We start from the raw sequence: 56592 nt of genomic DNA, 5'->3' as shown, positions 1-56592 counted from the left end.
TCCCGACCACGGCGAGGACGACGAGGACGACGCCGCCCGCCACGACTGCGCGAGTACGCACCCACACCCCCTGATCGACAGTCCGACAAGCGTACGTCCCCCGTGGCGCCTTGCGGGTCGTCCGACCGGTTCCGCCCGACCGGCCGGCCTGGCACCGGCCACCGGGCGGCCCGGGAGTCCGGACGTTCCCGTTTCCCGCGCGGCCTCACCCCGCGCGTCGCCGGCCCCGCCAGCGCGGGCCGCGCCCTACCGCCCCTCACCCGGCGTGGTGTCGCCGTCGGTCGGCACCCAGCGCGCCGGCCGCTTCTCCCGGAACGCCAGGACGCCCTCGCGTCCCTCCTCCGACAGGAAGTAGCCGGTCGACAGGGTGGACAGCCCGGCGATCTCCGCCCGCAGGTCCGTGGCGGGCGGGCGGCGCAGCAACTGCTTCGCCCCGGCCAGCGCGCCCGGTGCCCCCCGCACCAGAGAGTCGCAGTACCCCGCAACCGCCGCGTCCAGCCCGTCCGCCGGCACGGCGGCGGTGACCAGGCCGATCTCGGCGGCCCGCCGGCCGTCGAAGGTGTCGCCGGTCAGGTAGAGCTCGGCCGCCGCGCGGGGGTGCAGCCGGGGCAGCACGGTCGCGGAGATGACCGCCGGCACCACGCCGATCCGCACCTCGGTGAAGGCGAACGTCGCCTCCCGCGCGCAGACCGCCAGGTCGGCCGCCGCGATCAGCCCCAGGCCGCCGGCCCGGGCCGGGCCGGCCACCTTCGCCACCACCGGTTTCGGGCACTCCCAGACCGCCGCGAGCACGTCGCCGAGCATCCCGGCCGGCACGGTCCCGCTGGCGTACGCGGCGGCGGTCTCCTTCAGGTCGGCGCCGGAGCAGAAGACCGGGCCCGTGTGGTCCAGCACGACCACGCGTACGGCGTCGTCGGCGACCGCCTCGGCGAGCCCGGCCAGCAGCTGGGTCATCAGCGGTGTGGAGAGCGCGTTGCGGTTGTGCGGGCTGTCCAGGGTGAGCGTGGTCACCCCACGGGCCGTGGCGGCCCGTACGAACACGTCGGGAGAGGTCATGGAAGGGCACACTAGTGGCCATGCCCGGCGTCCTTCCAGAAGGCGAAACCGTCCCCGTCGACGGGTCGCTGCCCGCCACCGCCACCCGTGCCGTCGGCGCGCGCGGCTTCGGCGTGTACGTGCACGTGCCGTTCTGCGCCAGCCGCTGCGGCTACTGCGACTTCAACACGTACACCGCCGCCGAACTGGGCGGCGGGGCCAGCCGGGAGGAGTACGCCGACACCGTGCTGGCCGAGCTGGCGCTGGCCCGCCGGGTGCTGGGCGACGCCCCGCCGCCCCGGGTCGACACCGTGTTCGTCGGCGGTGGCACCCCGACCCTGCTCCCCGCCGACGACCTGGCCCGGATCCTCGACGGCATCGACCGCACCTGGGGGCTCGCGCCCGGCGCCGAGGTGACCACCGAGGCCAACCCGGAGTCGGTCACGCCCGAGTCGCTGAAGGCGCTGCGGGCCGCCGGCTACACCCGGATCTCGCTGGGCATGCAGTCCGCCGCGCCGGGGGTGCTGGCGATCCTGGACCGCACGCACAGCGCCGGCCGGGCCGTCGCCGCCGCCCGCGAGGCCCGCGACGCCGGGTTCGACCACGTCAACCTGGACCTGATCTACGGCACGCCGGGGGAGAGCGAGGCCGACTTCGCCGCCTCCCTCGACCAGGTCGTCGCCGCCGGGGTGGACCACGTCAGCGCGTACGCCCTGATCGTGGAGGACGGCACCCGGCTGGCCACGCGGATGCGGCGCGGCGAGCTGCCGTACCCCTCCGACGACGTCGCCGCGGACCGCTACCTCGCCGCGGAGGCCGCCCTCGGCGCGGCCGGTCTCTCCTGGTACGAGGTGTCGAACTGGGCCCGCGACGAGGCGGCCCGGTGCCGGCACAACCTGCTCTACTGGACCGGCGCCGACTGGTGGGGTCTCGGCCCGGGCGCGCACAGCCACGTCGGCGGCGTGCGCTGGTGGAACGTCAAGCACCCCACGACGTACGCGAAGCGGCTGGCGGCGGGCGGCTCGCCCGGCCTGGCCCGCGAGGTGCTCACCGCCGACGAGGCGCACATGGAGGACGTCATGCTCCGGCTGCGCCTCGCTTCCGGGCTGCCGCTGGACGCCCTGGACGAGGCCGGCCGGGCCGGTGCCGCGCGGGCCCTCGGCGCCGGGCTGCTGGCCGCCGACGAGCACGCGGCCGGTCGGGCCGTGCTGACCCTGCGCGGCCGGCTGCTCGCCGACGCGGTCGTGCGTGACCTGCTGCCCTGAACCGCGTGCCGGGGCCGGCCGGGGGAGCGGCCGACCCGGGTCACCTGGTGAAGGCGTAGGTCATCGGGTAGCGGTAGAGCACGCCCTCGTTGGCCTTGAGCCCGCCGACGATGCCGAAGATCAGCGGCACCAGCCAGACGAGCATCGGAACGAAGAACAGCACCCCGCAGGTGATCAGCGTGACCACCCAGCTCAGCACCCCGACGATCGTCCAGGTGAGCTGGAAGTTCAGCGCCGCGACGGCGTGCGCCCGGGCGGTCGGGGACTGCTGCCCCCGGACCATCAGCGCGATCAGCGGCGCCAACCAGCCGAGCAGGCCGCCGCCGACGATCACGCCGGCCGCGCCGCCGAAGTGGGCGATGAGGGCCCAGTTCTTGTCGTCGTTGCTGGCGTAGCCGCCCGTCGGCGCACCGTAGCCACCCCCACCGGGATACCCGGCCCCGGGCGGCGGGAAGCCACCGGGCGGCGGATAGCCGGCCCCGGGCGGCGGCTGACCACCGGGCGGGGGAAGGTCGCCGGGCAGCGGATGGTCGCCGGGCAGCGGATGGTCGCCGGGCGGGGGGTAGCCGCCCGACGGCGGCTGGTCACCGGTGGGCGGCGGATAGCCACCGGGCGGGGGATAGCTGCCCGGGCCCGGTGCCCCGGACAGTGGAGCGGTGGATTCGTCGGAGCCGGCGGGGCCGGGGACCCCGGACGGAGCGGTCGGGTCCGGCGGGAAGCCGGGGTCCCCCGCTCCGGGAGGGCGAGGCGGTTCGGTCATGGAGGTCACGGTAGGTGCAGCCGGCAAGGCGGCACCAGCGTGACACCGGTCGGGATGTCCGAATGGCCGGTCCCGGGCACCCGCGGGCGGGCCGGCACGGTCGGCGATCGGACCGATCGCCCCAGGTCGATCATCGCGTCGGGGGGCCCACCGACGTAGACTGGCACTCGCTACAGTCGAGTGCCAGCAACCAGCCCGCCCGGCCCCGCGTGTGCCGGTGCCGACGTGCGACAGGAGGTGGGGAGGATGGGTCTCGACGACCGCAAGCTCGCCGTGCTGCGCGCGATCGTCGAGGACTACGTCGCCACGCAGGAGCCCGTGGGCAGCAAGGCGCTGGTCGAACGACACCAGCTGGGGGTCTCGCCGGCGACCGTCCGCAACGACATGGCCGTGCTGGAGGAGGAGGGCTACATCCGCCAGCCGCACACCAGCGCCGGCCGGGTGCCCACCGACCGGGGCTACCGGCTCTTCGTGGACCGGCTGTCCCGGGTCAAGCCACTCAGCCCGGCCGAGCGCCGGGCCATCGAGCGCTTCCTGGTCGGCGCCGTCGACCTCGACGACGTGGTGCACCGCACCGTCCGGCTGCTGGCGCAACTGACCCGGCAGGTCGCCGTCGTGCAGTACCCGAGCCTGGCCCGTTCCTCGGTGCGCCACCTGGAGCTGGTGCCGATCTCCACCACCCGGCTGATGCTCGTCATGATCGCCGACACCGGCCGGGTCGAGCAGCGGCTGGTCGAGCTGCCCGCCCCGATCCCCGCCGACGACGTCACCGACCTGCGCCGGCTGGTCAACGAGAAGCTGGTCGGCACCCGGCTGTCGGAGACCCCGCCGCTGGTGCAGGCCCTGGTCGAGGAGTCGGTGCCGCACCTGCGCCCGGCCATGACCACCCTCTCCACCGTGCTGCTGGAGACGCTGATCGAGCGGCACGAGGAGCGGATCGCGCTGGCCGGCACGGCCAACCTCACCCGGGGTGGCCTGCTCGACTTCCAGGGCTCCCTGCGCCCCATCCTGGAGGCGCTGGAGGAGGAGGTCGTCATGCTCAAGCTCATCGGCGAGGCCGAGCCGAGCACGACGCGGGTGCTGATCGGCGACGAGAACGAGATCGACAACCTGCGCGCCGCCTCGGTGGTCAGCACCGGCTACGGGCCGGGCACGACCAGCGTCGGCGGCCTCGGTGTGCTCGGGCCGACGCGGATGGACTACCCCGGCACCATCGCCACGGTGCGGGCCGTGGCACGCTACGTGGGCGAGCTGCTGGCCCAGAACTGACCAGTCAGGGCCGACGGCCGGCTCCCGCCGCCGACCGGCGCAACGCGAGACGAACATGAGGACACGGAACGCAGTGGCCAGGGACTACTACGGCATTCTCGGGGTGAGCCGGGAAGCCTCCGACGACGAGATCAAGCGCGCCTACCGCAAGCTGGCGCGGCAGTTCCACCCGGACGTGAATCCGGATCCGGAGGCCCAGGAGAAGTTCAAGGACATCAACGCCGCGTACGAGGTCCTCTCGGACGACCGGAAACGGCAGATCGTCGACCTGGGCGGCGACCCGCTCGCCCCCGGGGGCGGGGGTGCGGGGGGCCCGGGTGGCCCCGGCGGCGCCGGGCCGTTCGTCGGCTTCCAGGACATCATGGACGCGTTCTTCGGCGGCGCGGCCGGCGGCTCGCGGGGTCCCCGACCCCGGACCCGGCCCGGCGCCGACGCGATCCTGCGCCTGGAGCTGGATCTGCACGAGACCGCGTTCGGCGTCGAGGCGCCGATCACCGTCGACACCGCCGTGCTCTGCACCACGTGCTCCGGCGCCGGCACGGCGGCCGGCACCCACCTGGCCACCTGCGAGGCGTGCGCCGGGCGGGGCGAGGTGCAGTCCGTGCAGCGCACCTTCCTCGGTCAGGTGGTCTCCGCCCGGCCGTGCACGGTCTGCCAGGGCTACGGCACCACCATTCCGCACCCGTGCCCGACCTGCGCCGGCGACGGCCGGGTCCGCACCCGGCGTTCGCTGACCGTCAAGATCCCGGCGGGTGTCGAGGACGGCATGCGCATCCGGCTCGCCCAGCAGGGCGAGGTCGGTCCCGGCGGCGGCACGGCCGGCGACCTCTACGTGGAGATCCACGAGCGGCCGCACGACGTCTACTCCCGCAAGGGTGACGACCTGCACTGCCGGGTCACGGTGCCGATGACGGCGGCGGCGCTCGGCACGCGGCTGACCATCAAGACGCTGGACAGCGAGGAGACGGTCGACGTCAAGGCCGGCACCCAGCCGGGCAGCACCATGCGGCTGCGCGCGCGGGGCGTGCCGCACCTGCGCGGCACCGGCCGGGGCGACCTCTACGTGCACCTCGACGTGCGTACCCCCACCAAGCTCGACGCCGACCAGGAGAAGATGCTGCGCGACTTCGCCAAGACCCGGGGCGAGGAGGTCGCCGAGCTCACCAAGCAGGGCGGCTTCTTCTCCCGGATGCGCGACGCCTTCAACGGCCACGCCTGACGCGGGACCGGGTCGCCGCCCACCGCGGCGACCCGCCCCGGTGGCGTCGGCTCCTGCGGGCTCGTGGCCCCGGTGCCTGCCGGGGCGGCTAGCCTGATCGTCGTGTCCGCGCCGCTGTTCCTGGTCGAGTCGCTGCCCACCGCCGACCAGCTCACCCTGGGCGGCCCCGAGGGCCACCACGCCGCCACCGTGCAACGGCTGCGCGTCGGCGAGGAACTGCTGCTCGCCGACGGCCGGGGCGGCACCGCGTCCGCGGTGGTCACGGCCGTCGGCCGGGGCACCCTCGAACTCGACGTCGTCTCCCGGGGGTACGTCGACGCGTCCGTCCCCCGGCTCGTGGTGGTGCAGGGCATCGCCAAGGGCGACCGGGGCGAACTGGCCGTGCAGGCGATGACCGAGGTCGGGGTGGACGAGATCGTGCCCTGGGCGGCGTCCCGCTCGGTGGCGCAGTGGCGCGGCGACCGGGGCGCCCGGGCCCGGGAGAAGTGGGTGGCGACGGCCCGGGAGGCGGCGAAGCAGGCCCGCCGGTCGTGGCTGCCGGTGGTGGCCGGCGCCCCCGACGAGTCCACCCCGACGGTGGCCCGCCGGATCGCCGGCGCCGCCGCGGCGTTCGTCCTGCACGAGGAGGCGAGTGAGCGGCTGACCACCGTCGAGCTGCCCGCCGCCGGTGAGGTCGTGCTGGTCGTCGGCCCGGAGGGCGGCATCGCCCCGGCCGAGCTGACCGCCTTCACCGGGGCCGGCGCCCGGCCGGTGCGGCTGGGGCCCTCGGTGCTGCGTACGTCGACCGCCGGGGTGGCCGCCCTCAGCGTCCTGGCCACCCGCCTCGGCCACTGGTGACCCACGGCGGCACCCGACCCGACGGGGTCGGTCACCAGCGGTGCGGGCCCCGTCGGTGACCGTCGCCGGCGCATCGCGTCCCGCATGGTCGGGGCGAGCGCCCGGCGGGGGTCAGAGCCTGGGAAAGACGTGCACCGGCTGTTCCTCCGGGTCCAGGTCCAGCCCGGCCGGGCCGATGATCCGCGGGTCCGGGACGCCGACCACCTCGTGGTCCTTGTCGGTGTAGTCGAAGCGGCTCAGCACGTGGCGCATCGCCTCGATCCGGGCCCGCTTCTTGTCGTTGCTCTTCACCACCGTCCACGGGGCGTCGGCGGTGTCGGTGTAGAAGAACATCGCCTCCTTGGCCTCGGTGTACTCGTCCCACTTGTCGAGCGAGGCGATGTCCATGTCGGAGAGCTTCCACTGCCGCACCGGGTCGACCTGGCGGACGGCGAACCGGGTGCGCTGTTCGTTCTGGGACACCGAGAACCAGAACTTGACCAGGCGGATGCCGGAACGCACCAGCATCCTCTCCAGTTCGGGGGCCTGGCGTAGGAACTCGAGGTACTCCTTGCGGGTGCAGAAGCCCATCACCCGCTCCACCCCGGCGCGGTTGTACCAGGACCGGTCGAACAGCACGATCTCGCCGGCCGCCGGCAGGTGCCCGAGCCACCGCTGGAAGTACCACTGGGTGGACTCCCGTTCGTTCGGCTTGGCCAGGGCCACCACCGACGCGCCGCGCGGATTGAGGTGCTCCATGAAGCGCTTGATCGTTCCGCCCTTGCCGGCCGCGTCGCGCCCCTCGAAGAGGATCACGAGACGCTCGCCGGACTCCCGGATCCAGTCCTGGAGCTTCAGCAGCTCGATCTGGAGCAGCCGCTTGTGGTGGTCGTACTCCGTGCGCGCCATCCGCTCGTCGTACGGGTAGTCCTCCCGCCAGGTGTCCACCGGGCTGCCGTCCGGGCGCAGCAGTACGGGATCGTCGTCGTGACCGTCGACCACCTGGTAGTCGTCGGTGAGGTCCAGCACGCTGTCCGTCATGCCGGCAACCCTTACCCCGGCAGTGCCCACCGTCACCCCCGCCACGCTGGGAGTTCGTTGAGGGACGGAGCGGGTCAGCTACGCAGGTAGGACGCGCCGTTGAGGTCGACGATGGTGCCGGAGGCCCACTCCGCCTGCGGGGACGCGAGCCAGTGCACGGCGGCGGCGATCTCCTCGGGGCGGGCCACCCGGTTGAACGGGCTCTGCGCCCGGATCGCGGCGCCCCGCTCCCCGCTCAGGTGTCCGGTGGTCATGTCGGTCTCCACGAAGCCGGGGGCGACCGTGGCGACCGTGATGCCGTACGGGGCGAGGGCCACCGCCAGCGACTGGCCCAGCGCGTTCAGCCCCGCCTTGCTCGCCCCGTACGCGGGCTGCTCCGGCTCGCCCCGGAAGGCTCCCCGGGAGGAGACGTTGACGATCCGGCCGCCCCGGTCGCGCATGTGCTGAGCGGCGCACCAGATGACGTTGCCGGCGCCGGTGAGGTTGGTCTCCAGCACCTGCCGCCACTGCGCGCGCCACTGCTCGTAGGAGGCGCCGAAGACCGGGTGCGGGGCGTCCCGCTCGCCGTACACGCCGGCGTTGTTGACCAGCACGTCCAGCCCGCCCAGGAGGCCGGCCGCCTCGTCGACCATGGCCCGTACGGCGTCCGGGTCGGTCAGGTCGGCGCGGACGACGACGTGCCCCTCGCCGGGCAGTTCGGCGCGCAGCCCCTCGGCCAGCTCCGCGGAGTCCCGGTGGTGGATCGCCACCCGGTCGCCGCCCGCCGCGAACGCGGTCGCCACCGCCCGCCCGATGCCGCGCGAGGCCCCCGTCACCAGTACCGCCCGTGAAGTCACGCCGGCCATCATGCCCGACCGCCACGCCCCGCCCGCGCCGAGGGAACCCGCCCCGCGAGCCGTGAGGTGTCCCGCCGCCGGAGGGCGGCGGGGAACCCGCCACCGGGGCGTCGGCGGCGTGTCCTTCCTTACACTGCCCCGATGGGAACCGACTGCCTGTTCTGCCGCATCGTCGCCGGGGAGATCCCGGCCACGATCGTCCGGGAAACCGCCACCACGCTCGCCTTCCGCGACATCGACCCGAAGGCGCCGGTGCACGTGCTGGTCATCCCGAAGGAGCACTACGCCGACGTGGCGACGCTCGCCCAGGGCGCCCCGGCGCTCGCCGGGGAGGTGCTCGCCACGGCCGCCGCGGTGGCCGAGGACGAGGGGCTGCTCGGCGACGGCTTCCGGCTGATGTTCAACACCGGCGCGTACGGCGGCCAGGAGGTGTTCCACGTGCACGCGCACGTGCTCGGCGGGGCGCCGCTGGGCCCCATGCTGGCCCGGAACCTCGCGTGACGGGGGTCGACGACCGCCTGTCGCGGATGGTGCGGACGGTCCAGGCGCAGGCCCGGGTGCCGGCGGTGTCGGCGGCCCTGCACCGGGCGGACCGCCCGCTCTGGACGTGCGCCGTCGGCGGGACCGGCAACGACACCGAGCTGGGGCCGGGCACCCGGTTCCGGATCGGGTCGGTCACGAAGACGTTCACCGCCGTGCTGACCCTCCAGTGCCGCGACGACGGCCTGCTCGACCTCGACGACCCGCTGGACCGGCACCTGGACCTGCCGGCCCACGGCGGGCTGACCGTACGCCGGCTGCTGTCGCACACCGCCGGCCTGCAACGGGAGCCGTACGGCGACGTCTGGGACACCCTGCGCGCGCCCGACGTCGACGGGCTGGTCGCCGACCTGGCCCGGGCCGAGCGGGTGCTGCCCCCGGGGCGCCGCTACCACTACTCGAACCTCGGCATGGCGCTGCTCGGCCGGCTCGTCGGCCACCTGCGGGGCGGCACCTGGGCGGAGGTGCTCGCCGAGCGGGTGCTGACGCCGCTGGGGCTGGCCGGGACCTCGGTGACGCCCGGGCCGGACGCCGCGACGGGGTTCCTGGTCGACGCCTACTCCGACGAGGCGCACCCCGAGCCGCCGACCGACTTCGGGGCGGTCGGCCCGGCGGCGCAGCTCTGGAGCACCGCCTCGGACATGGCCCGTTGGGCGGCCTTCCTCGCCGATCCGGCGGCGCTGGACCCGGCGGGCGCCGTGCTCGCCCCGGCGACGCTCGACGAGATGCGCTGGCCGGCGACGGTCACCGACGAGACGCTCTGGGCCGGCGGGTTCGGGCTGGGGCTGATCCTGGTGCCGCAGGGCAAGCGGATCATGCATGTCGGCCACGACGGCGCGATGCCCGGATTCCTGGCCGGCGTCTACGGCCGGCGGGGCGGGGACGGCACCCCCGGCGCGATGGGGGTCGCCGTGCTGGGCTCCTCCGGCACCGCCGGCGAGGTCCTCGACCTGCCGCACCGGCTGCTGGCCGCCGCGGTCGAGCACGATCCCGCCGACATCACGCCGTGGCAGCCGGGCCCGCCCGCCCCCGAAGGCGTACGCGGGCTGCTCGGCCGCTGGTGGGGGGAGGGTTTCGAGTACGTCTTCTCCTGGCACGGCGGCGAACTGCGGGCCCGGGGCGCCGACGATCCGGCGGGCAAGCCCCCCTCGGTCTTCGTCCCGCTGCCGGACCGGCCGGACGTGTTCCGTACGCTCTCGGGCCGGGAGGCGGGCGAACTGCTCCGGCTGACCCGCGACGAGCACGGCACGGTGGTCCGGATGCACTGGGCGACCTACCGGTTCACCCGCCACCAGGAGACGTTCGAGCGGTACGACTTCCGGGCCGGCTCCTGACGCACGCGCGAGCGGACGGGCCGGGGCCGGGCGGCCACCCCGTCCGGTCGCCCCTGGGCGCTGCCGGCGTACCCGGGGAAATGGGCGGGGTGTCAGCGCCGTTGGAAAGATAAGATGGCAGGAACGTCAGCGCGCCGCGCCAGGCAGGCCCGGTGCCGAGATCGAGAGCAGGTGGCGCAGGGCCCCTCGGCCCGACCTATGACCGGCACCCCACCTCCCGGCCCGCCCCGGGTGCAGACCAGGATCACCGTCCCGGATTCCAAGATCATGGTCAACCTGCTCGGCGCGGGTGACGAGATCCTGCGACTGGTCGAGCGCTCCGTCACCAGCGACGTGCACGTACGGGGCAACGAGATCACCATCACCGGCGCCCCCGCCGACAACGCCCTCGCCGAGCGGATCTTCAGCGAACTGCTCGAACTCATCGAGAAAGGCGAGACCCTGACCACTGACGCCGTCCGGCGTACCGTCGGCATGCTCGAGCAGGGCGGCGCCGAGCGGCCCGCCGAGGTCCTGACGCTCAACATCCTCTCCCGGCGCGGCCGCACCATCCGTCCCAAGACGCTGGGGCAGAAGCGCTACGTCGACGCGATCGACGCGCACACGATCGTCTTCGGCATCGGCCCGGCCGGCACCGGCAAGACCTACCTGGCGATGGCGAAGGCCGTCCAGGCGTTGCAGGCCAAGCAGGTCAACCGGATCATCCTGACCCGGCCGGCGGTGGAGGCGGGGGAGCGGCTCGGCTTCCTGCCCGGCACGCTCAACGAGAAGATCGACCCCTACCTGCGCCCGCTCTACGACGCGCTGCACGACATGCTCGACCCGGATTCCATCCCCAAGCTGATGGCGGCGGGCACGATCGAGGTCGCGCCGTTGGCGTACATGCGGGGGCGGGCGCAGCCGTATGACGCCCGGGTCCTGACTCCGGAAGGCTTCAAACCGTTCGGGTCGCTCCGGGTCGGTGATCTGGTGATCGGCTCGAACGGGACGCCCACGCCGGTGATCGGCATCTTCCCGCAGGGACGCAAACAGGTCTTTCGGGTCACCACCCAGGACGGCGCGTCCACCCTCTGCTGCGGCGAGCACCTCTGGACCGTCGCGACGCCGGAGGACAAGCGGCGCGGCCGCCGGCGCACCCTCGAGACGCGCCAGATGGTCGGCAAGGAGCGGCGGGGGCACGCCCACCGGTACGAGCTCCCGGTCGTGGCGCCCGTGCACCTGGAGCCGCAGGACGTCCCGCTCGACCCGTACGCGCTTGGGCTGCTGCTCGGGGACGGCTCGATCTCGTCACGAGCGACGCCCACCTTCTGCACAGCGGATCCGGAACTCGTCGTCGCGCTCGAGGAAGCGCTGCCCGACGTCGAACTCGTCCGCAAGGGCGACTACGACTACGTCCTCCGGCACGTCAACGGGCACCGGGGCGGGGTGATCGTCGCCAACCCGGTCACGCTCGCAGTCCGCGAGCTGGGTCTGGCCGGGACCACGTCGGGCAGGAAGTTCGTACCCGACGTCTACCGGAACAACAGCCTCGACGTCCGTCTGGCCGTGCTTCAAGGCTTGCTGGACAGCGACGGTGGGCCGGTCGTCCAGGCCGGGCGCACCTGCCGGGTGCAGTATTCGACGACCTCCCCGCGGCTGCGGGACGACGTGGTGCACCTGGTCCAGTCGCTCGGCGGCGTGGCCACGTGGCGGGTGCGGGAGGCCGAGGGCCGCAAGCCAGGGCTGGCCAAGGGACGTCTCGTTCCCTACCGCGCAGACGCGTACGTCGTGGAGATCCGACTTCCCGCCGGTGTGCCGCCGTTCCGCCTGTCGCGCAAGCGTCGGCTGTACGACGAGCACGGGGGCGGCCGGCCGATGCGCTTCATCGACTCGATCCTCCCGGCGGGGTTCCAGGAGACGATGTGCATCCAGGTCGCGGCGGAGGACTCGCTGTACGTGACCGATGACTTCCTGGTCACGCACAACACGCTGAACGACGCCTTCATCATCCTCGACGAGGCGCAGAACACGACGCCCGAGCAGATGAAGATGTTCCTCACCCGGCTCGGCTTCAATTCGAAGATCGTCGTCACCGGTGACGTCACCCAGGTGGACCTTCCCGGCGGCACGACCAGCGGCCTGCGGGTGGTCCGCGAGATCCTGGAGAACGTCGAGGACGTGCACTTCGCCGAGCTCTCCAGCTCCGACGTGGTCCGCCACCGGCTGGTGGGGGAGATCGTCGACGCGTACGCCCGCTGGGACGAGCGGGAGAACCAGCAGGCGCAGAGCGTGCACGCCGTGCCGGGGCGGTCCGCCCAGGGCGGTCGGGCCGGCCGGCGCCGCTAGACCGAGGGAAGACTGTTGTCCATCGAGATCGCCAACGAGTCGGGTGTCGACGTCGACACCGACGCCGTGCTCGCCGTGGCCCGGCACGCCCTCGACGAGATGGGGGTCAACCCCCTCGCCGAGCTCTCCGTGCTGCTGGTCGACATCGACTACATGACCGAGCTCAACCACCGGTGGATGGGCGGCGACGGCCCGACCGACGTGCTCGCCTTCCCCATGGACGAGGGCAGCGTCGACCACGGGCCGGGTGAGACGTCCGCCGCCGGTGGCGAGCCCGCGTTGCTCGGCGACATCGTGCTGTGTCCGGAGGTGGCGGCGAAGCAGGCGGCCGCCGCCGGCCACACCGCCGCCGACGAGCTGCACCTGCTCACCGTGCACGGGGTGCTGCACCTGCTCGGCTACGACCACGCCGAGCCGGAGGAGGAGCGGGAGATGTTCGCTCTCCAGGCCCGACTGCTGGCGAGCTGGCGGTCGACCCGGTCCCGGTGATGACCTCCCCGACACTGGCGGCCGGCGCCACCGGCCTGCCCGATCTGCAACTGTTGGTCTTCGCGGCCGGCCTGGTGGTGCTGGCCGGCCTGATCGCCATGACCGAGGCGGCGCTGGCCGCGGTCTCGCCTGCCCGCGCCGCCGAGCTGGCCCGCGACGGCGCGCGGGGCGCGCGGACGCTCCAGGCCGTCGCCGGGGACGTGGTCCGCCACCTCAACCTGCTCCTGCTGCTGCGGCTGCTCGCCGAGCTGACCGCCACCACCCTGGTGGCGCTGGTCGCGGTGGACACCTTCGGCGCGGGCTGGCGTGCGGCGCTGATCACGGCCGGGGCGATGACCGTGATCAGCTTCGTGGTGGTCGGCGTCGGCCCCCGGACCATCGGCCGGCAGCACGCGTACGTGGTCGGGCGCTCCGTCGCCCCGCTGGTGCGCTGGCTGGGCCGGGCGCTGAACCCGCTCGCCTCGCTGCTGATCCTCATCGGCAACGCGGTCACCCCGGGCCGGGGCTTCCGGGAGGGGCCGTTCGCCACCCAGGTGGAGCTGCGCGAGCTGGTCGACCTGGCCGAACAGCGCGGTGTCGTGGAGCACGGCGAGCGGCAGATGATCCACTCGGTCTTCGCGCTCGGCGACACCATCGCCCGCGAGGTGATGGTGCCGCGTACGGAGATGGTGTGGATCGAGGAGCGCAAGACGCTCTCCCAGGCGCTGGCGCTCTTCCTGCGCTCCGGCTTCTCCCGGATCCCGGTCATCGGCGAGAGCGTCGACGACGTGCTCGGCGTGCTCTACCTCAAGGACCTGATCCGGCGTACCCAGGGCGGCGCCGCCGAGGACCGGCAGCTCCCCGTGGCCGAGCTGATGCGCCCCGCTACCTTCGTGCCCGAGTCCAAGCCGGTCGACGACCTGCTCTCGGAGATGCAGGCCGCCCGCAACCACCTGGTCATCGTCGTCGACGAGTACGGCGGCACCGGCGGGCTGGTCACCATCGAGGACATCCTGGAGGAGATCGTCGGAGAGATCACCGACGAGTACGATGTCGAGCGCCCGCCGGTCGAGCACCTCGACGACGGGGCGGTGCGGGTCACCGCACGGCTCCCGGTGGAGGACCTGGGCGAGCTGTTCGACACCGACCTCCCCACCGACGAGGTGGAGACCGTCGGCGGCCTGCTCGCCCAGTCCCTGGGCCGGGTCCCGATCCCCGGGGCGCAGGCCGAGGTGGCCGGGCTCCGGCTGATCGCCGAGGGCACCACCGGCCGACGCAACCGGATCGACACCGTGCTGGTCAGCCGGGCGGAGTCGACCGACACCCAGAACGGCCCGGGCCGCGAGCACGCGGAGCACCGGGACGACCCGAACCGATCCGAGGAGAGGCAACCCGCCGATGCCTGAGTCACCCGCCGTACCGGCCGCCCGGCCCACCCCGTCCGACCCGGTCGAGCTGAGCGCGGAGGACGGCAAGCTGGTCGTCCTGGCGCGGGGCGCGCGTGGCCGGGTGGGCGCCGTGGAGGGCGCGGCGGTCCGCGACCAGGACGGCCGGACGTACGCCGCGGCCAGCGTCTCGCTGCCCTCGCTGACGATCACCGCGCTCCAGCTCGCGGTGGCCTCGGCGGTGGCGGCCGGCGCGACGCGGCTGGAGGCCGCGGTGGTGGTCACCGAGGCGTCGACGCTGGACGGGGCCGGGCACGCGGCGGTACGCGACCTTGCCGCGGACGCGCCGATCCACGTGGCCGCCCCGGACGGGTCCGTCCTCGGCACGGTGGTCGAGTGAGCGGGCACGGCGTGGCGCCTCGGAGCATCCGGAGCGGGGCGGCGGCGTGAGCGACCTCCAGCCGCGCCCCTACCGGGCCGGATTCGCCTGTTTCGTCGGCCGGCCGAACGCCGGCAAGTCGACGCTCACCAACGCGATCGTCGGGCAGAAGATCGCCATCACCTCGAACAAGCCGCAGACGACCCGGCACATCATCCGGGCCGTCCTGCACCGCCCGGAGTCCCAGCTCGTGCTGGTCGACACCCCGGGCCTGCACCGGCCCCGCACGCTGCTGGGCGAGCGCCTCAACGACCTGGTCCGGCAGACCTGGAGCGAGGTCGACGTGATCGGCCTCTGCATCCCGGCGGACGAGCCGATCGGACGGGGCGACCGGTTCATCACCGGCGAGCTGGCCGAGCTGAAGGCCACGGTGCTCGCGGTGGTCACGAAGACCGACCTGGTGGACCGCAAGCGGCTGGCCGAGCAACTGCTGGCGGTCAGCGAGCTGGGCGAGTTCGCCGAGGTGGTGCCGGTCAGCGCGGTCTCCGGGCACCAGGTCGACACCCTGGTCGACGTGATGACCGGCTACCTGCCCGAGTCGCCGCAGCTCTACCCGGACGACATGCTGACCGACGACCCGGAGCAGGTGCTGGTCGCCGAGCTGATCCGGGAGGCCGCCCTGGAGGGCGTCCGCGACGAGTTGCCGCACTCCATCGCGGTGGTCGTGGAGGAGATGATCCCCGAGGGCCAGCTCATGAAGATCTATGCGGACGTCTACGTCGAGCGGCCCAGCCAGAAGGCGATCGTGATCGGCCACCGGGCGAGCCGGCTCAAGCACGTCGGCACCACGGCCCGCCGGCAGATCGAGGAGCTGCTCGGCACCCGGGTCTATCTGGACCTGCACGTCCGGGTGGCGAAGGACTGGCAGCGGGATCCGAAGCAGCTGCGCAAGCTGGGCTTCTGACGCCGGGGGCCGGGGCGCGACGCGTCCCGGCCCCGAGCCCGTCCGGCGCATGATCGGTATCGGTCAGACGTATGGAAGATGTCACCTTCTGGTGGGTTCCCTTCTGTTTGCCGCGCTCGGCCCGGAGGGTAGGGGATAGGACAGCCCCCGTACCCCCGGACATAGATGCAGGCTGATGCGAAACCGATACCTGGACCTGCTCCGCTTCCTGGCCATCGTTCGAGTCGTCGTCTACCACGTCACCGGTTGGGCCACGCTGACCCTCGTCTTCCCGGCGATGTCGGTGATGTTCGCCCTCGCCGGCTCGCTGATGGCGGCCTCGCTGCACCGGTGGGGACCGGGGGCGGTCGTCCGCCGGTTGCGGCGACTGTTGCCGTCGCTCTGGGTGCTCGCCGCCGTCTTCGTACCGGCCATGCTGCTCACCGGGCTGCCCCTGAGCCCGAAGGTGCTGCTCTGGATCTTCCCCATCGCCGATCCCCCGGCCAACGGCTGGGGTGCGATCGCGCTCAGCGTGATCTGGTACCTGCGCGACTACCTCTGGTTCGTGCTCGCCTCGCCGTTGGCGCTGTGGCTGTTCCGGCGCGCACCGGTGCCCACCCTCGTCGCCCCGTACGCCCTGCTCGCGGCGGCCGAACTGGGCCTGCTCCCGGCGCTGCCGGTGGCGCTGCGGCACTTCGGGCTCTACTTCGGGGCGTGGCTGCTCGGCTTCGCCCACCAGGCCGGCATGCTGCGCCGCCTCGCCAACCGGGTGCTGGTGCCGGTCGCGCTGGCCCTCGCCGCCGCCGGTGCCGCCTGGATCGTCACCCACCCCGGTCCCCGCGGGTACGACCTGAACGACAACCCGCTGGGCAACGCGCTCTGGTCGGCGGCGTTCGTCCTGGTGCTGCTCGGCCGGGGGCCCGCGAGCGCGCCGTGGGTGGACCGCAGCGCCGCGTTCGGCCGGGTGGTGACCGTGTTCAACCGGCGGGCGCTGACCGTCTACCTGTGGCACATGCCGTTCGTGGTGGCGCTCACCCCGCTGGTCGACGTGGTGGGCTGGTCGCACCAGGACCCGGTCGGCCTGGCGATCCGGGTGGTACTCGTCTTCGCGCTGGTCGCCGCGGTCACCGCCCTGGTCGGCTGGGTGGAGGACGTGGCGGCCCGCAGGCCGCCGGAGCTGGTCCCCGGCCGCGCCCGCCCCGCCCCGACCACCGTCCGCGCGGCTGCCGGTCGCACCGGCGACGGTCCGGGCCCCGTCCGCGCGGCTGCCAGCCGGTTGGTCGACCGTCCCGACACCGCCCGCCCGGCCGGCGACGGGACGGTCGGCGCCCCGGCCACGGGGCGGGCGGCGGTGCCGGCGCCCCGGGAGCCGGAGACCGTCGAGATCAGCGCTGGGTGACCGTCACGTTGCCGCTGCCGGTGGAGAGGTCGAGCACCAGCGTGGCGGACGGGTCGTCGGTGACGCCCAGCTCGGCGTCGCCGCTGTCGGTGCTGGAGCGGACCCGGTAGCGGCCCGCCGGCACGACCAGCTCGACGTTGCCGCTGGAGGCGTGTACCCGCGCCGAGGCGGGCGTCGTGAGGTCGACGGTGACGTCACCGGAGCCTGTCTCGGCGTCCACCCCGCCGTCGAGGCGGTGCCCGGTGATGTCGCCCGACGAGGTACGCAGCGTGACCGCGCCGGCGGCCTCGTCGACCTCGACGTTGCCGGAGCCGGTCTGCGCGCGTACGGGCCCGGTGGCGCCGGCCACCTGGATGTTGCCGGAGCCGGTCTCCGCGCGTACGGGGCCGCTGGCGGCGGTCACCCGGATGTTGCCGGAGCCGAGCCGCATCTCCACCGGACCCACCCTGCTCAGGTCGACGTCACCGGAGCCGGTCTCGCCCTTCACGCTCACCCCGTCCGGGGCGGTGACCTCGTAGGAGACGCTGCACCGGGAGCCGCAGTCGGTGTCCAGCACCAGTTCGCCGCCCTTGACCTCGTACGTCGCGTCGGGCTGGCCGCCCTGGTAACGCACCACCCGCTTGATCCGCACCTCGTCCTGCGCGCCGATGGCGCGTACGGTCACGTCGCCGGCCCCCGGAAGCACCCGGATGCTGCTGATCCGTACCGCCTCGGTGTTGTCGTAGTCGAGCCGGCGGAAGGACAGGTTGTCGCACCCGGCGGTGACGATCAGGGTGGTGGCCGCAGCGAGCGCGGCGGCGGTGCGGTGCAGGGCCATGCGAGCACGCTACGAGGCGTGACGGCCCCCGCGCATCGGGGTTCGGCGCGTGGACACCCCGAGCTGACCCTGATTCCGCACCCCGAGAGAGAATGGTCCGATGGCCGGGTACCGCCGACAGCTCTACCGCGACGACGCGGTGGTCCTGCGCGTGCAGAAGCTCGGTGAATCCGACCGGATCATCACCCTGCTCACCCGCCGGCACGGCCGGCTGCGCGCGGTGGCCCGGGGGGTCCGCCGCACCAGCAGCAAGTTCGGCGCCCGGCTGGAGCCCTTCGGCCACGTGGACGTCCAGCTCGCCGGCGACCCGAAGGGCAACCACGGCAGTTCGCTGCACACGGTCAGCCAGGTCGAGGGCATCGACCTCTACGGCAAGCGGTTCCTCGGCGACTATTCCCGCTACACGGCCGCCAGCGCGATCGCCGAGACCGCCGAGCGGCTCACCCCCGTCGAGCGGGAACCGTCGCTGCGGCTGTTCCAGCTCACCCTGGGCGCGCTGCGGGCGCTCGCCGAGGGCAGCCACGCCACCACCCTGGTGCTCGACGCGTACCTGCTGCGGGGCATGGCGCTGGCCGGCTGGGCGCCGGCGCTGACCGCCTGCGCCGTCTGCGGCACGCCGGGGCGGCACCGGGCGTTCTCCGTACCGGCCGGGGGCGCGGTCTGCCCGGACTGCCGGCCGCCGGGCGCGGCCCACCCCGCCCCGGCCACCGTCGACCTGATGTCCGCGCTGACCACCGGCGACTGGCGGGTCGCCGACGCCACCGAGGCAGGCGTACGCCGGGAGTGCAGCGGCCTGGTCGCGGCGCACCTGCAGTGGCACCTGGAGCGCGCGCTACGCTCGCTGCCGCTGGTCGACCGGGGCGCCCCGACGGCCGGCCCGGTCCCGCCGCCGCCCGGCGTCGGCTCCGGTGCGGACAGCGTGAGCAGGGGGAGGACGGAGTGATCCGATCGTTGAGGGCCGGGCGTCGTGAGCCGGTGCCGCCGACACCGCACCCGTCGGGCGCCCGACCGCCGGCCCTGCCCGCCGACGCGGTGCCGAAGCACGTCGCCGTCGTGATGGACGGCAACGGCCGGTGGGCCAAGGAGCGCGGGCTGCCCCGCACCAAGGGCCACGAGGCGGGCGAGTTCTCCCTCTTCGACACGGTCGAGGGCGCCATCGAGCTGGGCATCCCCTACCTGTCGGCGTACGCCTTCTCCACGGAGAACTGGCGGCGCTCGCCGGACGAGGTCCGGTTCCTGATGGGCTTCAACCGCGACGTCATCCGCCGCCGCCGCGACCAGCTGGTCGACCTGGGGGTGCGGGTGGTCTGGTCCGGCCGGGCCGGCCGACTGTGGAAGAGCGTCATCTCCGAGTTGCAGACGGCCGAGGAGATGTCGCGGGGCAACTCGACGCTGACCCTCCAGTTCTGCGTCAACTACGGCGGGCAGGCCGAGATCGCCGACGCCGCCGCCGCCATCGCCCGCGACGTCGCGGCGGGCCGGCTGGACCCGGAGAAGGTCAACGAGAAGACCGTCGCGAAGTACCTCTACCACCCGGAGATCCCCGAGGTGGACCTGTTCCTGCGGCCCTCGGGCGAGGAACGGATCTCCAACTTCCTGCTCTGGCAGACCGCGTACGCCGAGCTGATCTTCCTCGACACGCTCTGGCCCGACTTCGACCGCCGTCACCTCTGGTACGCCTGCGAGCTGTACGCCCAGCGGGACCGGCGCTTCGGTGGCGCGCTGCCCAACCCGGTCGCCCCGCCGAGCTGAGGCTTACCGTCCGGTCGTACGGGGTACCACGGTGGTCAGCAGCCACCGACGGAGGTGAACCCACATGATCCAGAAGCGTATTGCCCAGTGGGCGATGATGGCCGTCGCCGTGCCGTTGGCGGCGGCCGGCGCGCGCCGGCTCAGCCACACCCTGGAGTCCCGACGCGGCCCGTCCGGCATGAGCCGCCTGCTCACCAAGGGCGCCGACATGCTCCGCCCGCAGAAGGCCAAGCGCCGCCGCTTCTTCTGACCCCCACCCGCCCCACCCATCCCGCGTGGCGATCATGCAGTTGAGTGCATGATCGACCGCTGGGTGGGTGGGTCAGGTGCCGGTTTCGGTCCTGTCGCTGGGCCAGTTGGTGTGGAAGGTGCCTTCGCGGTCGACGCGCTGGTAGGTGTGCGCCCCGAAGTTGTCGCGCAGTCCCTGGATCAGGGCGGCGGGGAGCCGCTGTGCGCGCAGCGCGTCGAAGTACGCCAGCGACGAGGCGAACGCCGGGGCCGGCACGCCCGCCCGCGCCGCGTCGGACACCACCCGCCGCCAGCTCGGCACCCCGTCGTCGACGGTGTCCGCGAACCACGGCGCCACCAGCAGCGTCGGCAGGTCGGGCCGCTCGTCGTACGCCTGGCGGATGCGGTCGAGGAAGCGGGCCCGGATGATGCAGCCGCCCCGCCAGATCGTCGCCGTGCCGCCCAGGTCGATGCTCCAGTCGTACTCCCGGGAGCCGGCCCGGATGTGGTCGAAGCCCTGCGCGTACGCGACGATCTTCGAGGCGAGCAGGGCGCGCCGGACGTCCTCGACGAAGGCGTCGCGGTCCTCGACCCGCCACGTGGCGCCCGCGTCCGGGAACGCCCGGCGGGCCGCCTCACGCTGGTCGGCGTGCCCGGACAGCGACCGGGCGAAGGTCGCCTCGGCGATGCCGGTGATGGGGATGCCGAGGTCCAGCGCGCTCTGCACCGTCCAGCGACCGGTGCCCTTCTGCTCGGCGCGGTCGAGCACGACGTCCACGAACGGCCGCCCGGTGGCCGCGTCGGTGTGCGCCAGCACGTCCGCGGTGATCTCGATCAGGAAGGACTCCAGCTCGCCGGAGTTCCAGCCGCGGAAGACCTCCGCGATCTCCGCCGGCTCCGCGCCCAGACCGGCCCGCAGCAGGTCGTACGCCTCGGCGATGAGCTGCATGTCGGCGTACTCGATGCCGTTGTGCACCATCTTGACGAAGTGCCCGGCGCCGTCCGGCCCGATGTGCCGGCAGCACGGCACCCCGTCCACCTGGGCGGCGATGCGTTCGAAGATCGGCCCGAGCGTGCGGTACGACTCGGCCGACCCGCCCGGCATGATGCTCGGGCCGCGCAGCGCGCCCTCCTCACCGCCGGAGACCCCGGTGCCGACGAAGTGCAGGCCGTACGCGCGCAGCGCCTCCTCCCGCCGGCGGGTGTCGGTGAAGTGCGCGTTGCCGCAGTCCACGACGATGTCGCCGGCGTCGAGCAGCGGGACCAGCTCGTCGAGCACCGCGTCGGTGGGGCCGCCCGCCTTGACCATCACGATCACCGCCCGGGGCCGCTCCAGCGAGGCGACGAAGTCGGCCATCGACTCGGCGGGCACGAAGGTCCCCTCGCGCCCGTGCTCCGCCATGAGGCTGCGGGTGCGCTCCGGCGAGCGGTTGTGCACCGCCACGGCGAAGCCGTTGCGGGCCAGGTTGCGGGCCAGGTTCCGGCCCATCACCGCCAGCCCCGTCACGCCGATCCGCGCCGTCGCCCGCCCGGCCATCCGCCCGCCCTCCGCCGTCGACACCCGCCGCTGTGACCGTATCGCCGGGCGCGACGGCCCGGAGGCGGGTCGGCCGTTCCGATCGTGCCGGTAATTCGGCTGCGCGCGACCGGCCGGGCGGCTAGCGTGTGGGCATGCGCAACTGACGCCCCACCTCCGAGCCGACCCGCCGCTGCTTGCCGTGGGTCCGCGTGCTCCCGGGCGTCCGCATTCCGCACCTGCCGCCGAGGCGGTGGTGTTCCTCGTGGTCGATCCCGGGCAGCAGTCCCGATCCCGCCCGCAGACCGAGGAGGCACCGGATGCCCGCCAGGCGCAACCCGAAGAAGTCCCGTACCACCGTTCCCACGCCGTCCGCCGCGGACCTGACGCCCGTCAACCTCGACGAGGTGGCGGTCGCGCCGGTCGTGCCGGCACTGCCGGGCGCCCGGCCGGCCGCGCCGAAGGCCGGTCCGCCGGTCTCCGGCGCCGGCCGTGCCGGCACGCTGCGCGGCCAGAAGGCCGGGCAGGCCCGCCGGTACGCCTTCCGGCGCAGCTGACGGTGCCGGCCGGGTGGAGCCGCCTGTCGCGGCGGCTCCACCCGGCCCGTCCGCCCGCAGGACGTGTGGCGGAAGTGGTGGGCGTCTGACGAACCACTGCCGCTGGAACGCTGATACCTGTACGGCATTAAAATACCTGTGTGGTATCAGGCAAGCGGACTGGACCGCCGTCGCCGAGGTCCGGCGCAGCCAGTCGCGGTCCCTGAAACAGACCGTGTGCGCCCGGCCGTCAATCAGGCGGGGCGCGGCCGAGGCTCAGCCGATCAACGGGCGGAAGGTGCCGACCAGCACGCTGACGGTCAGCGCGGCCCCGGCGAGCACCGCCGCGCCGACGATCAGCAGGCCGTCGGCGGCGACGAAGCGCTGTCGCCGGGCGACGGTGCGGGGGATCCCGGCGTCGAAGCCCCGGGCGTCCATCGCCACGGCCAGCCGGGTGCCCCTGCGGATCGCCCCGACCAGCAGCGCGAACGCCGTCGAGGCGAACAGCCGCAGTTTCGCCAACGGGTTGCGGCCGGCCTCCACGCCCCGCGCGCGACGGGCCATCGAGATCATCTGCCACTCCTGCCCGAGCAGCGGCACGAGCCGGAACGCGGCCAGCGCCCCGATGGCGAAGCGGGCGGGCGCCCTCGCGTTCTGGATCAGCGCGTCCGCCAGGTCGGTCGGGTCGGTGGTGGCGAAGACGATCACACCGGGCAGCGCCACCGCGAACATGCGCAGCACCAGGCCGAGCGCGGTGAGCAGCACCCCGGAGGTGACCACCACCGGGCCGGCCTCGACCAGCACCCGGCCGGAGCGCTCGGCCGCGAACAGCACCAGCGTCACCACCACGCCCACGGCGCCGACGAGCAGCGGCCAGGCCCGCCGTGCCAACACCCGCAGGCGGACCCCGAACAGGGGCAGCAGGGCCAGTTCGACGGCGATGGCGATGGCCGGCGCCACCGGGTCGAGGGTGGCGATCAGGATGAACGAGAAGACCAGCGCCGCGGCGAGCTTGGCCACCGGGTTGCGCCGGGCCAACGGCGCATCCGGCGCGGCGACCGGCTCGAAGCTGATCACACCCACTCCAGGACGACTCGGCGATCCGGGCTGGTCACGGGCGCTCCAGGGTGAGGCGGCGATCCGCCAGGGCGGCCACGAACTCCGGGTCGTGGGTGACCGCGACCAGGCCGTGCCCGGCGTCGCGCAGTTCGGCGAAGAGGTCCACCAGCTCCAGCCAGGTGCGCCGGTCCTGGCCGAAGGTCGGTTCGTCGCAGACGAGCAGGCGGGGTGCGGTGGCCAGGGCGGTCGCCACGCTCAGCCGCCGGGCCTCCCCGCCGGAGAGGGTGTACGGGTTGGCAGCCGCCAGCTTCGTCAACCGCAGCCGGTCCAGCAGGACGTCGACCGTGGACCGTACCGCCGCCTCGGGCTGGCCGGTGCGGCGCGGGCCGAGCGCCAGCTCGTCGAAGACGGTGTTGGTGACGAACTGGTGCTCCGGGTCCTGGAAGACCGAGCCGATCCGGCGGGCGAGCGCCGGGGCGCGCCAGCGGTGCGGGGGAGTGCGGGCATCGTCGCCGGCCAGTGCGGGCGTCGCCGCGACCCGGCCGGTTCCGGGCCTGAGCAGGCCGCCGAGCAGCAGGGCGAGGGTCGACTTGCCGGCCCCGTTGGGACCGACGACGGCGAGTGCCTCGCCAGCGCGTACGGTCAGGTCGACGGCGGCCAGCCGGGGCGGCAGGCCGAGCCGGTCGGCGGTGACCAGCACGTCGCCGGGCGGCGCGGTCGCGTGTCGGGGCGGCACCGGGCGGCCGGGCACCCAGACGCCCTCGTCGGCGAGCGCGTCGCCGTGCGTACCGAAGACGGCCTCGGGCGTGCCGTCGGCGCGGACGCCGCCGCCCGGTTCGAGCACGACGACCCGGTCGACCAGGGACAGCGCCTCGGCGACGCGGTGCTCGACCAGGATCAGCGTGGTGTCGGCGTGCAGGGCGCCGGCCACGGCCGTCCGGATCAGCGCGGCGCCGGTCGGGTCGAGGTTGGCGGTGGGCTCGTCGAGCAGCAGCAACCCGGGGCGCAGGGCCAGTACGCCGGCCAGGGCGAGCCGCTGCTGCTCGCCGCCGGAGAGGGCGGCGGTGGGGCGGTCCCGGGGGTACGGGAAGCCGACCCGCATCAGCGCCTCGTCGACGCGGGGCCAGATCTCTCCGGCGGGGGTGCCCCGGTTCTCCAGCCCGAACGCCACGTCGTCGCCGCTGCGGGCCATCACGAGCTGGGTTTCCGGGTCCTGGAAGACGATGCCCACCCGTTCGCGGCCCTTGCGGGGGTCGAGCCCGTCGATCTCGACGGTGCCCTCCTGCTCGCCCGAGTCCTCGGGCAGCAGCCCGGCCAGCGCGGCGAGCAGGGTGCTCTTGCCGGCCCCGGAGGGTCCGAGCAGCAGCACCCGCTCGCCGGCCTCGACGCGCAGGTCGACCCCGCGTACGGCCCACGCCCGTCGCCCGGCGTGCCGCCACCCGAACCCGCGCAGCGTCACCGCCCCCACGCCGTCCCCCTCCCGTCCCGTCCGCGAGCGTCGATCATGAGGTTGACGGCGTCCACGGAGATCCACATCGCCGTCAACCTCATGATCAACGCGCTTCCGTCGGGCCGGTCAGATCAGGGTGCGGTCGCGGGCGACGGGGAAGCGGTCCAGGGCGCCTGTGGTGGCCAGGGCGCGGGTCAGGGCCCAGCCGCCGGCACCCGCGACGATCGTGGCGCTGGCGATGGTGAGCAGGGCGTACGGGATGCGGTAGCTGCCCAGCGCGTACTCGCTGTTCCAGACGAAGAAGTCGAACAGCGCCGCGCCGAGACCGGTCGACGCGCCGGCGATCAGCGCGGTGGGCAGCCGGAACGAGCGGTACCGGAACGCGGCGAAGGCCAGTTCGGCGCCGAGCCCCTGGATCAGGCCCTGGACGATGGTGATGCCGCCCCACTCCGAGCCGAGCAGCGCCGAGACCGTCGCCGCCACCGCCTCGCAGAAGAGCGCCGCGCCGGGCTTACGGATCACCAGGCCGCCGAGGACGGCCGGGACCAGCCAGACGCCGTACATGATCGCCTGGCCGGCGGGGAAGAACGCGAACGCCGGGTCGACGGCCCGCCACAGCAGGCCCCAGGCCCAGAAGATGACGCCGAAGGCCACCGCGATCACCGCGGCGACGACGACGTCGACCGTACGCCACCGGGTGGCGGTGTTGTTGTCTCGCATGATTGCTCCCAGTCCCGAACGAGAACCAGGAGAAGACGCACGCCGCGTCCGGAACGTGCCGGACGTCGACGCGGCTGGAGGTCGACCGAACTCCCTGCGCTGGCATTACCCAGATCAGGTTCGAGGGTCTGCGGGCGGTGCCCGCACTCTCAGCGCTGTGCGCTCCCCTGTCGGATGTGAAGTTGTCGCGCCGACGCTAACACCTTTGAAGATCAACCAGCAAAGTGATCTTTCCCCAGCTCACCAGCGCGTTCGATCGACGCCGTCGATTCCGGCCCGGTACTCTCGGGCGGCCACTGGGAAACCCGGCAGAGGGACACGTACGTGACATCCGAGGCTGAGCACCGCGCGCCGGACGGGCCGCACCCGGGCGCGGTGGGCGTGGCCGCCCCCGGCGTACGCGAGCAGAAGCCGGCGCCGCGCGGCCCGGAGCGGCGGATTGGGTCGGTGGAGGTGCTCGCCGGCCTGCTGATCCTGCTGGTCGTCTTCCGCGACCCGTTCGCCCGGGCCCTGTCGGCGCCCCGGTTGCAGACCTGGACGACCGTCTTCGTCTCGGTCATGGTGCAGGCCGTGCCGTTCCTCGTCTTCGGGGTGCTGCTCTCCGCGGTGATCGCGGTCTTCGTGCCCCGGTCGTTCTGGGCCCGGGCACTGCCGCGTCATCCCGCGCTCGCGGTGCCGGTGGCCAGCGCGGCCGGCGTGGTGCTGCCCGGCTGCGAGTGCGGGGCGGTGCCGATCGCCGGGTCGCTGATCCGGCGCGGGGTCACCCCGGCCGCCGCCCTGGCGTTCCTGCTCGCCGCCCCGGCGATCAACCCGATCGTGCTGACCGCCACCGCCGTGGCCTTCCCCGACGACCCGGCGATGGTCCTCGGCCGGGCGGTCGCGAGCCTGCTCGTCGCGATGGCCATGGGCTGGCTGTGGCTGCGCCTCGGCCGGGCCGACTGGATCCGGCTGCCGCGCCGGCCGGAGTTGGCGGACGGCTCGCGCGGGCGGGCGTTCTGGGGGGCGGTCCGGCACGACGTGACGCATGCCGGCGGCTTCCTGGTCATCGGCGCGGCCGCCGCCGCCACGATCAACGTCGTGGTGCCGGAGCGCTGGTTGCAGACCCTCGCCGACGAGCCGGTGCTGTCGGTGCTCGCGCTGGCCGCGCTCGCCGTGCTGCTCTCCCTCTGCTCCGAGGCCGACGCCTTCGTCGCCGCCTCGCTGTCGCAGTTCTCGCTGACCTCCCGACTGGTCTTCCTGGTGGTGGGGCCGATGGTCGACCTCAAGCTCATCTCGATGCAGGCCGGGGTCTTCGGCCGGCGGTTCGCGCTGCGGTTCGCCCCGACCACCTTCGCGGTGGCCGTCGCGGTGGCCGCCGCGACCGGGGCGGTGCTGCTGTGAACCGGCAGGCGCAGGCGGTCGTCCTGCTGCTGCTCGGGGGCGCGGTGATCCGGGCCAGCCTCACCGACCTGCACCTGCGCTACGTCAAGGAGGGGCTGCGTCCCTTCCTGGTCGCCGCCGGCCTGCTGCTGGTGGCCGCCGCGGTCATGACCCTCTTCTACGAGCTGCGCCCGCTGCTGCGGCGTACGCCCGCCGGCCACGACGGGCACGACGGCGACGACTCGCACGACGGCCACGGGCACGACGGCGACGACGGGCACGCACACCACGAGCCGCGGGTCGGCTGGCTGCTGATCCTGCCCGTGCTGGGCCTGCTGCTCGTCGCCCCGCCCGCCCTGGGCTCGTACGCGGCCGGGCAGGCCGGCACCGCCGTCGCCACCCGTCAGCAGCCGTCCGACTATCCGCCGCTGCCCGACGGCGACCCGGTGCGCGTCGCCGTGCTCGACTACGCCTCCCGGGCCCTGTTCGACCGGGGCACCTCGATCGGCGACCGCCGGGTCCAACTGACCGGCTTCGTCACCACCGGCCCCGACGGCCGGCCGCTGCTGGCCCGGATGGTGCTCTCCTGCTGCGCCGCCGACGGCCGGCCGGTCAAGCTGGGCCTGACCGGCGCCGCCCCCGACGGGCTGGCCGACGACACCTGGATCGAGGTGACCGGCCGCTACAGCGACCGCATCGCCCGCGACCCGGTCAACGACGCCGAGATCCCCTACCTGGACGTGGAGTCCTGGCGACAGGTGCCCGTGCCCCGGCAACAGTACGAGTGAGCTGCGGCCCGCAGGTCCCCGGCGGGCGGCTGCGGCCCTGGGTAGGCTCACGATCATGCGGATCGAAGCCCGGGGTTTCACGTTCGACGTCCGCGTCGGCGGACCGGAGGGCGGCGTGCCCGTCCTGCTGCTGCACGGCTTCCCGCAGCACGGCGGGGAGTTCGACGACGTGGTGCCCGCGCTGCACGCCGCCGGCCTGCGCACGTACGCGCCGGACCAGCGCGGCTACTCGCCCGGCGCGCGCCCCGAGGCCGTCGAGGCATACCGGCTGCCGGAGCTGGTCGCCGACGCGGTGGCCCTGCTCGACGCGCTGGGCGTCGACGCGGCGCACCTGGTGGGGCACGACTGGGGCGCCATCGTCGCCTGGGCCGTCGCGGCGCACCACCCCGCCCGGGTCCGTACGCTGACCGCCGTCTCGGTGCCGCACCCCGCCGCGATGACCTGGGCGTTGTCCGAGGACGCGGGGCAGAAGGCGCGCTCGGCGTACATGACGCTGTTCCGTAAGCCGGGCAAAGCGGAGAAGGCGCTGCTGGTGCTCGGCGCGACCGGGCTGCGCCGGATGCTGCACGGGGTCGGCGGCGACGCGCGGGTGGCCGCGTACGCGGACCCGCTGCGCGAGCCGGGCGCCCTGACCGCCGCGCTGAACTGGTACCGCGCCATGTCCCGCCGGGACCTGGCCGCCACCGGCCCGGTGACGGTGCCGACCACGTACGTGTGGAGCGGTCGCGACATCGCGATCGGCCGGACGGCCGCCGAGGCGTGCGCCCGGCACGTGCGGGCCGACTACCGCTTCGTCGAGCTGCCCCGGGTGAGCCACTGGATCCCCGACGAGGCGCCCGCCGCGCTGGCCGAGGCGATCCTGGCCCGGGTGCACGACCCGGTCTGACCCTCCCCGCGACGTCACCCGGTGGACGCCGGACCCCACCCCACGGAGGTACGACATGGACGGAAGAGACATGCCGCTGAGCGCCGACGAGTTCCTGACCGTGGTGACCGCCACGATGAACCGGGTGGCCGAGAGCCAGCGCGAGGCGGTGGGGCGGGCCGCCGACCTGATCGCCGAGGCGGTACGCGCCGACGGCGTGGTCCACGCGTTCGGCACGGGCCACTCCGAGGCGCTGGCCATGGAGATCGCCGGGCGGGCCGGCGGGCTGGTCCCGACGAACCGGATCGCCCTGCGGGACCTGGTGCTCGTCGGCGGCGCCCCGGCGGACACGCTCGGGCCGCTGCTGGAGCGCGATCCGGCGGTGGCGCACCGCCTCTACGAGCTGGCGCCGGTCGGCCCCCGCGACGTCTTCGTGCTCGCCTCGAACTCCGGCGTGAACGGCGCGATGGTGGAGTTCGCCTCGCTGGTCAGGGAGAAGGGCCACGGGCTGGTCGCGATCACCTCGGCGCAGCACTCCGGGCAGATGACCTCGCGCCACCCGTCGGGACGCAAGCTCGCCGACTTCGCCGACGTGGTGCTCGACAACGGTGCCCCGTACGGCGACGCGACCTTGCCGCTGCCCGGCGGCGGCGCGGTCGGCGCGGTCTCGTCGATCACCGCCGCGCTGCTGGCGCAGCAGATCACGGTCGAGGTGGTGGCCCGCCTGCTGGCGGCGGGGGAGCGGCCCCCGGTCTACCTGTCGGCGAACATCGCCGGGGGCGACGAGCACAACAACGCCCTGGAGGCCCGGTACGCCGGCCGGATCCGGCGCGGCTCCTGACGATCCGGAACGGTTCCGGACAGTGACGTGAGTCGGTTTCGCGCGTGAGCCGCTGGGGCATCAGCGATGCTGCCGCCGGCCGCCCCCGCCGGCAGTACCGTCTGACCGGAGGTAGCGCGTGTCCAAGGAAACCGAGAAGCAGCGCTGGCAGCGCAACTTCGCCGACCTGCTCCAGGAGCTCCGGGTCGCCCAGACCGGCGTACAGATCCTCTTCGCCTTCCTGCTCACGCTGCCGTTCAGCAACGGGTTCACCCGTACCAGCCCGTTCCAGAAGGACGTCTACATCGTCGCGTTGCTGGCGGCGGCCGCCGCCACCGCGATGATCATTTCGCCGGTGGCCTTCCACCGCGCGTTGTTCCGGCAGGGCCGCAAGCCGGAACTGGTCCGGTTCGCCCACCGGATGGCAAGCGGCGGCCTCGCCTTCATGCTGATCTCGATGGTCAGCGCGGTGCTGCTGATCACCGACTTCGTGCTGGACCGGAGCGTCGCCATGGTGCTCAGCGGCCTCACCGGCCTCTGGTTCCTCACCTTCTGGGTGTTCCTGCCGTTCTCCCGGCGTAACTGGGGCGATGACGACGACGATGACGACGACGACGATCCCCGGTCCCTGAGCGACTGACCGAAGTCGACACGACTCGATATTTACCGAACGCTACCCCTGGGTAACACCCGGGGGTAGCGTGCTTTTTGTCGCGCACGTTGACGCATCCGGACCGAGGTTCGAGGGGGCCGCCGTGACCACGACACACAACAGCCGACCCGCACCCGACGGATCAGGCGACGACCGGTCGACGGCCGCCGCCGACCGACCGCCACCGGCCGGTGCCGCCGGACCGCTGCCGACGGAGGCCGGCCAGGTCTCCGAGAAGGAGGCCCGCCAGGTCGCCGAGGCGGCCCGGGAGTCCTCCTGGGACCGTCCCAGCTTCGGCAAGGAGCTCTTCCTCGGCCGGTTCCGGCTCGACCTGATCAACCCGTGGCCGCGCTCCGACCCGGCGGACGTCGCCCGCGCCGACGAGTTCCTCGGCCGGTTCCGCGCGTTCCTCACCTCCGAGGTGGACGGTGCCGCCATCGAACGGGACGCGTCCATCCCGGACGAGGTGTTCCAGGGGCTGGCCCGGCTCGGCGCCTTCGGCATGAAGATCGACCGCTCGTACGGTGGGCTCGGGCTGAGCAACCTGCACTACTGCCGGGCGCTCATGCTGGCCGGCTCGGTCAGCCCGGCGATCGGCGCGCTGCTCTCGGCGCACCAGTCCATCGGGGTGCCGCAGCCGCTGAAGATGTTCGGCACCGCCGAGCAGAAGCAGCGCTTCCTGCCCCGGCTCGCCGCCGGCGAGATCTCCGCGTTCCTGCTCACCGAACCGGACGTCGGCTCCGACCCGGCCCGGCTGGGCACCACCGCCGAGCCCACGCCCGACGGCACCGGCTACCGGCTCAACGGCGTGAAGCTGTGGGCCACCAACGGCACCGTCGCCACCCTGCTCGTGGTGATGGCCCGGGTGCCCGCCGCCGAGGGACGGCGCGGCGGGATCACCGCCTTCGTCGTCGAGGGCGACACCGAGGGCATCACTGTCGAACGGCGCAACGCCTTCATCGGCCTGCGTGGGCTGGAGAACAGCCTGACCCGCTTCCACGACGTCTTCGTACCGAAGGAGAACGTCATCGGCGGCGAGGGCAAGGGCCTGAAGATCGCGCTCACCACCCTGAACACCGGGCGGCTCTCGCTGCCGGCCATGTGCGTCGGCGCCGGCAAGTGGGCGCTGAACGTGGCTCGGGGGTGGGCCGCCGACCGGGTGCAGTGGGGGCGGCCCGTGGGCGAGCACGAGGCGGTGGCCCAGAAGCTCTCCTTCATCGCCGCGACGACGTACGGCATGGAGACCATGCTCGACCTCTGCTGCCTGCTCGCCGACGACGACCGCAACGACATCCGGATCGAGGCGGCGCTGGTCAAGCTCTATGCCAGCGAGATGGCCTGGAGGATCGCCGACGAGCTGGTGCAGATCCGGGGCGGTCGCGGCTACGAGACGGCCGACTCGCTGGCCGCGCGGGGCGAACGACCGGCCGCCGTCGAGCAACTGCTGCGCGACCTGCGGATCAACCGCATCTTCGAGGGCTCCACGGAGATCATGCACCTGCTCATCGCCCGGGAGGCGGTCGACGCGCACCTGTCGGTCGCCGGCGACATCATCGACCCGGACGCCGGGCTGGGCCGTAAGGCGAAGGCCGGGGCGCGGGCCGGCGCGTTCTACGCGAGGTGGCTGCCCACCCTCGCCGTCGGCCGGGGGCAGCGCCCCTCGGCGTACGCCGAGTTCGGGCCCCTCGCCGGCCACCTGCGGCAGGTGGAGCGCGCCTCCCGCAAGCTGGCCCGGTCGACGTTCTACGCAATGTCCCGCTGGCAGGGGAAGATGGAGCGCAAGCAGGCGTTCCTCGGCCGGGTGGTGGACATCGGCGCGGAGCTGTTCGCGATGTCCGCGGTCTGCGTACGCGCCTACGCCGAGCGGGACGCCCGCCCCGAGAACGTCGAGCTGGCCGACCTGTTCTGCCGGCAGGCCCGGGTACGCGTCGACGCGCTCTTCACCGCCCTGTGGGACAACACCGACTCCGTCGACACGGCGGCCGCGAAGCGGATCCTCGCCGGACGCTACGCCGCGGTGGAGGACGGCGTGCTGACCCCCGCCGACGACCTGCCGTGGGTGGCCCCCTGGTCGCCGGGCCCGTCCACGGCCGAGGACGCCCGCCGCCGCGTCCCGCCCCCCTCCTGACCGTCATCGGACCGGGCCGGGCCGGGCCGGGGGCGCGGCAGGGCGGGGCGGGGCGGGCGGAGAGGAGGGTGGGGTCAGCGAGGGCGGGTCACGCCCAGGTGGCGTAGTTCCAGGGCGGCGAGGGCGTCGATGGTGGCGTCGTCGCCGGCCCGCCACGCCTCTGCCACGTCGGGCGCGATGCGGGTCAGCCGGCCCAGCGGCTGGGTGGCCAGCGCGCGCAGGGCGAGCAGGTCCCGCCCGGCCGGAGCGGCGGCCAGCTTCGCGGCGGAGCCGGCCCGGCGCATCCAGCGCACCCGCAGCGGCAACCAGCCGAAGAGCACCAGGCCGAGCGGGAAGACCAGCACGGCGACGGCCAGAGCGAGGGCGAGCTGGTCGACCAGCTCCTGCTGGTCCCGGCCCGCCTCGGCCAGCCCCCGGGCGGCGGTGGCGGCCCGCTCGAACGGCGCGGTCAGCTCGTCGCCGACCAGCGGCACCCGGCCGACCTTGCCGCCGGCGTCGGCCAGGTTGTCGGCGAGGCCGCCACCGGCCCCCTCCAGCTTCTGCCCGGGTACGGCGAGCTTCTGCACCAGGTCGTGCAGCCACAGCGCGCCTCGGATCGCGCCGTACACCCAGACGACGACGAGCAGGTCGGTGATCAACTGTCGGACGGCGGTCGGGAAACGATCGGCGTAGATCTTCACGCCGGACAGCGTGCCACGCCCGGCGCCACCCGGCACGCGCCGCGAACGCCGCCGTGCCCTCGGGTGACCCAGCCCGCGTCGCGAAGGCCGCCGTGCCCCCGGGCGGCTCAGCCCGCGCAGGCCGGGCAGGTGCCGAAGATCTCCAGGGTGTGGCTGACGTCGGCGTAGCCGTGCTTCGCCGCCACCCGCTCGGCCCAGTTCTCCACCGTCGGGCCCGCCACCTCCACGGTGCGGCCGCAGGACCGGCAGACCAGGTGGTGGTGGTGGCCCTCGCTGCACCGGCGGTAGAGGTGCTCGCCGCCCGGCGGACGCATGACGTCGATCTCGCCCGTGTCGGCGAGCCCCTGGAGGGTGCGGTAGACGGTCGTCAGCCCGACCCGTTCGCCGCGCTCGCGCAGCATCGCGTGCAGCTCCTGCGCGCTGTGGAAGCCCTCCAGCTCGCCGAGCAGCGCGCTGACCGCCGAGCGCTGCCGGGTGTTGCGGACCGTGGCACCCGTCATGATCATGATCCCTCCCCGGCGTGGCTCACCGCGTCGGCCACGATGTGTGCGACGTGCTCGTCGACCAGCGCGTACGCGATCTCGCGACCCCGCCGGGAGCCGCGCACCACGCCGGCGCCCCGCAGCACCCGCAGGTGCTGGGAGACCAGGGGCTGCGCGGCGCCGAGCTTGTCGACCAGCTCGTGCACGCACCGCTCGCCCTCGGCGAGCTCGCTGACGATGGCCAGCCGGATCGGCGCCGAGAGGGCACGCAACAGCTCGCTGGCGCCCTCGAAGGCGTCGTAGCCTGATCCGTCGGTCACCCCGTAACGGTAACCAATCCCACCGACACGGCGCTGACCAGGATCAGTGGAGCACGACCTCGTGCGGTTCGGGTACGGGCGCGGCGTCCGGGGTGCGCCGCCGGCGCAGCACCCGCCACCCGGCCCCGAGGACCGCGACCACCGCGAACGAGGCGATCGCCATCAGCACCACCGAGGCGCCCGGGGCGGTGTCGGCGTTCGCCGCCACCCAGACCCCGGAACCGGCCGCGAAGAGCCCGAGCGCCATCGCCGCCGTCATCGTGCTGCGGAAACCCCGGGTCACCTGCTGCGCGGTCGCCACCGGCACCACCATCAGGGCGCTGATGAGCAGCACCCCGACGGCCCGCATGGCGATCGTCACGGTGACGGCGGTGGCCACGGCGAGCAGCAGGTTGAGCGTGCGTACCGGCAGGCCGGAGACGCGGGCGTACTCCTCGTCGTGGCAGACCGCGAACAGGGCCGGGCGCAGCGCCAGCATGGTCACCGCGATCGCCGCGCCGAGCACCGCGATGGTGGTCAGGTCCGCCGGCGTGATGGTGCTCAGCGACCCGAACAGGTAGGAGTTCAGGCTGGCGCTGGTGCTGTCGGAGAGCCCGACCAGCGTCACGCCGCCGGCGATGCCGCCGTAGAAGAGCAGGGCCAGCGCAAGGTCGCCGGAGGTGCGCCCCCGCGCGCGGACCAGCTCGATGGTGACCGCGCCGAGGGTCGCCACGAGCACCGCGACGAGCACCGGTGAGCGGTTGAGCAGCAGGCCCGCGCCGACGCCCGTGAGCGCCACGTGCCCCACCCCGTCGCCGATCAGGGCGAGTCGCCGCTGCACCAGGTAGATGCCGAGCGCCGGGGCGGCCAGACCGATGATCAGCGCCCCGATCAGGGCCCGCTGCATGTAGGGGTACTGGAAGAGTTCCATCTCAGCTGCTCCACAGCCCGGCGGGCTCGTCGGGACCGTGCGGGTGCACGTGGTCGTGGTCGGGCTCCGCGTGGTGGCCGGCGGGCTCGGGCACCGCGCCGTCGTGGCAGATCCCACCCTGGTGTACGACGACCGCCCGGGTGATCAGTGGTCGCAGGGGCCCCAGCTCGTGGGCCACCAGCAGCACCGTGCCGCCGCCGGCGACGAAGCCGTGCAGCGCCCCCGCGAACGCCTCCTGGCTGGCGGCGTCGACCCCGGCCGTGGGCTCGTCGAGGACGAGCAGCTCCGGCTGGCCGGCCAGCGCCCGGGCGATCAGGGTGCGCTGCTGCTGCCCGCCGGAGAGGGTGGCCACGGGATCGCGGGCCCGGTCGGCGAGCCCGACCGCCTCCAGCGCGGCGGCCACCGCGGCCCGGTCGGCCGCGCCGGGCGGGCGCAGCACCCCGCGCCGGGCGAGCCGGCCGGAGGCCACCACCTCGCGGACGGTGGCCGGTACGCCGCTGCCGGCGCCGAGGCGCTGCGGGACGTACCCGATGCGGTGCCACTGCCGGAAGCGGCGCAGCGGGCGGTCGAAGAGGGCGACCGACCCGGAGCTGAGCGGCACCAGGCCGAGCGCCGCGCGGATCAGGGTGGACTTGCCGGAGCCGTTGGCGCCGAGCACCGCGACCACCTCGCCGGCGGTCACGGTCAACGAGACGTCGCGAAGCACGGGGCGGCCGTCGTAGCCGACCACCCCGTGCGCGACGGTGATGACTGGGGATGTCACTGGCAGCTCAACGCCGTCCTCAGGGTCGCAAGGTTGGTACGCATCACCGAAAGGTAGTCGCCGCCGCCGGGCGTCAGCCCCTCCAGGGGGTCCAGCACGGCGGTCTTCGCGCCGACCTCCTTGGCGATGGTCTCGGCCACCTTCGGGCTGACCAGGGTCTCGAAGAAGATCGTGGTGGCCTTGTGCTCGCGGGCCTCCTCGATCACCTCGGCCAGGCGCTGCGGGGCGGGCTCGTTGTCCGGGCTGAGCCCGGTGATGCCGATCTGCTCCAGCTTGTAGCGCTCGGTCAGGTAGCCGAAGGCGGTGTGGCTGACCACGATCTCCCGCCGCTGGCAGGTCTTCAGCCCGGTCGTGAACTCGGCGTCCAGCTTCTCCAGCTCGGTGCGCAGCGTCTTGGCGCGGGCGGTGTAGTCGGCGGCGCGGTCCGGGTCGGCCTGGCCGAGCCGCTCGGCGAGCTTGTCGCCGACCGTGGCCAGGCGGGTCGGGTCCAACCAGAGGTGCGGGTCCTTGGTGCCGTTCTCCTCGTGGCCGGGCTCCTCGGCCTTGGTCGACTCCTCGGGGTGGGCGTGCTCCTCGCCCTCGTGGTCGTGGTCGTGGCCACCAGCGGCGGCGTCCATCAGCGGCTGCACGGTCGACACGTCGAACGCGCGGTCCTTGGCGTTCTGCTCGACGGCCTCGTCCAGCGCCGGCTGGAAGCCCTTGAGCAGGACGACCAGCTCCGCCTCGGCGACCTGGCCCACCTGGCCCGGGTTCAGCTCCAGGTCGTGCGGCTCCGCCCCGGGCTTGACCAGGTTGCTCACCTTCACCGCGTCGCCGCCGATGCGCTCGGCGAGGAACTGCAACGGGTAGAAGGCCGCCACCACGTCGACCCGCTGCGGGTCGGCGCCGGGGGTGCCGTCGTCGGAGCAGGCCGTGACACCGCCCAGGGCGAGCAGGGCGGCGGTGGCGACGGCGAGGGTGCGCGGGGCGGAGCGGATGTTCATGCCATGAACTGTCCGCGACAACGATAATGATTGTCAAAAACGCATGCTTGCATGTCAGAACAGCTTCACCAGGCCCGCGGTGACCAGCAGGGTGAGCGCCACGAGCCGGATCACCCGCGTCGGCGCCGTCTGCACCGACCAGGTGGTGCCCAGCAGCGCGGCCACGGCCGCGGCCAGCAGCAGGGTGAACAGCCCGCCGACCACGCCGGGCGTGAAGAACGCGACAAGCACCAGCACGAGGGTGACCAGGAACACCGTCGTCGGGTTCGCCCGGGCCAACCGGGCCGGCATCCGGCTCTGCGTACGCTGCATCCCACAGACTCTACGAGGAGGAACCCCGTGCTGGTGACGAACCGGTTCGTGGTGGACGTCGATGTCGCCGACGAGTTCACCGAGCGGGCGCACGCCGCCCTCGCCGCCCTCGCGGCCCGCCCCGGTTACCTGCGCGGCCAGCTCGTCCGGGCGCTGGACGACCCGCGACACTGGTGCCTGGTCACCGAGTGGGAGTCGGTCGGCACCTACCGCCGGGCCCTGGGCGGCTTCGACGTCAAGATCACCGCCGTGCCGCTGCTCGCCGAGTCGCTCGACGAACCGTCGGCGTACGAGGCGCTCGCCAGCGCCGCCCCCGGCGGGGAGGTCGTCCGGACCGCCAGCGATCGGGCCGCTGCTCCTTACCGCTGAGCCCGTGGGCACTACATTGCTTGCATGACCGCTCCCGGACCGGCGACCCCGCCGCCGTACCCTCCGCCGCCCGGCCAGCAGGGGGCGCAGCCGCCCGCCGTGCCCGGCCCGCCGGGGGACCCGGGCGCGCCCGCCCCGCCGGCCGGGCCGGGGGTCACCCCGCCGTTCGCGGCGCCGCCCACCGAGGGCCGCAACACCCGCCTCTGGCTCGGGCTGGGCGCCGGGGCGCTCGCCGTGCTGCTCTGCTGCGGCGGGGGCGGCGCGGCCGTGGTGGGGCTGGCCGTGACGGGGGTGCAGGCCGTACGCGAGCAGGGGCGCACCGTCTCCACCGACTACTACCAGGCCCTCGTCGAGCGCAAGTACGGCGCGGCGTACGACCAGCTCTGCGACGACGCGCAGCGGCGCGAGTCACGCCGGGAGTTCGAACGCCGGGTGGCCGCCGAGCCGCAGATCGCGACCTTCCGGGTGGGCGACGTGGACGCGGTCGCCCTCACCGTGCCCGTCGACGTGACCTACACCGGCGGTCAGCAGGACCGCCAGGAGGTCACCCTCGGGCAGGACCAGCAGACCGGTGGCATGGAGGTGTGCGGGGTGAGCTGACCCGCCACCGGTATTCTGCTGGGCCCGGGACGGCACGGGTCGTACCGTTGTCCCGAACTGTTCCTTCCGTCCTCACCGCGTCCCCGCCGACCGCCAGTCGGCGTAGGAGGAAACATGCCAGCCGACCGTATCGACGCCGTCGTCAGCCTCGCCAAGCGCCGAGGCTTCGTCTTCCCCTCCAGCGAGATCTACGGAGGCACCCGGTCGGCGTGGGACTACGGTCCGCTCGGCGTGGAGCTGAAGGAGAACGTCCGCCGGCAGTGGTGGAAGACGATGGTCCAGCAGCGCGACGACGTGGTCGGCCTCGACTCCGCCGTGATCCTGGCCCGCGACGTCTGGGCCGCCTCCGGTCACCTGGACGCCTTCGTCGACCCGCTGACCGAGTGCCAGTCGTGTCACAAGCGGTTCCGGGCCGACCACCTCGAGGAGGCCTACGAGGCCAAGCACGGCAAGCCGCCGGCCTCGCTGACCGAGCTGAACTGCCCGAACTGCGGCAACAAGGGCACCTTCACCGAGCCGAAGATGTTCAACGGCCTGATGAAGACCTTCCTCGGCCCGGTCGAGAGCGAGGAGGGCATGCACTACCTGCGGCCCGAGACCGCCCAGGGCATCTTCGTCAACTACAAGAACGTCGAGACGGTCGCCCGCAAGAAGCCGCCGTTCGGCATCGCCCAGACCGGCAAGTCGTTCCGCAACGAGATCACCCCGGGCAACTTCATCTTCCGCACCCGCGAGTTCGAGCAGATGGAGATGGAGTTCTTCGTCGAGCCGGGCTCGGACGAGCAGTGGCACGAGTACTGGCTCTCCGAGCGCTGGAACTGGTACCTCGACCTGGGCCTGTCGGAGAGCAACCTGCGCTTCTACGAGCACCCGAAGGAGAAGCTCTCCCACTACTCGAAGCGCACGGTCGACATCGAGTACCGCTTCCAGTTCGGCGGGACCGAGTTCGCGGAGCTGGAGGGCATCGCCAACCGCACCGACTTCGACCTGACCACGCACAGCAAGCACTCCGGCGTCGACCTGTCCTACTTCGACCAGGCCAAGGGCGAGCGCTGGATGCCGTACGTCATCGAGCCGGCCGCCGGCCTGACGCGCGCGGTGCTCGCGTTCCTGCTGGAGGCGTACGACGAGGACGAGGCGCCGAACACCAAGGGCGGCGTGGACAAGCGCACGGTGATGCGCTTCGACCCGCGACTGGCCCCCGTCAAGGTGGCGGTGCTGCCGCTGTCGCGCAACGAGGCGCTCTCGCCCAAGGCGAAGGGGCTCGCCGCCGACCTGCGCAAGCGCTGGGTGGTGGAGTTCGACGACTCGCAGGCCATCGGCCGCCGCTACCGCCGCCAGGACGAGATCGGCACCCCGTTCTGCGTGACGGTCGACTTCGACACCCTCGACGACAACGCGGTGACCGTGCGGAACCGGGACACCATGGCCCAGGAGCGCATCGCGCTCGACCAGGTCGAGCGCTACCTGATCGAGCGCCTTCCCGGCTGCTGAGCGGCGACTACGGGGGCCCGGCCGGCGGGGGACCGCGCCGGCCAGGCCCCCGTACACTTGTCCGGTGACCGCGCCGACCGTTCCCGCACTGCGCCCGCTGACCATCGGGCGGCATGAGGTGTGGCCCCCGGTGGTGCTCGCGCCGATGGCCGGCATCACCAACGTCGGCTTCCGGCAGCTCTGCCGGGAGCAGGGCGGCGGCATCTACGTCTGCGAGATGATCACCACCGTCGCGCTGGTCGAACGGAACCCGAAGACGCTGCGCATGATCGCGTTCGGCGACGACGAGCGGCCCCGCAGCCTCCAGCTCTACGGCACCGACCCCGAGATCACCGCCGCCGCCGTGCGGATCGTGGTGGAGAAGGATCTCGCCGACCACATCGACCTCAACTTCGGCTGCCCGGTGCCCAAGGTCACCCGCCGTGGCGGCGGCTCGGCGCTGCCGTGGCGGCGCCGGCTCTTCGCCCGGCTGGTCAGGGCCGCGGTGGACGCCGCGTCACCCGCCGGGGTGCCGGTCACGGTCAAGATGCGCAAGGGCATCGACGACGACCACCTGACGTACGTCGAGGCGGGCCTCGCCGCCCAGGACGCGGGCGTGGCGGCGGTCGCCCTGCACGGGCGTACGGCCGCGCAGCGCTACTCCGGCACGGCGGACTGGGACGCCATCGCCACCCTCAAGCAGGCCCTGGACGTGCCGGTGCTCGGCAACGGCGACATCTGGGAGGCCGACGACGCGCTGCGGATGGTGGCGCACACCGGCGTCGACGGGGTGGTCGTCGGTCGGGGCTGCCTGGGCCGCCCGTGGCTCTTCGCCGATCTGGAGGCCGCGTTCGACGGCCGGCCGGAGCGCCGGCTACCCACCCTCGGCGAGGTGGCGCGCACCATGCGCCGCCACGCGGAGCTGCTGGTCGACCAGTTCACCGCCGGCTCGCGTACGCCCGCCCGGGGCGAGCGGGACGGCTGCACGGACTTCCGCAAGCACGTCGCCTGGTACCTCAAGGGCTTCCCCGTCGGCAGCGAGCTGCGCCGGGAGCTGGCCATGATCGAGAGCCTGGCCCAGCTCGACGACCTGCTCGGCAAGCTGGACCCGACCGAACCTTTTCCGGTGGCCACGCTGGGCCAGCCGCGCGGTCGTACCAACTCGCCCGGCAAGGTCTTCCTCCCGGAGGGCTGGCTGGCCAGCCGCGACGACGACACCGTCCCCGAGGGCGCGGAACTGGCCGACTCGGGCGGCTGAGCCCCCGTCCCCGCCCCACCTCGGCCCCGCCCCGGTCTCGCTCCGGTCCGGGCGCGGGCTGTCGGCCTCGGCCTGACTCCGGTCCGGCCCTGGCCCGGCGGCGACAGCCGGGAAGCCCTCAGCCATGACGACAAGGGTCGGACCCCCGTGCGGGGTCCGACCCTTGTCGTCTTCGTGCGGGTGTTGTCGTCGGTCAGGCGGTGTAGCCGCGGGTGGCGATCCAGTCGGCGAGGTTGTCGATGCTCATGCGGTAGGAGGCCTGGTTGGGGTCGGCGGAGTCGGCGATGGTGACGGTGTTGCCGTTGTCGCGGTAGCCGACGACGCTGATGTAGTGCCCGCCTTCGAAGGAGTGGGTGGTGCCGTCGGTGTCGGTGGCGGTGCCGGCGATGTTGGCGACGACGGCGTGGCCTTCGTCGATGGCGGTGACGATGTCGGCGCGTAGCTTGTCGGTCTGCTTGTCGTCGGCCTTGGCGTCGCGGATCTCGACGGACTGGTAGGCGTCGCGGCCGGTTTCCTTGTTGAGTACGGGGGTGATGTCGTTGATGGAGTTGGTGCCGGCTTCGGTGGTGCCCATGCGCTGGGCCATGCCGTCGACGTCGATGTTCTTGCCCTGCACGCTCAGGGCGTTGCGGGCGGCGGCGGGGCCGCAGTAGTAGAAGTTGGGCTGGGCTTCGTAGCGCACGCCGAGTTCGCGCTCGCCGTTCTTGCGGTCCTGGGCGACGCTGGCGGGGTTGGCGTGGGCGGGCGAGGCGAAGGTGGTGAGGGGGCCGGCGATGGCGCCGCCGGTGACGGCGAGTCCGGCAGCGGTCAGGGCGGTCTTACGCAGGATGTCGGTACGCATGATTCGTCTGCACCTTTCGATCGGGGGCACGCGGCACACACCAAGGGGGGCGGGTGCGCCACGGATGAGGAAAGGTCGAGATATCAAGAGCGGACATTCGCTCGGGGGTCCGGGGGAGGTAACCACCGTGGGGAGCCGGTCATTCCGGCAGCCCGGCGTCCGGTCGTTCCGACGCCCAGGTACTCGGTGGTCCGCCGGGTGTAACCGCGCCGGCCTGGTCCGCATTCCGCCGACCGGCCTGGTCCGCATTCCGCCGACCACCGGGCCGGGCGGGGCGGCCGGGTCACGCGGCCACGATGGTTACAACGACCCGGGCCCCCGACCCATGCCGGCCGGGCCGGTGGCGCCCGCCACGGCAGACCCGCGCAAACCGGACGGGCCGCCCGAGCGGGCTGCCCCCAACCGGACACCGGCCCCGAACCGCACATCCGCCGAATGATCGGTGCATCCGTCGGTCGGGTGCCAGAGACCGGCAGGACACCACGGACCGCGCGTCGAGCGCCGCAGGGGCAAGCGCGGGACGCGGGCGCATTCTTGATCAGGACCCCATGGACGTCATCCGCCCGGTTTGAGGTCCATGGCGTCCTGATCACGTTGCCGGGGAGTGGTGGGGAGGGCGGAGCGTGGGCCGGCGGGAGCCGGTGGTTCCGTGGGCCACGGGATCTCCGGCGAGCGGTGGAAGGCCACGCCGGCGGCGGCCCAGCGTGGGCCGTGCCCGGCCAAGCGGTCGCGGAACCCGGCCCAGTCGTGCGTCGCGCGGGGCGACCAGCCCAGCTCGGCGATCGCGGGCAGGCGCGGGAAGAGCATGAACTCGACCTCCGCCCGCGAGGTGACCGACTCGGTCCACAGCGGCGCCTCCACGCCGAGCACCGCGTCGGCCGGTACGCCGGCCACGTGGGTGCCGGGATCCCAGTCGTACGCCCGCCGCACGTCGATCAGGCCCGCCCAGTCGTGCCCGATCGGGGTGTCCGGGGCGTACTTCATGTCGAGGTAGGCGTGGTTGGCGGGGGAGAGCACGAGCCGGGCGCCCCGGCGGACGGCGTCCGCGGTGACGGGGTCCTCGCCCCCGGTGCCCCACCACTGGAGCACCCGCCCCTCGCTGTGCGCGGCGGGCGCGATCTGGTGCCAGCCCACCACCGTCCTGCCGGTTGCGGCGACGATGCGCTGGGCCCGCTCGACGAAGGCCGCGTACGCCTCGGGGCGCACCTTGAACGCCTCGTCGCCCCCGAGGTGCAGCCACGGCCCGGGGGTGAGCACGGCGAGTTCGCCCAGCACGTCGGCGACGAACTCGTACGTCCGCTCGCTCGTGGGGTCGACGTAGCTGAAACCGACCTCGGTGCCGGTGTAGGGCGGTGGTGCGACGCCGTCCGGGGCCAGTTCGCCGTACGCGGTCAGCGCCGCGTGGGTGTGCCCCGGCAGGTCGATCTCCGGCACCACGGTGACGTGCCGCTCGGCGGCGTAGGCCACGATCCGCCGGTAGTCGTCGCGGCTGTAGTGCCCGCCCGGGCCGCCGCCCACCTCGCTCGCCCCGCCGACCTCGGCCAACCGGGGCCAGGAGTCGACGGCGATCCGCCAGCCCTGGTCGTCGGTGAGGTGCAGGTGCAGGTGGTTGATCTTGTAGCGGGCCAGGTGGTCGATCACCCGCAGCACGTCCGGTACGCCGAAGAAGTGCCGGGCCACGTCGAGCATCGCCCCCCGGTACGGGAACCGGGGCCGGTCGGTGATCGAACCCCCGGGCAGCACCCAGCGCCCGGCGGTCGGCGTCGGGCTCTCGACGGCGGCGGGCAGGAGTTGCCGCAGGGTCTGTACGCCGAAGAAGAGCCCGGCCCCGGTGGCAGCCTCGACGCGTACCCCGTCGGACGTCACGTCGAGCCGGTAGCCCTCCGGGCCGAGGTCGGCGGAGTCGACCAGCGCCAGCGCGATGTCGCCGCCCGCCTCCGCCCGGGTGTCGTCGGCCACCGGGAGCGGATAGCCGGTGGCAGGCCGGAGCAGGTCGGCGAGCTGCCCGGCGACGGCACGGGCGGCGTCGTCGGGGCTCACCCGGATCACCGTGTGGGGGGTGAGCACGAAATCGGTGCCCGCGACCGGCGCGACCCGCTCCGGGGCGGGCACGACGTCGCCCAGCCGTACGCGGGCGGCCGGAGCGGCCCGGTCGGCGGTGGAGGCCGACGGGACGAGCACGTCGCCGGCCGGCGGAACGGGCAGGTCACCGGGCGGCGGGGCGAGCGCGTCCTCGGCGGAGCGGGTGGCCGCCCGGGCCAGTTCAGCCGCGGCCGGTTCGCGGACCGGCAGGTCGGGGTGCCCGGCCGGCCGCTCGCCCGCCGCAACGCTGGACGGGTCGAGCGGTTCCGGGGCGGCGGTGGGAACGGGTGGCACGGCGGCGGCTCCCAGGGGTGTATTTGCGGTGGTTATGGCAAAGGTGAGGTTCACCGAAAGGGCTGCGGACAAGACTACGAGGCGAAGCGGGAAATGCGTGATCGTGCGCGTGGAAGCGTTCCCAAAAACCGGTACGAACGCGGAAAGTCGTGATGGCTGTGCCGATTGTCACCGAACGGTCCCGGGCCACCCGAAGTTCGCCTAGCCTTCGCCCCACCGGCCGGCTTGGCACCGGGATTGCCGGTGGTCCATCCCGGGGTAATGGGAGCAACTGAACCTTCGTTAAGTGTCGGACCGGCGTGCGTGGGAGGGCTCTGGTGGCAACGCAGGAGACGGTGGAACACAAGTACGTCTACGCCTTCGCCGAGGGCAACAAGGACCTCAAGGAACTGCTCGGCGGCAAGGGGGCCAACCTGGCCGAGATGACCAATCTCGGCCTGCCGGTCCCACCGGGCTTCACGATCACCACGGAGGCCTGCAAGGCGTACCTCGCCACCGGGGAGGAGCCCGACGGCCTGGCCGACCAGATCGCCGCGCACCTCGCGTCGCTGGAGCGGGCGATGGGCAAGCGCCTCGGCGACTCGGAGGACCCCCTGCTGGTCTCCGTGCGCTCCGGCGCCAAGTTCTCCATGCCCGGCATGATGGAGACCGTCCTCAACGTCGGGCTCAACGACCGCAGCGTCCAGGGGCTCGCCCGGCAGGCCGGCGGCTCGGGCGGGCAGTCCACCCCCGGCGGCGCGGACCGGTTCGCCTGGGACTCCTACCGCCGCCTCATCCAGATGTTCGGCAAGACGGTGTGCGAGGTGCCGGGCGAGGAGTTCGAGCACGCCCTCGACGACGCCAAGCGGGCCAAGGGCACCCACAACGACCTCGACCTCGACGCCGACGACCTGCGGGGGCTGGTCGACGCGTACAAGAAGATCTTCTTCAAGCACACCGGCCGGGAGTTCCCGCAGGAGCCGCGCGAGCAGCTCGACCTGGCCATCCGCGCGGTCTTCGAGTCGTGGAACGCCGAGCGCGCGGTGCTCTACCGCCGCCAGGAGCGCATTCCGGCCGACCTGGGCACGGCGGTCAACGTGGTGGCGATGGTCTTCGGCAACCTCGGCCCGGACTCCGGCACCGGCGTCGCGTTCACCCGCGATCCCGCCAGCGGCGCCCAGGGCATCTACGGCGACTACCTGGCCAACGCCCAGGGCGAGGACGTCGTCGCGGGCATCCGCAACACGGTGCCGTTGCAGGAGCTGGAGCGACTGGACAAGAAGTCCTACGACGAACTGCTCGGCATCATGGCCCGGCTGGAGGGCCACTACCGCGACCTCTGCGACATCGAGTTCACCATCGAGCGTGGCAAGCTCTGGATGCTCCAGACGCGCGTCGGCAAGCGCACCGCCGCCGCGGCGTTCGTCATCGCCGGGCAGCTCGTCGACGAGGGCCTGATCGACCTCGACGAGGCGTTGCACCGCGTCAACGGCGCGCAGCTCGCCCAGCTGATGTTCCCCCGTTTCCGGCTCGACCACGAGTTCCAGCCGGTGGCGAAGGGGATCGGGGCGTCGCCGGGTGCGGCCTCGGGCAAGGTGGTCTTCACCTCCGCCCGCGCGGTCGAACTGGCCGCCGAGGGGGAGTCGGTGATCCTGGTCCGGCGTGAGACCAACCCGGACGACCTGAACGGCATGATCGCGGCCCAGGGCATCCTCACCTCGCGCGGCGGCAAGACCAGCCACGCCGCCGTGGTGGCGCGGGGCATGGGCAAGACCTGTGTCTCCGGCGCCGACGAGATCGAAGTGGACGTGCCGCAGCGTCGGTTCGTCGTCGGCGGGCAGACGGTCGTCGAGGGCGACGTCGTCTCCATCGACGGCACCACCGGCAAGGTCTACCTCGGCGAGGTGCCGGTCATGCCGTCGGAGGTGGTGCAGTACTTCGAGGGCAGCCTCGACCCGGAGCACGTCGACAACGCGCTGGTCCGGGCCGTGCACCGGATCATGTCGCACGCCGACGCCAGGCGGCGGCTGGCCGTCCGCACGAACGCCGACACCGGCGCGGACGCCGCCCGGGCCCGGCGCTTCGGCGCGGAGGGCATCGGGCTGTGCCGCACCGAGCACATGTTCCTCGGCGACCGGCGCGAGCTGGTCGAGCGGCTGATCCTGGCCCGCGACAACGCCGAGCGGGAGGCCTCGCTGGCCGCGCTGCTGCCGTTGCAGCGCGCCGACTTCGAGGAGATCTTCCGGGAGATGGACGGGATGCCCGTCACCGTCCGGCTGATCGATCCGCCGCTGCACGAGTTCCTCCCCCCGCTGGAGCAGCTCGCGGTCAACGTGGCGGTCGCCCAGGAGCGCGGGGAGGACGTCGCCAAGGAGGAGGCGCTGCTCGCCGCCGTACGGCGGATGCACGAGGAGAACCCGATGCTGGGTCTGCGCGGTGTCCGCCTCGGGCTGGTCATCCCCGGCCTGTTCGCCATGCAGGTCCGCGCCATCGCGGAGGCCGCGGTCACCGTCACCCGCTCCGGCGCGGTCGCCCGGCCGGAGATCATGGTCCCCCTGGTCGGCGCGGTGCAGGAGCTGGAGACGGTACGCGCCGAGGCCGAGAAGATCATCTCCGAGGTGGTCGGGGACAGCGGCGTCGAGGTGCTGATCGGCACCATGATCGAGGTGCCCCGGGCGGCGCTGACCGCCGGCCAGATCGCCGAGGCGGCACAGTTCTTCTCCTTCGGCACCAACGACCTGACCCAGATGGGCTGGGGCTTCTCCCGCGACGACGTCGAGGGCGCCTTCTTCTGGCGCTACCTGGAGCTGGGCATCTTCGGCATCTCGCCGTTCGAGTCGATCGACCGCGACGGCGTGGGCCGGCTGGTGCGCATCGCCGCGGAGGAGGGCCGGGCCGCCCGGCCGGGGCTGAAGCTCGGCGTCTGCGGTGAGCACGGCGGTGACCCGGAGTCGGTGCACTTCTTCCACGAGGTCGGCCTGGACTACGTGTCCTGCTCGCCCTTCCGGGTGCCCGTCGCCCGGCTGGAGGCCGGCCGCGCGGCCGTGGAGACGGACGGCTCCGACAGCCGCTGACGCGGCGGAGGCGACAAGCCGGCGGCGGACCCGGGGGAGCGGGTCCGCCGCCGCTGCCGTGCGGGTGGCCCGTGCCGGCACGACCGCACCGTGGGTCGGGGGCCGGTCGCGACCGGCCCCCGGAGGGTTGCTCAGACCGGCGGGCGGCGCCAGGTGTGGGGCGTGACGCGCCGGGGCAGCCTGCCGCCGGAGGTGCGGGTCGTGAGCCGGGCGTGCGCCTCGGGCACCGTCGCCGCCCCGATCAGGCGGCTGGTGTCCAGCACCGAGCCGGTGCGCCGGGCCACCGCCCGCGCGTCGGCGTGCAGCTCCTCCAGGTCGGCGCTGGCGTCGGCCACCAGCGTCAGCAGGGCGTTGCGCCCGGCGGGGTAGGTGACGACGGCGCCGGTGGAGGTGCGTACCACCGATTCCCGGAACTCGCCGTGCCGCACCGTGTCGGCCACCCGGTGGCCGAGGCCGAAGCTGGCCGCCGCGAGCGCCGCCAGGTGGGTGGCGTCCGTCGTCGGCAGGTCGCTGGAGATCAGCAGGCCGTCGGTGCCGGCCAGCACCGTGCCCGCCACCTCGGGGCGGCGCAGGCGCAGCTCCGACAGTTCCGTTCCCATCATCGTGTCCGCGTCCACGGGTTTCTCCCCCACCGTCGGGCCCTCAGTCTGGTCACGTTCCGCGCTGGGAACGCTACCGGCGGCCATGCCGGATCGCGATCCCGTAACCGTCGGCGATCGGTCGACAACTCTCGACTGTTCGGAGGTTGCGCAGCCGTCGCCCGCGCGCCGGCGGCGAGCCGTCCGCGGCGCGCGGGCGTAACCTGATCGGCATGAGCAGCGCCTGGGAGAGCCTGACCGTCGACGCCCGGGACCCCGCCCGGCTCGCCCGCTGGTGGGCCGAGGCGCTGGGCTACCAGGTGGTCACCGAGCAGCCGGACGAGGTGGAGATCCGTCGATCCGCCGACCGGTTGCCGGGCATCGTCTTCGTGCCGGTCGCCGACGACAAGACCACCAAGAACCGGTTGCACATCGACCTGCGCCCCGACGACCTGGAGGCCGAGGTCGAGCGGCTGGTCGACATGGGTGCCCGGCACGTCGACGTGGGCCAGGGCGAGGTGGAGTGGACCGTGCTGGCCGATCCGGAGGGCAACGAGTTCTGCGTGCTGCGGCAGCGTGCGCGCTGAGCGTGGCGGGCCGGACGGTCCGGACGTCGCCCGCCGGGTCGACGAGCCGCCGAAGGACACCGGGTACGGGCGGTCGGCGTACGAGCGGGACCGTGCCCGGGTGCTGCACTCGGCGGCCTTCCGGCGGCTCGCCGCGAAGACCCAGGTGCACACGGCCGGCACGGACGACTTCCTGCGTACCCGGCTGACCCACTCGCTGGAGGTCGCGCAGATCGCCCGCGAGATGGGGGCGCGGCTGGGCTGCGACCCGGACGTGGTGGACACCGCCGGGCTCGCCCACGACCTCGGTCACCCGCCGTTCGGGCACAACGGCGAGGACGCGCTCGACGAGCTGGCGGCCGGGTGCGGCGGCTTCGAGGGCAACGCGCAGACGCTGCGGGTGCTGACCCGGCTGGAGGCCAAGGTCCTCGCCCCGGACGGCAGCTCCGCCGGGCTCAACCTGACCCGCGCCTCGCTCGACGCGGTCAGCAAGTACCCGTGGCCGCGCCGGCCCGGCGTACGCAAGTTCGGCGTGTACGACGACGACCTCCCGCTCTTCGCGTGGCTGCGGGCCGGCGGGCCGGGCGACGACCGGCGCTGCCTGGAGGCGCAGGTGATGGACTGGGCCGACGACGTCGCATACTCGGTGCACGACGTCGAGGACGGCATCCACGGCGGGTACGTGGCGCTGCGCCCGCTGCTGCGCGACCCGCAGGAGCGGGCCGCGCTCTGCGCCGACGTCGCCGCCACCTACTCCGGCGAGTCCCCGGCCGACCTCGGCGACGTGCTGCTGGAACTGCTCGACGACCCGGTGCTCGCCCCGCTGGCCGGCTACGACGGCAGCCACCGGGCGCAGGCGGCGCTGAAGGCGACCACCAGCGTGCTGACCGGCCGCTTCGTCTCGGCCGTGGTGGCGGCCACGCAGGAGCGCTACGGTCCCGGCCCGCACCGCCGCTACGCCGCCGACCTGGTGGTGCCCCGGCGCGTCCGGGCGCGGTGCGCCCTGCTCAAGGGCATCGCCCTGCGGTACGTGATGCGTCGCCCCGGCTCGGGCGACCGCTACCGGCGGCAGCGGGAGGCCCTGGCCGAGCTGGTGCACGCCCTGGTCGCCCGGGCGCCGGACGGGCTGGATCCGGTCTTCGCCCCGCTCTGGTCGGCGGCGCCGGACGACGCGGCCCGCCAGCGGGTGGTGATCGATCAGGTCGCCTCGTTGACCGACCCGGCGGCCGTGGCCTGGCACGCGCGGTTGGTGCGCGGCGCGGGGGCCGATCGCCCGACGGGATGACGGGGATGGGCGGGGGCGCGAACTTAGGCTAACCTAACCGGCATGACGGAGCGCCCCATCAAGGTCACGACTGCCCGGGTGCTGCGCACCGGGCGGCCCACCCCCCATCTGGTCCGGCTGGTGCTCGGGGGTGAGGAGCTGACCGGCCTGCCGGTGGGCGAGTTCACCGACCACTACATCAAGATCGTCTTCCCGGTCCCGGGCGCGGAGTACCCGAGCCCGATGGAGCTGAACGCGATCCGTCGTGACCTGCCCCGGGAGCAGTGGCCCCGGCTGCGCGCGTACACGGTGCGGGCCTGGGACGCGGCGAGCGGCGAAATGACCGTCGACATCGTGCACCACGGCGACGTCGGGGTGGGCGGGCCCTGGGCCGCCGCGCTGCGCCCCGGCGACCCGGTGCACTTCGTCGGCCCCGGTGGGGCGTACGCCCCCAGCCCGGACGCCGACTGGCACCTGCTGGTGGGCGACGAGAGCGCCCTGCCGGCGATCGCCGCCGCCCTGGAACGGCTGCCCGCCGGTGCCCCGGCCGCCGTCTTCGTCGAGGTCGCCGACCGGGCCGACGAGCAGCCGCTGGCCAGCCCCGGCGCCGTACGCCTGACCTGGCTGCACCGGGGCGACCGCCCGGTCGGGGAGGCCCTGGTCGCGGCCGTGCGCGCCCTGGAGTTCCCGCCCGGCGACGTGCACGCCTTCGTGCACGGCGAGGCCACCTTCGTCAAGGAGCTGCGCCGCCTGCTGCGCGTCGAGCGCGGTGTCCCCCGCGAGCGGCTCTCCATCTCCGGCTACTGGCGTCGGGGCCTGGACGACGAGGGCTGGCGCGCCAGCAAGCCCGCCTGGAACCGCCAGGTGGAGGCCGAGGAGTCCGCCGCCGTACCGGCCTGAGCGACGCCGGAACCCTGCCCCGGCCCCGTCCCGGTCGCCCGGTAGCGGGGTGTTTCGCCCGATGCCGCCCGGTTGCCACCCCCCGCCCCGCACGATGGGCAGGGGGTGGCGCATGAGCGGGCAGGTACGGGACCCGGCGCGGGCCGTGGGCCGGATCGACCGGACGGTGCTGGCGCTCAGCGTCGGCGGCGTACTGGCCGTGGTGGCATGGGGCGTGCTGGCGCGGGCCTCCCTGGCCGAGTTCGGCACGTCGGGCCTGGCCTGGGTGATCGACACCTTCGGCTGGTTCTTCGTGGTCGCCGCCGACGCCTTCCTGGTGCTCGCGGTGGTCATCGCGGCGACGAGGTTCGGCCGTGTCCGGCTCGGCGCCGACGACGACGAGCCGGAGTTCAGCACGCTGGCCTGGGTGGCCATGATGTTCAGCGCCGGGATGGGGATCGGCCTGGTGTTCTTCGCCGTCGCCGAACCCATCCAGCACTACGCGGCGCCCCCGCCGGCGACCGGCGTCGCACCGCAGACCGGCACGGCCGGCGCCACGGCCATGCAGTACACCCTCTTCCACTGGACGCTGCACCCCTGGGGGATCTACGCGGTCGTGGCGCTCGCGCTGGCGTACTCGACCTTCCGCAAGGGCCGGGAGAACCGCATCTCGGCGGCCTTCCAGCCCCTGCTCGGGCAGCACGCCGACGGCGCGCCCGGCCGGGCGATCGACCTGCTGGCGGTCTTCGCCACCGTGTTCGGCTCGGCGACCAGCCTCGGCCTCGGCGCGCTCCAGGTGGCGGCCGGGCTCGACCTGGTGGCGGGGATTCCGGACACGACCACGGTGGAGGTGGTGGTGATCGGCGCGCTCACCCTGGCCTTCGTGATCTCCGCCTTCTCGGGGCTGCACCGGGGCATCAAGTGGCTCTCCACCACCAACGTGCTCCTGGCGGTGCTGCTGATGCTCTTCGTCTTCGTGGTCGGGCCGACCATCTACACGCTGGAGGTCCTGCCGGCCTCGGTGGGCGACTACCTGAGCAACCTGGTCTTCATGTCCACCCGTACCGGCGCCTTCTCCGACCCGTCGTGGCTGGGCTCCTGGACGATCTTCTACTGGGCGTGGTGGATCTCCTGGGCGCCCTTCGTGGGCACCTTCATCGCCCGGATCTCCCGGGGCCGCACCGTCCGCCAGTTCCTCGTCGGCGTGCTGCTGGTGCCCAGCGGGGCCAGCGCGCTCTGGTTCGCGGTGCTCGGCGGCAGCGCGCTGCGGACGCAGGCCACCGGCGCCCGGGACCTGGTGGCCGACGTCGGGGCGGGCACCGAGCAGGCGCTGTTCGGCCTGCTGGACGCGCTGCCGCTGGCGACGCTGACCAGTGTGCTGGCCATGGTGCTGATCGCGCTCTACTTCGTCACCAGCGCCGACTCGGCGTCGCTGGTGCTCGGCTCGCTGACCTCCCGGGGCGCCCTGCGCCCGCACCGCGTGCTGGTGGTGCTCTGGGGGGTGCTGATCGGCGCGGTCGCCGGCGTACTGCTGCTGGTGGGTGGGCTGGACGCGCTGCAACAGGCGACCATCCTCGTGGCCCTGCCGTTCGTCGTGGTGATGCTCGGCCTGGCCGTCGCACTGGTCCGGGACATGGCGCGGGACCCGGCGGTGCACCCGCCGCGGCGGGTCCGCCGCTCCGGCCTGGCCGCGGCCGTGCGGGCCGCCCGGTCGTACGACGAGGAGGACCCGCCGCCGGTACGCCGCTACCTGCGTCGCCCCCGCTGATCCGCCCCCGGGCGGGCGGGACCGGTCCGGACGCCGGCGCGACCGCCGAGGTGGCGGCGGTCGTCGCCACACGCGGCGTCCCCCGGCGGCGCGGCGTCGGTGCGGCAGGGCAGGATGTACGCCGAGGGGGTGGCGGACATGGCTGGGCGGATCCGGGACGAGGACATCGCGCTGGTCCGGGAGCGCAGCTCGATCGCCGACGTCATCTCCGAGACGGTGACGCTGAAGTCGGCCGGCGCCGGCAACCTCAAGGGGTTGTGCCCGTTCCACGACGAGAAGAGCCCGTCGTTCAACGTCTCGCCCGCCCGCAACGTCTGGTACTGCTTCGGCTGCGGCGCCGGCGGCGACGCGATCAAGTTCCTGATGGACGCCGAGCACCTCAGCTTCGTCGAGTCGGTCGAGCGGCTCGCCGACCGCGCCGGCATCCAGCTGCGTTACGTCGAGAACGACTCCGCCGCGCCGCGCCCACGCCCGCAGCAGGGGCAGCGGCAGCGCCTCGTGGCCGCGCACGCCGCCGCCGTCGAGTTCTACCGCGCGCAGCTCACCACCGCCGGCGCGCGCCCGGCCCGCGAGTTCCTGGCGCGGCGCGGCTTCGACCGGGCCGCCGCCGAGCGCTACGGCTGCGGCTTCGCGCCCGACGCCTGGGACCTGCTCACCAAGCACCTGCGTCAGCAGGGCTTCACCCACGACGAGCTGGTCACCGGCGGGCTGTCCCGGCCGTCGCGCTCCGGCACGCTGATCGACCGGTTCCGCCGCCGCCTGATGTGGCCGATCCGCGACCTGGCGGGCGACGTCATCGGCTTCGGGGCGCGCAAGCTCTTCGACGACGACGACGGCCCGAAGTACCTGAACACCCCCGAGACCCCGATCTACAAGAAGTCGCACGTCCTCTACGGCGTCGACCAGGCCAAGCGGGAGATCGCCAAGCAGGGCAAGGTGGTCGTGGTCGAGGGCTACACCGACGTGATGGCCTGCCACCTGGCCGGGGTCCCGACGGCCGTGGCGACCTGCGGCACGGCGTTCGGCGGGGACCACATCGGGGTGCTGCGCCGGCTGCTGATGGACACCGACGACGTGGCCGGTGAGATCATCTTCACCTTCGACGGGGACGCCGCCGGCCAGAAGGCCGCCCTGCGCGCCTTCGAGGACGACCAGCGCTTCGTCGGGCGTACGTTCATCGCGGTCAGCCCCGACAACATGGACCCGTGCGACCTGCGCCTGGCCAAGGGCGACCTGGCCGTCCGCGACCTGGTCGCCCGCCGCGAGCCGCTTGTCGACTTCGCGCTGCGGCACGTGATCAACCGCTTCGACCTCGACACCGTCGACGGCCGGGTGGAGGCGATGCGCCGGGCCGCCCCGCTGGTCGCCAAGCTCAAGGACCGGGAGAAGCGTCCGGAGTACGTGCGCAAGCTCGCCGGCGACCTCGGCATGGAGATCGAGCCGGTGCAGCGGGCCGTGCTCGCCGCCGCCTCGGCCGCGCCCGGCCGGGACGCCCCACCCGCGCCCCGGCCCGCCCCGGCGGAGCCGGTCGTCGACAACCCGCAGTCGATGGTCGAGCGGGAGGCGCTGAAGCTCGCCCTCCAGGAGCCGGTGCTGGCCGGGCCGATGTTCGACGCGGTCGAGGCGACGGAGTACCGGCACCCCGTGCACGTGGCGGTGCGGGCCGCCGTCGCGGCCGTCGGCGGCGCCGCCGCGGCGACCGGCGGCGCGGTCTGGATCGAGTCGGTCCGCGACGCGTGCGAGGACCTGGCCGCCCGCGCGCTCGTCGGCGAGCTGGCCGTGGAGCCCCTGCGCATCGACGGCGAGCCCGACCCGCGCTACGTCTCGATCACCATGGCCCGGGTGCAGTGGGGCTCCGTCACGAGCCGGATCAGGGACCTCAAGTCCCGGATCCAGCGGATCAACCCGGTCAACAACAAGGACGAGTACTTCGCCGCCTTCGGCGAGCTGCTGTCGCTGGAGCAGCACGCCCGGGCGTTGCGCGAGCAGGCCGCGGGAGGACTGTAGATGGGACTGTTCCGCCGCAAGCCGAAGCTGCCCCCGGCCGACCGTCCGCCGCTGGCCGCCGACGAGCGGGTGCTCGCCTGGGCCGCCGCCGGCAACGGCGAGGGCGACGGGGTGGTGGTCGCCAGCAACCAGGGGCTCTGGCTGCCCGGCCGGGCACACCGCCTGGGCTGGCACGACGTCCTCAAGGCGGTCTGGTCCGGCCGGCAACTCACGGTGACGCCGGCCGAGCGGCTCGCCGAGCACGACGGCTACCTGGTGGTGGCCGACTGCCCGGCCGAGAGCTACCTGCTGCTCGACCCGGGCGAGCTGCCGCACCAGGTACGCCAGCGGGTCACCCGGTCGGTGGCGTACACGCGGCACCACCCGGTGCCCGGCGGCGCCGCCCGGGTCGCGGCACGCCGGGTGCCGGGAGCGGACGGCCTCACCTGGACGGTCCGCCTCGACCCCGGCACCCCGACGGACACGCCCGAGGTGCTCGCCGAGCTCGACCGCCTCGTGGCCGACGCCCGCGCCGCCACCGCGCCGGCGGACGTCTGAGCGGCGCGGTCACCCCCGCTGGTAGAACCGGGCCGCCCCGGGGTGCAGCGGGATCGGGTCCGTGCCCGAGGCGCTCTGCTGGGTGAAGTTGCCGGCCTCCGGGTGCACCTTGACCAGGTCGGCCTGGTAGGCGAAGAGCAGCCGGGTCAGGTCGTACGCCAGCTGGTCGGGCATGTCGGCGCTGACCAGGATGACGTTCGCCACCGTGACCGTCGGCGTGGCGCTGCTCGTCCGGTAGACCTCCTTCGGCAGCTCCGCCGTCGTGTAGACCGACCCGTGGCGCGCGGTGAGCGGCTCCATCAGGTCGGCGATCGGCAGCAGCGCGTACTTGCCGGGCGCGCTGGCCAGCAGGTCGGCGATGCCCGGCGTGGGCAGGCCGCCGGAGAAGAACATCGCGTCGAGCGTGCCGGCCCGCATCCGCTTCACGGTCTCCGGCAGGGAGAGCGTGGCCCGGACGACGTCGCGGTCCGGGTCGAGACCGGCGGCGGTCAGCAGCCGCCCGGCGATGATGTCCGTGCCGGACTTCGGCGAGCCGGTGGAGACCCGCTTGCCACGCAGCCCCGACAGCTTGGTGATCTTCGCGTTGGCGCGCACGATCACGTGGGTGTAGTTGCTGTAGACCCGGGCCAGCGCCCGGACCTGCTGCGGCTGGCCCTCGAAGGCCCCGCGCCCGGCCACGGCGTCCGCCGCCGTGTCGGCGAGGCTGAAGGCGAGCTCCATGTCGCCGCTGGCGAGCCGGTTGATGTTCTCCACCGACGCGCCCGTCGGCTCGGCCCGCGCCTCGTAGCCGGGCAGGTGGCGGCTGATCACGTCCGCGTAGCCGCCGCCGAGCTGGTAGTAGACGCCGGTGGTGTTGCCGGTGGCGAGGAAGATCCGGCCGCCGTGCCAGGGCTGCGGCCCCGCCTCGGCCGCGCCGCAACCGGCGGCGAGCACGGCCGTCAGCAGGGTCGCCAGCAGCCGGAACGAGCGTCCGGTCACGCCCGGACCGCCGGCTCCAGGGCCTCCGCCACCCGCTGGACCAGCATGGCGGTCTCGTAGCCGATCTGACCGAGGTCGCAGCCGGGCGCGGCGAGCACCCCGACGAGCGCGCGCTCGCCGACCGCCATCACCAGCATCACCCCGCCGTCCATGTCGACGATCTGCTGGCGTACCCGGCCGGCCGACATCAGCCGGGCGGCGCCGACGGTCAGGCTGGCCAGGCCGCTGATCACGGCGGAGAGCTGGTCCACCTGGTCGGGCGCGAGGTGGGGCGAGGCCGCCAGCCGCAGCCCGTCGCCGGAGACCGCGAGGGCGTGCGACACGTCCGGCACCTGTTCGGCGAAGTTGGCCAGGAGCCAGTCCAGGCCGGCGCTCTCGGAAGGGGTCATGGGTTTCTCCTGGGGGGTGTCGTCTGGGTACGTCGGGTCGCGGCGGCGACTCCCTCCGCGAGCGAGGACAGCCGGGACCGTACGACCTCGGGGTCGAGCAGGTCACCCGCCGGCCGCACCGGCGGGGCCTCGTGCAGCGTGGCCGGAAGCTGCCCGCCCCGGGTGCGGCGCGGCAGCCCGGCCCCGGTGAGCGGGGCCGACGCGGGCGAGGTTGACGCGGGACGGGGCGTGGTCGGCGCGCCACCATGCCCGCCCGGGCGCGCGCCCAGCACCGGGAGCGTGATCGTCGGCGCGTGGTGGACGCTGGCCAGGTCGGGCACGACGGCCGGACCACCCGTACCGGTCCGGGGCCGGAACCAGGCGGTCTGCGCGGGCACGACCGGCGCGGGCGTACGCACCTCCCGGACGGGCGGCACCTGCGCGCGCACCTCCTGGGCGACCGGCGTACGCGCCTCCGGGGCGGAGCGCGGGGCGACGTCCTCGATCCGGGTCAGCGCCGACTCCGGGATGTCCACCCGCGCGACGGTGCCCGCGCCGCTGTTGTGTAGCTGCACCCGTACCCCGTGCCGGGCGGCCAGGTGGGCCACCACGTGCAGGCCCATGCTGCCGGCGGAGGCGCTGGAGAGCATCGCGGGGGAGAGCAGGCGCTCGTTGATCGCGGTGAGCCGGCTGTCGCTGATGCCGATGCCCTGGTCGTGTACGCGCAACGTGAGGCCGTCGATCGTGCGCCGGCCGTCGACGTGCACCGGGGAGTTCGGCGGGGAGTAGACGGTGGCGTTCTCCAGCAGCTCGGCGAGGAGGTGGACCAGGTTGCCCACGGCGGCGCCGTGCACCGCGGCGGTCGGCACGTCGACCTCCACCCGGGGGTAGTCCTCGATCTCGGAGGCCGCCGCCCGGACCACGTCGGCGAGCAGGTGCGCGCCGTCGTGCGTACGGCCGGGCTCCCCGCCTGCGAGGACCAGGAGGTTCTCCCCGTTGCGCCGCATGCGGGCGGCCAGATGGTCCAGCGCGAAGAGCCGGGCCAGCGCGTCCGGGTCGGTCTCCTCGCGTTCGAACTCGTCGAGCAGCCGCAGCTGCCGGGTGATCAGGGTACGGATGCGCCGGGCCAGGGCCTCGGCCATCCGGGTCACGTCCATCCGTACCTCGGCCTGTTCGCCGGCCAGGCGCAGGGCGGCCCGGTTCACCGTGTCGAAGGCCTGCGCGACCTGGGCGATCTCGTCGCGGCCCTGCCCGATGCCGGCGGTCAGCCGGGTGGCCGCGCCGTCGGTCGGCGCGCCGTCGCCGGCCGCGATGGCGGTGATCCGCTCGGGCAGTTCCCGGTTGGCCATGGTGAGGGCCGCGACCCGCAGCCGGCGCAGCCGGCGGCTGGTGCGCACGGCCAGCAGCACGGCCGCGGTCAACGACGCCAGCGCGACGGCGGTGGTCGCGCCGCCGGTGATCAGGGCCCGTAGCTGGGCTTCCCGGGCCAGCCCGGCGGCGTTGCGGTCGAGTTCCTCGGAGAG

The 56592-nt window shown here is 73.8% G+C and carries 55 protein-coding genes, 3 pseudogenes and 1 riboswitch (2 of these 59 only partly in view); of the genes and pseudogenes, 35 read left to right on the top strand and 23 right to left on the bottom strand.

Features of this window, described 5'->3' with window-relative positions; translation table 11 throughout:
• Together CLT72_RS14805 and CLT72_RS14800 are read right to left on the bottom strand one after the other, a co-directional pair.
• Nucleotides 1–67, bottom strand: partial view of a hypothetical protein gene (locus CLT72_RS14805; protein ID WP_101412366.1) — the start only. 794 nt of this gene lie to the left of the window's left edge; only the first 67 of its 861 coding nucleotides appear in the window; its start codon is at nt 65–67; the stop codon falls past the left edge of the window.
• Between the two features lie 179 nt (nt 68–246).
• Nucleotides 247–1056, bottom strand: a complete 810-nt coding sequence (locus tag CLT72_RS14800; protein ID WP_101412365.1) for an enoyl-CoA hydratase-related protein — start codon at nt 1054–1056, stop codon at nt 247–249.
• A 20-nt stretch (nt 1057–1076) separates the two neighbouring features.
• On the opposite strand from CLT72_RS14800, the gene hemW reads away from it, so the two are divergent.
• Nucleotides 1077–2300, top strand: a complete 1224-nt coding sequence (gene hemW, locus CLT72_RS14795) for a radical SAM family heme chaperone HemW (protein ID WP_101415173.1) — start codon at nt 1077–1079, stop codon at nt 2298–2300.
• A gap of 40 nt (nt 2301–2340) precedes the next feature.
• Here hemW and CLT72_RS14790 read toward each other — a convergent pair whose 3' ends face one another.
• Nucleotides 2341–3060: a DUF4870 domain-containing protein gene (locus CLT72_RS14790; protein ID WP_101412364.1), complete on the bottom strand. Its 720-nt coding sequence runs from the start codon at nt 3058–3060 to the stop codon at nt 2341–2343.
• A 246-nt stretch (nt 3061–3306) separates the two neighbouring features.
• Between CLT72_RS14790 and hrcA the strand changes: the two genes are divergently transcribed.
• The 3 genes from hrcA to CLT72_RS14775 all read left to right on the top strand — a co-directional run bounded on the left by hrcA (nt 3307) and on the right by CLT72_RS14775 (nt 6385).
• Nucleotides 3307–4329: a heat-inducible transcriptional repressor HrcA gene (hrcA, locus tag CLT72_RS14785; RefSeq protein WP_101412363.1), complete on the top strand. Its 1023-nt coding sequence runs from the start codon at nt 3307–3309 to the stop codon at nt 4327–4329.
• A 73-nt stretch (nt 4330–4402) separates the two neighbouring features.
• Nucleotides 4403–5548, top strand: coding sequence for a molecular chaperone DnaJ (gene dnaJ, locus CLT72_RS14780; protein WP_172896642.1), 1146 nt, complete (start codon nt 4403–4405; stop codon nt 5546–5548).
• Between the two features lie 102 nt (nt 5549–5650).
• Entirely contained in the window at nt 5651–6385 is a 735-nt protein-coding gene (locus tag CLT72_RS14775; RefSeq protein WP_101412362.1) for a 16S rRNA (uracil(1498)-N(3))-methyltransferase, read from the top strand.
• 111 nt (nt 6386–6496) lie between these two features.
• Here CLT72_RS14775 and ppk2 read toward each other — a convergent pair whose 3' ends face one another.
• Together ppk2 and CLT72_RS14765 are read right to left on the bottom strand one after the other, a co-directional pair.
• Entirely contained in the window at nt 6497–7405 is a 909-nt protein-coding gene (ppk2, locus tag CLT72_RS14770; RefSeq protein WP_101412361.1) for a polyphosphate kinase 2, read from the bottom strand.
• Nucleotides 7406–7479: 74 nt separating this feature from the next.
• Nucleotides 7480–8241, bottom strand: a complete 762-nt coding sequence (locus CLT72_RS14765) for an SDR family NAD(P)-dependent oxidoreductase (RefSeq protein ID WP_101415172.1) — start codon at nt 8239–8241, stop codon at nt 7480–7482.
• Between the two features lie 141 nt (nt 8242–8382).
• On the opposite strand from CLT72_RS14765, the gene CLT72_RS14760 reads away from it, so the two are divergent.
• From CLT72_RS14760 to CLT72_RS14725, 10 genes and pseudogenes are all read left to right on the top strand, one after another.
• Nucleotides 8383–8742 (top strand): histidine triad nucleotide-binding protein, encoded by a 360-nt coding sequence (locus CLT72_RS14760; RefSeq protein ID WP_101412360.1) that lies wholly within the window; start codon nt 8383–8385, stop codon nt 8740–8742.
• Entirely contained in the window at nt 8739–10115 is a 1377-nt protein-coding gene (locus CLT72_RS14755; protein WP_101412359.1) for a serine hydrolase domain-containing protein, read from the top strand. The genes CLT72_RS14760 and CLT72_RS14755 overlap by 4 nt, the downstream gene beginning before the upstream one ends.
• A gap of 198 nt (nt 10116–10313) precedes the next feature.
• Nucleotides 10314–11055 (top strand): annotated as a pseudogene (locus CLT72_RS32825) (PhoH family protein); the annotation flags it as partial.
• A 212-nt stretch (nt 11056–11267) separates the two neighbouring features.
• Nucleotides 11268–11816: pseudogene (locus tag CLT72_RS32820) on the top strand (LAGLIDADG family homing endonuclease); the annotation flags it as partial.
• Nucleotides 11817–12080: 264 nt separating this feature from the next.
• Nucleotides 12081–12440 (top strand): annotated as a pseudogene (locus tag CLT72_RS32815) (PhoH family protein); the annotation flags it as partial.
• Between the two features lie 15 nt (nt 12441–12455).
• A complete protein-coding gene (gene ybeY, locus CLT72_RS14745; protein WP_101412357.1) occupies nt 12456–12929 on the top strand; it encodes an rRNA maturation RNase YbeY in 474 nt (157 codons plus the stop codon).
• Complete coding sequence (locus CLT72_RS14740; protein ID WP_101415171.1) at nt 12905–14314, top strand: hemolysin family protein; 1410 nt, start codon at nt 12905–12907, stop codon at nt 14312–14314. Before ybeY ends, CLT72_RS14740 begins: the two co-directional genes overlap by 25 nt.
• Nucleotides 14307–14693, top strand: a complete 387-nt coding sequence (locus CLT72_RS14735) for a cytidine deaminase (RefSeq protein ID WP_101412356.1) — start codon at nt 14307–14309, stop codon at nt 14691–14693. The genes CLT72_RS14740 and CLT72_RS14735 overlap by 8 nt, the downstream gene beginning before the upstream one ends.
• Before the next feature lie 46 nt (nt 14694–14739).
• Nucleotides 14740–15636 (top strand): GTPase Era, encoded by an 897-nt coding sequence (gene era, locus CLT72_RS14730; RefSeq protein WP_101412355.1) that lies wholly within the window; start codon nt 14740–14742, stop codon nt 15634–15636.
• A 175-nt stretch (nt 15637–15811) separates the two neighbouring features.
• Nucleotides 15812–17014, top strand: coding sequence for an acyltransferase family protein (locus CLT72_RS14725; protein ID WP_101412354.1), 1203 nt, complete (start codon nt 15812–15814; stop codon nt 17012–17014).
• On the opposite strand, the gene CLT72_RS14720 is transcribed toward CLT72_RS14725, so the two are convergent.
• On the bottom strand, nt 17001–17831 hold the full coding sequence (locus tag CLT72_RS14720) for a DUF4097 family beta strand repeat-containing protein (RefSeq protein ID WP_101412353.1): 831 nt from the start codon (nt 17829–17831) through the stop codon (nt 17001–17003). The genes CLT72_RS14725 and CLT72_RS14720 overlap by 14 nt on opposite strands.
• 100 nt (nt 17832–17931) lie before the next feature.
• Here CLT72_RS14720 and recO point away from each other — a divergent pair, with 100 nt between their 5' ends.
• From recO to CLT72_RS14705, 3 genes are all read left to right on the top strand, one after another.
• Nucleotides 17932–18774: a DNA repair protein RecO gene (recO, locus tag CLT72_RS14715; protein WP_101412352.1), complete on the top strand. Its 843-nt coding sequence runs from the start codon at nt 17932–17934 to the stop codon at nt 18772–18774.
• A 32-nt stretch (nt 18775–18806) separates the two neighbouring features.
• The gene (locus CLT72_RS14710; protein WP_172896643.1) at nt 18807–19583 is read left to right on the top strand and encodes an isoprenyl transferase; all 777 of its coding nucleotides are present in this window, start codon (nt 18807–18809) and stop codon (nt 19581–19583) included.
• A gap of 64 nt (nt 19584–19647) precedes the next feature.
• Entirely contained in the window at nt 19648–19833 is a 186-nt protein-coding gene (locus tag CLT72_RS14705) for a hypothetical protein (RefSeq protein WP_101412351.1), read from the top strand.
• 72 nt (nt 19834–19905) lie between these two features.
• Here the strand turns inward: CLT72_RS14705 and gndA are convergent, their stop codons facing one another.
• The gene (gene gndA, locus CLT72_RS14700; RefSeq protein WP_101412350.1) at nt 19906–21348 is read right to left on the bottom strand and encodes an NADP-dependent phosphogluconate dehydrogenase; all 1443 of its coding nucleotides are present in this window, start codon (nt 21346–21348) and stop codon (nt 19906–19908) included.
• Between the two features lie 299 nt (nt 21349–21647).
• Between gndA and CLT72_RS14695 the strand changes: the two genes are divergently transcribed.
• Complete coding sequence (locus CLT72_RS14695) at nt 21648–21884, top strand: hypothetical protein (RefSeq protein ID WP_088998902.1); 237 nt, start codon at nt 21648–21650, stop codon at nt 21882–21884.
• Between the two features lie 255 nt (nt 21885–22139).
• On the opposite strand, the gene CLT72_RS14690 is transcribed toward CLT72_RS14695, so the two are convergent.
• The 3 genes from CLT72_RS14690 to CLT72_RS14680 form a co-directional block, all read right to left on the bottom strand.
• Entirely contained in the window at nt 22140–22940 is an 801-nt protein-coding gene (locus CLT72_RS14690) for an energy-coupling factor transporter transmembrane component T family protein (protein ID WP_101415170.1), read from the bottom strand.
• A gap of 34 nt (nt 22941–22974) precedes the next feature.
• Entirely contained in the window at nt 22975–24390 is a 1416-nt protein-coding gene (locus CLT72_RS14685) for an ABC transporter ATP-binding protein (RefSeq protein WP_101412349.1), read from the bottom strand.
• 108 nt (nt 24391–24498) lie between these two features.
• Complete coding sequence (locus CLT72_RS14680) at nt 24499–25092, bottom strand: ECF transporter S component (protein WP_101412348.1); 594 nt, start codon at nt 25090–25092, stop codon at nt 24499–24501.
• 73 nt (nt 25093–25165) lie between these two features.
• A riboswitch (TPP riboswitch) is annotated at nt 25166–25271 on the bottom strand.
• 202 nt (nt 25272–25473) lie between these two features.
• Between CLT72_RS14680 and CLT72_RS14675 the strand changes: the two genes are divergently transcribed.
• From CLT72_RS14675 to CLT72_RS14650, 6 genes are all read left to right on the top strand, one after another.
• On the top strand, nt 25474–26472 hold the full coding sequence (locus tag CLT72_RS14675; protein WP_199184765.1) for a permease: 999 nt from the start codon (nt 25474–25476) through the stop codon (nt 26470–26472).
• On the top strand, nt 26469–27239 hold the full coding sequence (locus tag CLT72_RS14670; RefSeq protein ID WP_101412346.1) for a TIGR03943 family putative permease subunit: 771 nt from the start codon (nt 26469–26471) through the stop codon (nt 27237–27239). The genes CLT72_RS14675 and CLT72_RS14670 overlap by 4 nt, the downstream gene beginning before the upstream one ends.
• A 55-nt stretch (nt 27240–27294) precedes the next feature.
• Nucleotides 27295–28125, top strand: coding sequence for an alpha/beta fold hydrolase (locus CLT72_RS14665; RefSeq protein WP_101412345.1), 831 nt, complete (start codon nt 27295–27297; stop codon nt 28123–28125).
• 70 nt (nt 28126–28195) lie between these two features.
• Nucleotides 28196–28945, top strand: a complete 750-nt coding sequence (locus CLT72_RS14660; RefSeq protein WP_101412344.1) for a sugar isomerase domain-containing protein — start codon at nt 28196–28198, stop codon at nt 28943–28945.
• Between the two features lie 118 nt (nt 28946–29063).
• Complete coding sequence (locus CLT72_RS14655; protein ID WP_101412343.1) at nt 29064–29564, top strand: DUF6328 family protein; 501 nt, start codon at nt 29064–29066, stop codon at nt 29562–29564.
• Between the two features lie 115 nt (nt 29565–29679).
• Entirely contained in the window at nt 29680–31704 is a 2025-nt protein-coding gene (locus CLT72_RS14650) for an acyl-CoA dehydrogenase family protein (RefSeq protein WP_101412342.1), read from the top strand.
• Nucleotides 31705–31778: 74 nt separating this feature from the next.
• Here CLT72_RS14650 and CLT72_RS14645 read toward each other — a convergent pair whose 3' ends face one another.
• The 7 genes from CLT72_RS14645 to CLT72_RS14615 form a co-directional block, all read right to left on the bottom strand.
• Entirely contained in the window at nt 31779–32384 is a 606-nt protein-coding gene (locus CLT72_RS14645) for a hypothetical protein (RefSeq protein WP_101415169.1), read from the bottom strand.
• A gap of 107 nt (nt 32385–32491) precedes the next feature.
• Nucleotides 32492–32884, bottom strand: a complete 393-nt coding sequence (locus CLT72_RS14640) for a Fur family transcriptional regulator (RefSeq protein WP_172896644.1) — start codon at nt 32882–32884, stop codon at nt 32492–32494.
• 2 nt (nt 32885–32886) lie between these two features.
• Nucleotides 32887–33186 (bottom strand): ArsR/SmtB family transcription factor, encoded by a 300-nt coding sequence (locus CLT72_RS14635; RefSeq protein WP_088998913.1) that lies wholly within the window; start codon nt 33184–33186, stop codon nt 32887–32889.
• A 43-nt stretch (nt 33187–33229) separates the two neighbouring features.
• Nucleotides 33230–34096, bottom strand: coding sequence for a metal ABC transporter permease (locus CLT72_RS14630; RefSeq protein WP_101412341.1), 867 nt, complete (start codon nt 34094–34096; stop codon nt 33230–33232).
• Between the two features lies 1 nt (nt 34097).
• Nucleotides 34098–34859, bottom strand: a complete 762-nt coding sequence (locus CLT72_RS14625; RefSeq protein WP_101412340.1) for a metal ABC transporter ATP-binding protein — start codon at nt 34857–34859, stop codon at nt 34098–34100.
• Nucleotides 34856–35842, bottom strand: a complete 987-nt coding sequence (locus tag CLT72_RS14620; protein WP_101412339.1) for a metal ABC transporter substrate-binding protein — start codon at nt 35840–35842, stop codon at nt 34856–34858. The genes CLT72_RS14625 and CLT72_RS14620 overlap by 4 nt, the downstream gene beginning before the upstream one ends.
• A 54-nt stretch (nt 35843–35896) precedes the next feature.
• Complete coding sequence (locus CLT72_RS14615; protein ID WP_101412338.1) at nt 35897–36154, bottom strand: hypothetical protein; 258 nt, start codon at nt 36152–36154, stop codon at nt 35897–35899.
• 27 nt (nt 36155–36181) lie between these two features.
• Between CLT72_RS14615 and CLT72_RS14610 the strand changes: the two genes are divergently transcribed.
• The 4 genes from CLT72_RS14610 to dusB all read left to right on the top strand — a co-directional run bounded on the left by CLT72_RS14610 (nt 36182) and on the right by dusB (nt 39854).
• Nucleotides 36182–36523 (top strand): antibiotic biosynthesis monooxygenase family protein, encoded by a 342-nt coding sequence (locus CLT72_RS14610; protein WP_088998918.1) that lies wholly within the window; start codon nt 36182–36184, stop codon nt 36521–36523.
• Nucleotides 36524–36547: 24 nt separating this feature from the next.
• Entirely contained in the window at nt 36548–37123 is a 576-nt protein-coding gene (locus tag CLT72_RS14605; RefSeq protein WP_250102365.1) for an Rv0361 family membrane protein, read from the top strand.
• Nucleotides 37124–37237: 114 nt separating this feature from the next.
• Nucleotides 37238–38617 carry a glycine--tRNA ligase gene (locus CLT72_RS14600; RefSeq protein ID WP_101412337.1) on the top strand — a complete coding sequence of 460 codons (1380 nt, stop codon included), beginning with the start codon at nt 37238–37240 and terminating at the stop codon, nt 38615–38617.
• A 64-nt stretch (nt 38618–38681) separates the two neighbouring features.
• Nucleotides 38682–39854, top strand: coding sequence for a tRNA dihydrouridine synthase DusB (gene dusB, locus CLT72_RS14595; protein WP_101412336.1), 1173 nt, complete (start codon nt 38682–38684; stop codon nt 39852–39854).
• A gap of 193 nt (nt 39855–40047) precedes the next feature.
• Here the strand turns inward: dusB and CLT72_RS14590 are convergent, their stop codons facing one another.
• Together CLT72_RS14590 and CLT72_RS14585 are read right to left on the bottom strand one after the other, a co-directional pair.
• Entirely contained in the window at nt 40048–40695 is a 648-nt protein-coding gene (locus tag CLT72_RS14590) for a C39 family peptidase (protein ID WP_101412335.1), read from the bottom strand.
• Between the two features lie 555 nt (nt 40696–41250).
• A complete protein-coding gene (locus tag CLT72_RS14585; protein WP_101415168.1) occupies nt 41251–42987 on the bottom strand; it encodes a beta-N-acetylhexosaminidase in 1737 nt (578 codons plus the stop codon).
• A 401-nt stretch (nt 42988–43388) separates the two neighbouring features.
• Between CLT72_RS14585 and ppdK the strand changes: the two genes are divergently transcribed.
• Nucleotides 43389–46124 (top strand): pyruvate, phosphate dikinase, encoded by a 2736-nt coding sequence (ppdK, locus tag CLT72_RS14580; RefSeq protein WP_101412334.1) that lies wholly within the window; start codon nt 43389–43391, stop codon nt 46122–46124.
• A gap of 131 nt (nt 46125–46255) precedes the next feature.
• On the opposite strand, the gene CLT72_RS14575 is transcribed toward ppdK, so the two are convergent.
• Nucleotides 46256–46741: a roadblock/LC7 domain-containing protein gene (locus tag CLT72_RS14575; RefSeq protein ID WP_101412333.1), complete on the bottom strand. Its 486-nt coding sequence runs from the start codon at nt 46739–46741 to the stop codon at nt 46256–46258.
• Nucleotides 46742–46935: 194 nt separating this feature from the next.
• Between CLT72_RS14575 and CLT72_RS14570 the strand changes: the two genes are divergently transcribed.
• From CLT72_RS14570 to CLT72_RS14545, 6 genes are all read left to right on the top strand, one after another.
• Nucleotides 46936–47289 carry a VOC family protein gene (locus CLT72_RS14570; RefSeq protein ID WP_089003275.1) on the top strand — a complete coding sequence of 118 codons (354 nt, stop codon included), beginning with the start codon at nt 46936–46938 and terminating at the stop codon, nt 47287–47289.
• On the top strand, nt 47279–48553 hold the full coding sequence (locus CLT72_RS14565) for a deoxyguanosinetriphosphate triphosphohydrolase (RefSeq protein WP_101412332.1): 1275 nt from the start codon (nt 47279–47281) through the stop codon (nt 48551–48553). Before CLT72_RS14570 ends, CLT72_RS14565 begins: the two co-directional genes overlap by 11 nt.
• Nucleotides 48554–48595: 42 nt before the next feature.
• Nucleotides 48596–49432 carry a siderophore-interacting protein gene (locus CLT72_RS14560; RefSeq protein WP_101412331.1) on the top strand — a complete coding sequence of 279 codons (837 nt, stop codon included), beginning with the start codon at nt 48596–48598 and terminating at the stop codon, nt 49430–49432.
• Nucleotides 49433–49544: 112 nt separating this feature from the next.
• On the top strand, nt 49545–51179 hold the full coding sequence (locus CLT72_RS14555) for a BCCT family transporter (RefSeq protein WP_101412330.1): 1635 nt from the start codon (nt 49545–49547) through the stop codon (nt 51177–51179).
• Between the two features lie 114 nt (nt 51180–51293).
• Nucleotides 51294–53186: a DNA primase gene (gene dnaG, locus CLT72_RS14550; RefSeq protein WP_101412329.1), complete on the top strand. Its 1893-nt coding sequence runs from the start codon at nt 51294–51296 to the stop codon at nt 53184–53186.
• Nucleotides 53187–53723 carry a hypothetical protein gene (locus CLT72_RS14545; protein ID WP_101412328.1) on the top strand — a complete coding sequence of 179 codons (537 nt, stop codon included), beginning with the start codon at nt 53187–53189 and terminating at the stop codon, nt 53721–53723.
• Nucleotides 53724–53732: 9 nt separating this feature from the next.
• On the opposite strand, the gene CLT72_RS14540 is transcribed toward CLT72_RS14545, so the two are convergent.
• The 3 genes in view from CLT72_RS14540 to CLT72_RS14530 are tightly spaced (each overlapping or abutting the next) and all read right to left on the bottom strand, a layout consistent with a single transcriptional unit that may run on beyond the window.
• Nucleotides 53733–54701 (bottom strand): TAXI family TRAP transporter solute-binding subunit, encoded by a 969-nt coding sequence (locus tag CLT72_RS14540; RefSeq protein WP_101412327.1) that lies wholly within the window; start codon nt 54699–54701, stop codon nt 53733–53735.
• Complete coding sequence (locus tag CLT72_RS14535; protein WP_088998933.1) at nt 54698–55090, bottom strand: roadblock/LC7 domain-containing protein; 393 nt, start codon at nt 55088–55090, stop codon at nt 54698–54700. Before CLT72_RS14535 ends, CLT72_RS14540 begins: the two co-directional genes overlap by 4 nt.
• Nucleotides 55087–56592: the 3' portion of a sensor histidine kinase gene (locus tag CLT72_RS14530; protein ID WP_101412326.1), read on the bottom strand. The gene runs 906 nt beyond the window's last position; 1506 of the gene's 2412 nt are visible here — the last part of the coding sequence; its start codon lies beyond the right edge, outside the window; the stop codon is at nt 55087–55089. Before CLT72_RS14530 ends, CLT72_RS14535 begins: the two co-directional genes overlap by 4 nt.

Source organism: Micromonospora sp. CNZ309 (assembly GCF_002846525.1).
The sequence above is the reverse complement of the archived record's forward strand: the minus strand, read 5'-3'. Positions and strand labels throughout refer to the sequence as shown.

Coding starts and splice junctions, on each gene's coding strand:
- CLT72_RS14680 (WP_101412348.1), bottom strand. CDS start 25,092: ATGCGAGACAACAACACCGCCACCCGGTGGCGTACGGTCGACGTCGTC.
- CLT72_RS14790 (WP_101412364.1), bottom strand. CDS start 3,060: ATGACCGAACCGCCTCGCCCTCCCGGAGCGGGGGACCCCGGCTTCCCG.
- CLT72_RS14735 (WP_101412356.1), top strand. CDS start 14,307: ATGCCTGAGTCACCCGCCGTACCGGCCGCCCGGCCCACCCCGTCCGAC.
- CLT72_RS14720 (WP_101412353.1), bottom strand. CDS start 17,831: ATGGCCCTGCACCGCACCGCCGCCGCGCTCGCTGCGGCCACCACCCTG.
- recO (WP_101412352.1), top strand. CDS start 17,932: ATGGCCGGGTACCGCCGACAGCTCTACCGCGACGACGCGGTGGTCCTG.
- CLT72_RS14560 (WP_101412331.1), top strand. CDS start 48,596: ATGACGGAGCGCCCCATCAAGGTCACGACTGCCCGGGTGCTGCGCACC.
- CLT72_RS14760 (WP_101412360.1), top strand. CDS start 8,383: ATGGGAACCGACTGCCTGTTCTGCCGCATCGTCGCCGGGGAGATCCCG.
- hemW (WP_101415173.1), top strand. CDS start 1,077: ATGCCCGGCGTCCTTCCAGAAGGCGAAACCGTCCCCGTCGACGGGTCG.
- ppk2 (WP_101412361.1), bottom strand. CDS start 7,405: ATGACGGACAGCGTGCTGGACCTCACCGACGACTACCAGGTGGTCGAC.
- CLT72_RS14605 (WP_250102365.1), top strand. CDS start 36,548: ATGACCGCTCCCGGACCGGCGACCCCGCCGCCGTACCCTCCGCCGCCC.
- CLT72_RS14640 (WP_172896644.1), bottom strand. CDS start 32,884: ATGACGGGTGCCACGGTCCGCAACACCCGGCAGCGCTCGGCGGTCAGC.
- CLT72_RS14660 (WP_101412344.1), top strand. CDS start 28,196: ATGCCGCTGAGCGCCGACGAGTTCCTGACCGTGGTGACCGCCACGATG.
- CLT72_RS14630 (WP_101412341.1), bottom strand. CDS start 34,096: ATGGAACTCTTCCAGTACCCCTACATGCAGCGGGCCCTGATCGGGGCG.
- CLT72_RS14705 (WP_101412351.1), top strand. CDS start 19,648: ATGATCCAGAAGCGTATTGCCCAGTGGGCGATGATGGCCGTCGCCGTG.
- CLT72_RS14590 (WP_101412335.1), bottom strand. CDS start 40,695: ATGCGTACCGACATCCTGCGTAAGACCGCCCTGACCGCTGCCGGACTC.
- gndA (WP_101412350.1), bottom strand. CDS start 21,348: ATGGCCGGGCGGGCGACGGCGCGGATCGGCGTGACGGGGCTGGCGGTG.
- CLT72_RS14545 (WP_101412328.1), top strand. CDS start 53,187: ATGGGACTGTTCCGCCGCAAGCCGAAGCTGCCCCCGGCCGACCGTCCG.
- dnaG (WP_101412329.1), top strand. CDS start 51,294: ATGTACGCCGAGGGGGTGGCGGACATGGCTGGGCGGATCCGGGACGAG.
- CLT72_RS14555 (WP_101412330.1), top strand. CDS start 49,545: ATGAGCGGGCAGGTACGGGACCCGGCGCGGGCCGTGGGCCGGATCGAC.
- CLT72_RS14620 (WP_101412339.1), bottom strand. CDS start 35,842: ATGAACATCCGCTCCGCCCCGCGCACCCTCGCCGTCGCCACCGCCGCC.
- CLT72_RS14665 (WP_101412345.1), top strand. CDS start 27,295: ATGCGGATCGAAGCCCGGGGTTTCACGTTCGACGTCCGCGTCGGCGGA.
- hrcA (WP_101412363.1), top strand. CDS start 3,307: ATGGGTCTCGACGACCGCAAGCTCGCCGTGCTGCGCGCGATCGTCGAG.
- CLT72_RS14570 (WP_089003275.1), top strand. CDS start 46,936: ATGAGCAGCGCCTGGGAGAGCCTGACCGTCGACGCCCGGGACCCCGCC.
- CLT72_RS14800 (WP_101412365.1), bottom strand. CDS start 1,056: ATGACCTCTCCCGACGTGTTCGTACGGGCCGCCACGGCCCGTGGGGTG.
- CLT72_RS14535 (WP_088998933.1), bottom strand. CDS start 55,090: ATGACCCCTTCCGAGAGCGCCGGCCTGGACTGGCTCCTGGCCAACTTC.
- CLT72_RS14725 (WP_101412354.1), top strand. CDS start 15,812: ATGCGAAACCGATACCTGGACCTGCTCCGCTTCCTGGCCATCGTTCGA.
- CLT72_RS14600 (WP_101412337.1), top strand. CDS start 37,238: ATGCCAGCCGACCGTATCGACGCCGTCGTCAGCCTCGCCAAGCGCCGA.
- CLT72_RS14615 (WP_101412338.1), bottom strand. CDS start 36,154: ATGCAGCGTACGCAGAGCCGGATGCCGGCCCGGTTGGCCCGGGCGAAC.
- CLT72_RS14695 (WP_088998902.1), top strand. CDS start 21,648: ATGCCCGCCAGGCGCAACCCGAAGAAGTCCCGTACCACCGTTCCCACG.